At 61.7% G+C, this 57,671-nt stretch carries 42 protein-coding genes (2 of these 42 running past the window's edge); 29 read left to right on the forward strand and 13 right to left on the reverse strand.

Translation table 11 applies throughout. The features are described 5' to 3' along the window. On the forward strand, positions 1–1,930 hold the final stretch of the coding sequence (locus EXY20_RS15780; RefSeq protein WP_135552781.1) for a CBM96 family carbohydrate-binding protein. It extends 2,978 nt beyond the left edge of the window; 1,930 of the gene's 4,908 nt are visible here — the last part of the coding sequence; the start codon falls outside the window, past its left edge; it ends in the stop codon at positions 1,928–1,930. 1,028 nt (positions 1,931–2,958) lie between these two features. On the opposite strand, the gene EXY20_RS15785 is transcribed toward EXY20_RS15780, so the two are convergent. Next, complete coding sequence (locus EXY20_RS15785; protein ID WP_135552783.1) at positions 2,959–3,843, reverse strand: YitT family protein; 885 nt, start codon at positions 3,841–3,843, stop codon at positions 2,959–2,961. Positions 3,844–4,256: 413 nt separating this feature from the next. Between EXY20_RS15785 and EXY20_RS15790 the strand changes: the two genes are divergently transcribed. The 7 genes from EXY20_RS15790 (at position 4,257) to EXY20_RS38970 (ending at position 19,550) form a co-directional block, all read left to right on the forward strand. Beyond that, positions 4,257–5,252 carry a Gfo/Idh/MocA family protein gene (locus tag EXY20_RS15790; RefSeq protein WP_135552785.1) on the forward strand — a complete coding sequence of 332 codons (996 nt, stop codon included), beginning with the start codon at positions 4,257–4,259 and terminating at the stop codon, positions 5,250–5,252. Positions 5,253–5,363: 111 nt separating this feature from the next. Continuing rightward, positions 5,364–6,338 (forward strand): aldo/keto reductase, encoded by a 975-nt coding sequence (locus EXY20_RS15795; RefSeq protein ID WP_167859265.1) that lies wholly within the window; start codon positions 5,364–5,366, stop codon positions 6,336–6,338. 72 nt (positions 6,339–6,410) lie between these two features. Then, the gene (locus tag EXY20_RS15800; protein ID WP_135552789.1) at positions 6,411–7,487 is read left to right on the forward strand and encodes a Gfo/Idh/MocA family protein; all 1,077 of its coding nucleotides are present in this window, start codon (positions 6,411–6,413) and stop codon (positions 7,485–7,487) included. 19 nt (positions 7,488–7,506) lie between these two features. After that, complete coding sequence (locus EXY20_RS15805) at positions 7,507–8,343, forward strand: sugar phosphate isomerase/epimerase family protein (protein ID WP_135552791.1); 837 nt, start codon at positions 7,507–7,509, stop codon at positions 8,341–8,343. A 311-nt stretch (positions 8,344–8,654) separates the two neighbouring features. Then, the gene (locus tag EXY20_RS15810; protein ID WP_167859266.1) at positions 8,655–10,496 is read left to right on the forward strand and encodes an extracellular solute-binding protein; all 1,842 of its coding nucleotides are present in this window, start codon (positions 8,655–8,657) and stop codon (positions 10,494–10,496) included. Between the two features lie 209 nt (positions 10,497–10,705). Further along, positions 10,706–19,108, forward strand: coding sequence for an RCC1 domain-containing protein (locus EXY20_RS15815; RefSeq protein ID WP_135552795.1), 8,403 nt, complete (start codon positions 10,706–10,708; stop codon positions 19,106–19,108). Between the two features lie 268 nt (positions 19,109–19,376). Then, positions 19,377–19,550, forward strand: coding sequence for a hypothetical protein (locus EXY20_RS38970; RefSeq protein ID WP_167859267.1), 174 nt, complete (start codon positions 19,377–19,379; stop codon positions 19,548–19,550). Between the two features lie 26 nt (positions 19,551–19,576). Here EXY20_RS38970 and EXY20_RS15820 read toward each other — a convergent pair whose 3' ends face one another. Continuing rightward, positions 19,577–20,713: a citrate/2-methylcitrate synthase gene (locus tag EXY20_RS15820; protein ID WP_328592542.1), complete on the reverse strand. Its 1,137-nt coding sequence runs from the start codon at positions 20,711–20,713 to the stop codon at positions 19,577–19,579. 217 nt (positions 20,714–20,930) lie between these two features. Here EXY20_RS15820 and EXY20_RS15825 point away from each other — a divergent pair, with 217 nt between their 5' ends. The 7 genes from EXY20_RS15825 to EXY20_RS15855 all read left to right on the forward strand — a co-directional run bounded on the left by EXY20_RS15825 (position 20,931) and on the right by EXY20_RS15855 (position 28,221). Then, positions 20,931–22,016 (forward strand): HD domain-containing phosphohydrolase, encoded by a 1,086-nt coding sequence (locus EXY20_RS15825; RefSeq protein WP_135552797.1) that lies wholly within the window; start codon positions 20,931–20,933, stop codon positions 22,014–22,016. Further along, the gene (locus EXY20_RS15830; protein ID WP_135552799.1) at positions 22,013–22,558 is read left to right on the forward strand and encodes a heme NO-binding domain-containing protein; all 546 of its coding nucleotides are present in this window, start codon (positions 22,013–22,015) and stop codon (positions 22,556–22,558) included. Before EXY20_RS15825 ends, EXY20_RS15830 begins: the two co-directional genes overlap by 4 nt. Before the next feature lie 4 nt (positions 22,559–22,562). Further along, complete coding sequence (locus EXY20_RS15835; RefSeq protein WP_135552801.1) at positions 22,563–24,248, forward strand: response regulator; 1,686 nt, start codon at positions 22,563–22,565, stop codon at positions 24,246–24,248. A gap of 30 nt (positions 24,249–24,278) precedes the next feature. Further along, positions 24,279–24,644: a response regulator gene (locus EXY20_RS15840; protein ID WP_135552803.1), complete on the forward strand. Its 366-nt coding sequence runs from the start codon at positions 24,279–24,281 to the stop codon at positions 24,642–24,644. Positions 24,645–24,664: 20 nt separating this feature from the next. After that, positions 24,665–25,297 carry a TVP38/TMEM64 family protein gene (locus EXY20_RS15845; protein WP_135552805.1) on the forward strand — a complete coding sequence of 211 codons (633 nt, stop codon included), beginning with the start codon at positions 24,665–24,667 and terminating at the stop codon, positions 25,295–25,297. Positions 25,298–25,370: 73 nt separating this feature from the next. Beyond that, a complete protein-coding gene (locus tag EXY20_RS15850; protein ID WP_135552807.1) occupies positions 25,371–26,870 on the forward strand; it encodes an IMP dehydrogenase in 1,500 nt (499 codons plus the stop codon). Between the two features lie 589 nt (positions 26,871–27,459). Then, positions 27,460–28,221 carry a DODA-type extradiol aromatic ring-opening family dioxygenase gene (locus EXY20_RS15855; protein WP_135552809.1) on the forward strand — a complete coding sequence of 254 codons (762 nt, stop codon included), beginning with the start codon at positions 27,460–27,462 and terminating at the stop codon, positions 28,219–28,221. On the opposite strand, the gene gluQRS is transcribed toward EXY20_RS15855, so the two are convergent. Continuing rightward, positions 28,196–29,170: a tRNA glutamyl-Q(34) synthetase GluQRS gene (gluQRS, locus tag EXY20_RS15860; RefSeq protein WP_135552952.1), complete on the reverse strand. Its 975-nt coding sequence runs from the start codon at positions 29,168–29,170 to the stop codon at positions 28,196–28,198. The two genes, EXY20_RS15855 and gluQRS, sit on opposite strands and share 26 nt — an antisense overlap. A gap of 98 nt (positions 29,171–29,268) precedes the next feature. On the opposite strand from gluQRS, the gene EXY20_RS38975 reads away from it, so the two are divergent. After that, positions 29,269–29,439: a hypothetical protein gene (locus EXY20_RS38975; protein WP_167859268.1), complete on the forward strand. Its 171-nt coding sequence runs from the start codon at positions 29,269–29,271 to the stop codon at positions 29,437–29,439. On the opposite strand, the gene EXY20_RS15865 is transcribed toward EXY20_RS38975, so the two are convergent. Continuing rightward, positions 29,436–29,768, reverse strand: coding sequence for a hypothetical protein (locus EXY20_RS15865; protein WP_135552811.1), 333 nt, complete (start codon positions 29,766–29,768; stop codon positions 29,436–29,438). The two genes, EXY20_RS38975 and EXY20_RS15865, sit on opposite strands and share 4 nt — an antisense overlap. 196 nt (positions 29,769–29,964) lie before the next feature. Here EXY20_RS15865 and mgrA point away from each other — a divergent pair, with 196 nt between their 5' ends. Beyond that, positions 29,965–30,957: an L-glyceraldehyde 3-phosphate reductase gene (gene mgrA / locus EXY20_RS15870; RefSeq protein ID WP_135552813.1), complete on the forward strand. Its 993-nt coding sequence runs from the start codon at positions 29,965–29,967 to the stop codon at positions 30,955–30,957. Positions 30,958–31,283: 326 nt separating this feature from the next. On the opposite strand, the gene EXY20_RS15875 is transcribed toward mgrA, so the two are convergent. From EXY20_RS15875 to EXY20_RS15910, 8 genes are all read right to left on the reverse strand, one after another. After that, positions 31,284–31,991, reverse strand: a complete 708-nt coding sequence (locus tag EXY20_RS15875) for an LbetaH domain-containing protein (protein ID WP_135552815.1) — start codon at positions 31,989–31,991, stop codon at positions 31,284–31,286. Next, a complete protein-coding gene (locus tag EXY20_RS15880) occupies positions 31,988–32,845 on the reverse strand; it encodes an NAD-dependent epimerase/dehydratase family protein (protein ID WP_167859269.1) in 858 nt (285 codons plus the stop codon). Before EXY20_RS15880 ends, EXY20_RS15875 begins: the two co-directional genes overlap by 4 nt. Next, positions 32,842–33,330 carry an acyltransferase gene (locus EXY20_RS15885; RefSeq protein ID WP_135552819.1) on the reverse strand — a complete coding sequence of 163 codons (489 nt, stop codon included), beginning with the start codon at positions 33,328–33,330 and terminating at the stop codon, positions 32,842–32,844. The genes EXY20_RS15880 and EXY20_RS15885 overlap by 4 nt, the downstream gene beginning before the upstream one ends. Continuing rightward, entirely contained in the window at positions 33,330–33,875 is a 546-nt protein-coding gene (locus tag EXY20_RS15890) for a dTDP-4-dehydrorhamnose 3,5-epimerase family protein (RefSeq protein WP_135552821.1), read from the reverse strand. The genes EXY20_RS15885 and EXY20_RS15890 overlap by 1 nt, the downstream gene beginning before the upstream one ends. 17 nt (positions 33,876–33,892) lie before the next feature. Further along, on the reverse strand, positions 33,893–35,158 hold the full coding sequence (locus EXY20_RS15895) for a class I SAM-dependent methyltransferase (RefSeq protein WP_135552823.1): 1,266 nt from the start codon (positions 35,156–35,158) through the stop codon (positions 33,893–33,895). A 107-nt stretch (positions 35,159–35,265) separates the two neighbouring features. Further along, positions 35,266–36,420 carry a CDP-glucose 4,6-dehydratase gene (rfbG, locus tag EXY20_RS15900; RefSeq protein WP_235885957.1) on the reverse strand — a complete coding sequence of 385 codons (1,155 nt, stop codon included), beginning with the start codon at positions 36,418–36,420 and terminating at the stop codon, positions 35,266–35,268. Then, positions 36,384–37,151 (reverse strand): glucose-1-phosphate cytidylyltransferase, encoded by a 768-nt coding sequence (gene rfbF / locus EXY20_RS15905; protein WP_135552825.1) that lies wholly within the window; start codon positions 37,149–37,151, stop codon positions 36,384–36,386. Before rfbF ends, rfbG begins: the two co-directional genes overlap by 37 nt. Positions 37,152–37,199: 48 nt before the next feature. Further along, a complete protein-coding gene (locus EXY20_RS15910; RefSeq protein WP_167859270.1) occupies positions 37,200–39,035 on the reverse strand; it encodes a glycosyltransferase in 1,836 nt (611 codons plus the stop codon). Between the two features lie 794 nt (positions 39,036–39,829). On the opposite strand from EXY20_RS15910, the gene EXY20_RS15915 reads away from it, so the two are divergent. From EXY20_RS15915 to EXY20_RS15925, 4 genes are all read left to right on the forward strand, one after another. Continuing rightward, on the forward strand, positions 39,830–41,158 hold the full coding sequence (locus EXY20_RS15915; RefSeq protein ID WP_135552829.1) for a DUF6385 domain-containing protein: 1,329 nt from the start codon (positions 39,830–39,832) through the stop codon (positions 41,156–41,158). Between the two features lie 110 nt (positions 41,159–41,268). Next, the gene (locus EXY20_RS38980; protein ID WP_167859271.1) at positions 41,269–42,900 is read left to right on the forward strand and encodes a hypothetical protein; all 1,632 of its coding nucleotides are present in this window, start codon (positions 41,269–41,271) and stop codon (positions 42,898–42,900) included. Beyond that, a complete protein-coding gene (locus EXY20_RS15920; RefSeq protein WP_167859272.1) occupies positions 42,893–44,785 on the forward strand; it encodes a glycosyltransferase in 1,893 nt (630 codons plus the stop codon). The genes EXY20_RS38980 and EXY20_RS15920 overlap by 8 nt, the downstream gene beginning before the upstream one ends. Next, a complete protein-coding gene (locus EXY20_RS15925; RefSeq protein ID WP_167859273.1) occupies positions 44,782–46,563 on the forward strand; it encodes a glycosyltransferase family 2 protein in 1,782 nt (593 codons plus the stop codon). The genes EXY20_RS15920 and EXY20_RS15925 overlap by 4 nt, the downstream gene beginning before the upstream one ends. Here the strand turns inward: EXY20_RS15925 and EXY20_RS15930 are convergent. After that, positions 46,560–47,003, reverse strand: coding sequence for a DUF6385 domain-containing protein (locus EXY20_RS15930; RefSeq protein WP_135552835.1), 444 nt, complete (start codon positions 47,001–47,003; stop codon positions 46,560–46,562). The genes EXY20_RS15925 and EXY20_RS15930 overlap by 4 nt on opposite strands. Positions 47,004–47,654: 651 nt before the next feature. On the opposite strand from EXY20_RS15930, the gene EXY20_RS15935 reads away from it, so the two are divergent. The 8 genes from EXY20_RS15935 to EXY20_RS15970 form a co-directional block, all read left to right on the forward strand. Continuing rightward, positions 47,655–48,161, forward strand: a complete 507-nt coding sequence (locus tag EXY20_RS15935; protein ID WP_167859274.1) for a C40 family peptidase — start codon at positions 47,655–47,657, stop codon at positions 48,159–48,161. A 600-nt stretch (positions 48,162–48,761) separates the two neighbouring features. Beyond that, positions 48,762–50,576, forward strand: coding sequence for a sensor histidine kinase (locus EXY20_RS15940; protein ID WP_235885974.1), 1,815 nt, complete (start codon positions 48,762–48,764; stop codon positions 50,574–50,576). Then, entirely contained in the window at positions 50,569–52,176 is a 1,608-nt protein-coding gene (locus tag EXY20_RS15945; RefSeq protein ID WP_135552837.1) for a response regulator, read from the forward strand. The genes EXY20_RS15940 and EXY20_RS15945 overlap by 8 nt, the downstream gene beginning before the upstream one ends. Before the next feature lie 169 nt (positions 52,177–52,345). Further along, a complete protein-coding gene (locus tag EXY20_RS15950) occupies positions 52,346–53,737 on the forward strand; it encodes an ABC transporter substrate-binding protein (protein WP_135552839.1) in 1,392 nt (463 codons plus the stop codon). A gap of 97 nt (positions 53,738–53,834) precedes the next feature. Further along, on the forward strand, positions 53,835–54,734 hold the full coding sequence (locus EXY20_RS15955) for a carbohydrate ABC transporter permease (protein WP_135552960.1): 900 nt from the start codon (positions 53,835–53,837) through the stop codon (positions 54,732–54,734). A gap of 144 nt (positions 54,735–54,878) precedes the next feature. After that, on the forward strand, positions 54,879–55,676 hold the full coding sequence (locus EXY20_RS15960; RefSeq protein ID WP_235886020.1) for a carbohydrate ABC transporter permease: 798 nt from the start codon (positions 54,879–54,881) through the stop codon (positions 55,674–55,676). A gap of 4 nt (positions 55,677–55,680) precedes the next feature. Further along, positions 55,681–55,932 carry a hypothetical protein gene (locus EXY20_RS15965; protein ID WP_135552841.1) on the forward strand — a complete coding sequence of 84 codons (252 nt, stop codon included), beginning with the start codon at positions 55,681–55,683 and terminating at the stop codon, positions 55,930–55,932. Between the two features lie 676 nt (positions 55,933–56,608). Then, positions 56,609–57,671, forward strand: the 5' portion of a protein-coding gene (locus EXY20_RS15970; protein ID WP_135552843.1) for a GH116 family glycosyl hydrolase. 1,421 nt of this gene lie beyond the right edge of the window; 1,063 of the gene's 2,484 nt are visible here — the first part of the coding sequence; it begins with the start codon at positions 56,609–56,611; the stop codon falls past the right edge of the window.

Here is a 57,671-nt window from a genome sequence, read left to right on the forward strand (position 1 = left end):
GTTTTTCGATTTTGCCGCTACGTCGGCCCGTTACGTGAAGGTGATCGGCCGTGGCAACAGCCAGAGCGCCTGGAACAACATTACCGAAGCGGGCGTGTTCGACAGCAACCCGTTTCTGAAAGCCGTTTCGCTTACGGCGCCGCAGCCGCGCATCGTGCTTGGCCAAAGCGCCGCACTCACGCTGTCCGGCACGATGAGCGATTCCACGCCGGCCAGCTTTGCGGGCGCGGAGGTGCGGTTTACCAGCGATTTGCCGTCTGTGGCGAGCGTGGACGCAAACGGAGTTGTGACCGCAGGCGGCATCGGCACGGCGACGATCAGTGCGGTCATCCGGCTGAACGGGCAGACGCGTTTGGCGAGCATGGCGATTGCCGTGTACGACGGCACGAATGCGGTTTCGCTCGCGCCGGCGGACGATGCGTATACGGTGTCGTGGCGGACGAACGACAACTTCGGCAGCCAGACGACGATGGAGGTCAAATCGTCGCCGAGCGATCCCGGCACGTCCCGATATGGTTACATGAAATTCGATCTGGCGCCGCTGGCGGGCGAGAGCCGGATTGTCAGCGCCAAGCTGCACTTGTTCGCGATTAAAAAAACGTCGCTCGCCCCCGGCAATGAGGCGGACCTCACGCTCTATGGCGTCGCCGACGACACGTGGACGGAGACGGCGCTGACGGCGGCGAACCGGCCGGCGTTCGGCGCAGCGCTTGCGTCGGGCGTCGTGGCGGCGCAGGGCAACTGGGTCGCGCTGGATGTGACGTCCTATGTGTATGCGCAATATGCCGGCTCCCCCGGCGACGGCGTCGCCAGCTTCGGCATCGGCACTCAGACGAGCGAAGGCTACCTCGCCATTCAGAGCAAGGAGGTCGGCAACGCCAATTCCCGGCCATATCTGGAGGTGACGACGCGGGAAGGAGCGCCGCCGGCCACGCTCGCCTTGTCTCCGGCGGAGCCGGAAGGGCTGAACGGCCGGTATGCGTCGCCGGTGACGGCCACGCTCGGTTATGCCGATCCGTACCCGACGGGCGCTTCGCTCGAGTACAGCCTTGACGGCGAGACGACCTGGCTGCCGTATACCGCGCCGCTGCTGTTCGACCAGGACGGCACGTACGAGCTGCGTTACCGGGCCAGGGACGGCAGCGGCAACCCCGGGCTCGTGCACAGCCGGACGTTTGCGGTCGACGTGACGGGGCCCACGGCGACGATCGCCTACAGCGTCGAAGCGGCGACGTACGGCGGCACCGTGGCGACGCTCGTGCCGAGCGAGCCGGTGACGGTCACGAACAACGGCGGCTCGTCCAGCTACACGTTCCGCGCCAACGGCAGCTTCACCTTCGCTTTCGTCGACGCGGCAGGCCGTACGGGCACGGCCACGGCGTCCGTCTACTCGATGAGCAGCGCGAACCTTGCGCCGACGGACGACGCTTATACGGTCGTTTGGCGGACGAACGACAACTTCGGCAGCCAGACGTCGATGGAGATCAAAAATCCGCCCAGCGACCCCGGCGCCTATCGCAACGGGTACATGAAATTCGATTTATCGTCGCTTGCGGGCGGCAGCCGGATCGTCAGCGCCAAGCTGCACCTGTTCGCGATCAAAAAAACGTCGCTCGCCCCCGGCAACGAGGCGGACCTCACGCTTTACGGCGTCGCCGACGATACGTGGACGGAGGCGGCGCTGACGGCGGCGAACCGGCCGGCGCTCGGCAGCGCGCTCGCGTCCGGCGTCGTGACGGCGGCGGGCAACTGGGTCGAGCTGGACGTGACGCCGTACGTGTACGCGCAGTACGCCGGCTCCCCCGGCGACGGCATCGCGAGCATCGGCATCGGCACGCAGACGGTTGAAGGGTACCTGGGCATTCAGAGCAAGGAGGTGGCGAACCCTGTCTACCGGCCGTATTTGACGGTGACGACGGCGGCGAATTAGCGGCGGGTGATGCGCCGGCGTATGGCCGGGCCAGTGGCCCGGCGGCTGGCTGGGCGGCCGGGCGAATAAGCAATAAAAGATGGCCTATTTGCCCGATTTCCCGCCTCGCCGCACAAATAGCCAGTGATTTCACTGGCTATTTGTCGCATATTGCTTTCATTTGGCCTTTTCGGCGCGAATAGCCAGCGTTTTCGCTGGCTATTTTGTTGCGCCTACCTCATTTTGGCGAAATAGGCCATTTTTTATGGCTTATTTTGCCGTAGCAGCTTGAGCGCTTCGTCCAGCTCCCAGTCCAGCGTAAGCGCCTCGTAGTTCGACCACCGTTTACCAAGGTTGCAGACCTGGTTGCTTTTGACGGTGGGAATTTTTTTCCAGGACGGATTGTCCGTCAGCTCCTTGTACTTGCCGTCCGCTTCCGCGCTGTCTTCGACGGAGATCGTGCCAAAACGCTGTAAGGCTGAAATCAGCCTTATTTCGTCCGTTACTCGCCGAAAATGCCGCTGTAAGGCTGAAATCAGCCTTATTTAGCTCGCCGCACGCCGAAAACGTCGCTGCAAGGCTGAAATCAGCCTTATTTCGTCCGCCGCTCGCCGAAAATGCCGCTGTAAGGCTGAAATCAGCCTTATTTAGCTCGCCGCACGCCGAAACGTCGAATCAGCCTTATTTCGTCCGCCGCTCGCCGAACCGCCGTTGTAAGGCTGAAACTGATGCGCTAAATGCCTCGCGGAGGGCCCGCGGCGACGCAGCAGCGCATGAAACATGCGCTAAAAGCCCCGCGGAAGGCCCGCGGCGACGCAGCAGCGCATGAAACATGCGCTAAAAGCCCCGCGGAGGGCCCGCGGCGACGCTGCAGCGCATGAAACATGCGCTAAAAGCCCCACGGAGGGCCCGCGACGACGCTGCAGCGCATGAAACATGCGCTAAATCCTTCGCTGGGGGCCCGCGGCGACGCTGCAGCGCATGAAACATGCGCTAAATCCCGCGCCTCCGGCTGCCCCGCCGCCCGGGGGGCTTATTTTGCGCCGCCATCAGTGAATATCGTGCTTCTTGAAGCTGCCGCCTTTCACTTCCGCCACGTCGTACACCATAATGAAGGAGTTCGGATCGATGTTCTGGATAATTTCCTTCATCTTGCTTTCTTCGAGCCGGTTGACGACGCAGGTGATTTCCTTGAACGATTCGTTGGAGTAGCCGCCTTGCACGATGTTGTACGTGGCGCCGCGCCCCAGGCGGTCGCGGATCGTTTCAACCATGATTTCGGGCTGGCGGGTAATGATTTTGAACGTTTTGGCGCCGCTGAGCCCTTCTTCGACGATATGGATCACTTTGGAAGCGATGTAGTACGCGATGCCCGACAGGATTGCCCCCTGCAGGCCGAACACGCTGGAGACGACGATAAACACGAACAGGTTCAGGAACAGGATAAGATCGCTCGTGCCAAAAGGCAGCTTGCGCGACAGCAGCACCGCCAGCATGTCGATGCCGTCCAGAGCGCCGCCGTTGCGCAGCGCCAAACCCATGCCGAAGCCGATAATGATGCCGCCGACAACGGTGATGAGCAGCGTGTCGCCTTCAATGATCGGAGAGAGATGATGCATGACGGAAGTGCCGATCGCCAGGGAGGCGATGCCGAGGATCGAGTTGATGGCGAAGCTTTTGCCGATTTGTTTGTAGCCGAGGAAAACGAACGGAATGTTCAGCACGGCGATCAGGACGCCCAGCGGCAATTCGAACAATTCGTAGCCGACGATGCTCAGGCCCGTCACGCCGCCGTCCGACACGTTGTTCGGGATCAGGACGGTTTCCAGGCCGTAGGCGGTGATGAAGGAGCCGACGATTACTGCCAGCGCCCGCAATATTTTTTTGAGAATGGCTGGTTTTACAGGGTGTTCATTTTCATGCGTTGGCTTCATGTCGCAACCTCATTTCCTAGTATCACAGTCCGTAATACCATTATTAACGTTCCGGGGGGGCGGATTGCAAGTTTTGAAGGCGTTTTCGCCAAAAAAAATCGCATGTCGTCCCATTGCACGTTAGGCCGCGTTAGGCGCAATTACGCACTTTACTTACCCCATCAGAATTTATAAGATAAGTTTGCGAAGCTGACGAATAAATTTGAATTGGCGATAAAACCTGCCTCTCCCGGGAACCCAGCAAAGTACCCGGACTTCGCTTCGCAGCTTCACGTCGCTTGGTGGGGCGGAAGTGCGGTCGCTCATCTTGGAAAAGCATCGATAGAAGTTTTCTCACTCATGCGCATAAAGTTACGACAATGGTTCCCAAGAGCTGCCGGAAGGCAGCGCCATATGACAGGAGGATTGCGGACATGAGCACCATTCGCATCGGCATGATCGGCACCGGCGGCATCGCCGGCTGGCATGCGCGCCAACTGCAGGAACTGCCGGAAGTCGTCATCGCGGCGATCGCCGACACCAGCGCGGACAACCGCGCCGCTTTTACGGACAAATACAACCTGCACGGGGCGGGACAATTTGCGGATTACCGCGACATGCTGGCGCAGACGGAGCTGGATGCCGTCGTCATCTGCTCGCCGCATACGCTGCACTTCGAGCAGGCGACGGAAGCGCTGAAGCGCGGCCTTCACGTGCTGCTGGAGAAGCCGATGACTTGTTCGTCCGCCGAAGCGGAGCAACTGATCGAAACGGCCAAACAAGCGGACCGCAAACTGCAGGTGTCGTACCAGCGGCATTTCCAGCCGGAGTTCCTCTATATCCGCGACGCGATCGCCCGCGGGGAAATCGGCAAGCTGACGAGCGTCACCGCTTCGCTGTACCAGGAATGGGGGATCGCAACAACCGGCTCCTGGCGGCAAAATCCGGCCTTGTCCGGCGGCGGCTTCCTGATGGATTCCGGCAGCCATATCATCGACGTGCTGCTCTGGACGACCGGGCTGACGCCGATCGAAGTGAAGCCGCAGCTGCACATGCACGGCACGGCCGTCGAACTGGACACGTTTACGTCGATTCGTTTCGCCGAAGGCGCGGTGGCGGGCCTCAATCTGGTCGGAAATGCGCCGTGCTGGCATGAAACGTACGTATTCTGCGGAGAGACGGGCGGCATCTTTTACGACAACGGAAAAATTACGCTGCGCCGGTTCCGGCAGGAAGCGGTCGTCCCGGAGCTTCCGCCGCAAACGACGAACCAGGACAAAAGCTTCATCGACGCCATTCTCGGCAAGCATGAGGTGTTGGTGCCGGGCGATTTTGCGCTGAAAGTGGTGACGTTGTCGGAAATGATTTACCAGGCGGCGGACTACAATCCGCAAGGCGTCGTCTTGCTGGACGGCGAACAAACGGCCTGACGCTCAAGCGGCAGGAGGACATAACTTCGAGCAGCCGGCAGGAATATCGCAGCCGGCGGGCGAAGTTTTATGGCGAAGCGTCTTTCAATCGCAAGCGCCGGGAGGCAAAGCATGAAGCAGCTTTTACTGCCGGGCACGTCGCTTGACGTGTCCCGCATTGCGCTCGGCACCGTGCCGCTGGGCACCGCGCTGGACGATGCCGCGTCGTTCCGGATGATCGACACGTACGTGGAGCGGGGCGGCAATTTGCTCGATACGGCGGCCGTTTACGCCAACTGGATCAACCCGGAACCGAGCGCCAGCGAAAAAGCGATCGGCCGCTGGCTGAAGCGGCGGGGCGGCGCCCGGGGGATTGTCATTTCGACGAAGGGCGGGCATCCTCCGCTTGGGGCCATGCAGCAGTCGCGGCTCTCGGAGGCCGACATCTCGGCTGACGTGCACGACAGCTTGCGGCACCTCGGCGTGGACGCCATCGATTTGTACTGGCTGCATCGCGACGACGCGAACCGGCCGGCGGGCGAAATCGTCGAAACGATGAACAATCAGGTCAAGGCCGGCCATATTCGTTATTTTGGCTGCTCGAACTGGCGGCCGGAACGGATCGCGGAAGCGCAGGCGTATGCGCGCGAGCATGGGCTGCAGCCGTTTGGAGGCAGCCAGATTTTGTGGAATTTGGCCGCCATCAATCCGGGCTCCATCGGCGACAAGACGCTTGTGACGATGGATGAAGCCGCTTACGGCTACTACCTGGAGGCGGGTATGGCGGTGTTCGCTTACACGTCGCAGGCGCAAGGCGTGTTCAGCAAGCTGGCGGCCGGCGGCCCGGACAGCCTGAAGGAAGGCGTGCGGCGAGTCTATTGCAACGATACGACGCTGGCCAGGCTGGAGCGGGCGCAGCGGCTGGCGGCGCGTCACAACGTGCCGGTGTCGGCGATCGTGCTGGGCAGCCTGACGAACCGGCCGTTTCCGACGGTGCCGATTATCGGCCCTGCATCGGTGGAACAATTGGAACAGTCGCTGGAAGGGGCGGACATTGTGCTGACCCCGGAAGAGCTGCGGTCATTGACCGAACCGGCGGTCGTCTGAACGGATGACGTTCTGGCGAATGCAATGCCATCGAACATGAGGGAACTATTTTGAAGGAGGAACTTTCAGGCAATGGGAGCAAACGATAAAATCCGAATCGGCGTCATCGGCGCCGGCAACATCGGCAACGTCCACATCCGCGATTACAAAAAGCTTGGCAACGAATGCGAGGTTGTTGCCGTCACCGATACGTATTTGCCGCTGGCGGAAGCGCGCGCCAAGGAATACGACATTCCGCACCTGTTCAAATCGCCGGAGGAGCTGATCGCCAGCGACATCGTCGACGCGGTCAGTATTTGCGTGCCGAACCAGTTTCATGCGCCGCTGACGGTGCAAGCGCTCGAAGCCGGCAAACACGTGCTGCTGGAGAAGCCGATGGCCATCGGCCTCGAAGCGGCCAAACAAATTATGCGGGCCAAGGCGGCTTCCGACAAAACGCTGATGATCAGCCACCAGATGCGCTGGGAGCATGCGGCGCAAATCGTGAAGAAGCAAGTGGAAGCCGGCGAGCTCGGCAAAATTTACACGGCCAAAACCGGCTGGTACCGCCGCAAGGGCATCCCGGGCTGGGGCACCTGGTTTACGCAAATGAGCCAATCCGGCGGCGGACCGCTGATCGATATCGGCGTGCATATGCTCGACTTGGCGCTTTATTTGATGGGCAATCCGAAGCCGGTTTCGGTATTCGGCTCGACTTACGCCGAGTTCGGCCCGCGCAAACGCGGCATCGGCACGTGGGGAACGCCGAACTGGAACGGCATTTACGATGTCGAAGATTTGGCCACGGCGCTGATCAAGATGGAGGACGGCTCGTCCCTGACGCTGGAAGTGAGCTGGGCCGTACACATGGACACCGACAGCACGCCGTTCATTCACCTGATGGGCACCGAAGGCGGCGCCGCGCTGCGCGGCAGCAAAGGCAAGTTCCTGACGGAGAAGTTCGACCGTCCGATCGAAACGGAGTTCACTTCTCCGGAGAACGACGAAGGCAGCCGCATCCGGCTGAGCCGCCACTTCCTCGAGTGCGTGCGCGAAGGCAAGGAGCCGATTACGTCGGCGATGAGCGGCTTTACGAACAATCTTATTCTCGACGCGATTTACCAATCGTCGCGCACCGGCGAGCTCGTGAAGCTCGACTGGAATTTCTAGCATTCGGAGGGAAAACGCAATGTTGAGAGGATTAACGGGCGCCGGACTCGGCAATGTCGGCGGCGGTCAGAACTTGATCCGGTTGGCGGGCCAATACGGATTTCAGGCGGTTGACGTGGACGCCAAAGGGCTGGTCGACGACCTCGGGGTGGAAGGCGCGCGCGCTTTGCTGCAGGAGAACGGCGTCGTGCTCGGCTCGATCGGGCTCAGCGTCGACTGGCGCACCACCGAAGAGAAGTTCCGCGAAAGCCTGGCGAACCTGCCGGCTCAGGCGGCTGCGGCTGCGGCGCTTGGCGGCACGGCTTGCTGCACATACATCCTGCCGGCGACGGACGAGCCTGCGGCGCATTATGCGCTGATTACGACGCGGCGGCTGCGCACATGCGCGCAAATTCTCGGCGCTTACGGCATCCGCCTCGGCCTCGAGTACGTGGGGCCGCATCACCTGCGCACGCGCTGGGCGCATCCGTTCGTCCGCACGCAGCAGGAGACGCTCGACTGGATCGCCGCAATCGGCGAATCGAACGTCGGTTTGCTGTTCGATTCGTACCATTGGTACACGAACGAAATGACGCTGGACGATATTACGGCGCTGAAGGCGGAGCAGATCGTCCACGTGCACATCAACGACGCGCCGGACGTGCCGGTTGCCGAAGCGCTCGACAACGGCCGGCTCTACCCGGGCGAAGGGGTCATCGACCTCGCCGGGTTCCTGAAGGCGCTGCGTACGATCGGCTATGCCGGTCCGGTATCGCAGGAAATTCTCACCCAGCAGCCGCCGACGGATTCGCCGGAAACGCTGCTGGAACGCTCCCGGCGCGGTTTTGATAAAGTGTTCGCCGCAGCGGGGCTGTAAGAAGATCCATTCACGGGCGGCCCGACGAAAATAGCCAGTGTTTTCACTGGTTATTGTGAGCGAATCGCTTCCAAATCGAACTTTTCTAATGAATAGCCAGCGATTTTGCTGGCTATTTTTTTGCTTTCGTCGATTTTGGGCGGAATAGCCAATCAAACATGGCTTATTTGTGGGGGAGGCAGCGTCGCTTGAAAGGCGCCTGGCGAGGAATTCGCCGGAAATCGGCGGAAACAGCAACTTTCCCGTCCGCGCGCGCGTCCAATTATCGGGAGAAGTACCGTACATACCAAAGAGAAGGAGACGAATCCCCCGTGAAAAAGAAAGTGGCAACCGTTTGCACGGCGGCCGTTCTGCTGACGCAAACGGCATGGGCGGCGGCGGAGACGCCCGTACCCGCCCCGGTTCCGCAAGAGCAGGTCCGGGAAGCCCGGCAACCGCTGAAATCCCCGTGGGACGACTTGACGTCGCTCCGCCCGTCGACCGATACGCTGAAAGTTTGGCTGGAGCGTTCCTCCGCCATCATGTTCGAGCAAGAATTGATCATCGACAACGATTCCACCTTCGCGCCTTACCGCTCGCTGCTGGAAGCGCTTGGCTTCCGTGCGGACTGGAACGAAGCGGCCGGTCAAATTACCGCCGCCAAAGACAAACTGACGATCGTCTTCACCGTGGACAGCGACAAGGCGCTGGCGAACGGGGAAAGCCGGCAACTGCCGGCCCCGGTCCGGCTGCATGACGGCGTGCCGTACGTGCCGCTGCGTTTCGTTGCCGAGGAAGACAAACGCGAAGTGACGTGGGACGGCTTCAATCGCAGCATCTCGATCGGCGAATCGCTTCTGGGGCCGGTGCGGATCGAAATGGCGGCCAGCACTCCGGCTTGGCAGGATGCCGGTTTTGCCGATTTGAGCGGGAAGCTGGAGAAGGCGACAGGGAACAAGCTGTCTCTGACGCTGATCGGCGGCGACATGTATCTGATGAAAATGAATGTCATGCTGGCCGCCGGTGAGCCGGACGATATTATGCTGCTGCCGGATTCGGCCACTTACAGCGCCGAGCTGGTCGACAGCCTGTTCTGGGATTTGACGCCATATTTGGCCGATTATCCGCATTTGGCCGCTCAGGTGAAGCTCATGCAGGAGCACGCGGTGTCGCCGGGAGGGAAAGTATACGGCATTCCGCTGCTGCAATCGCCGTTTGACGGCCGGTTCCCGGTCATCCGCCAGGATTGGCTGGACGTCTTCGACCTGCCGTTGCCGACGACGATGGAGGAGCTGTACGCCGCGATGCAAGCGTTCACGCAGCGCGATCCCGACGGGAACGGCAAAAACGATACGCTCGGCATGACCGGAGCGATCGATGGCGCGGGGCTTGGCGGTTTCGCCTGGATCGAAAACGTGTTCAACGAAAGCGGGGGGCGGCTTGCCGTTCGCGACGGACGGGCGATCGATACGGTGACGGAGCCCGGCACCCGCGATGCGCTGAAGTGGCTGTACCAGGCTTATGCGGAAGGGCTGGCGGCCAAAGATTTTCCGGTGGTGAACGCGGAGCAGGCGCAGCAATTGATGAACGACGGGAGAGCCGGTCTGGCGGCGATGACGCTGGCGGAGGCGCGGGAGACGGAGAAACGTCTGCAGGAGACGAATCCGCGGGCGAAACTGACGCCGCTTGTGTCGCTGCGCGCGCCGGGAGGCGAAGCCGTGGTGCCGCTGACGGCCGGCAACGGCGGTTCGTTCGCCGTACCGCGGCAAGTAACCGCGGCGAAGCTGCCGCTGGTGCTCGCGTTCCTCGACCGCGTCTATGCGCTGGCGGAGAGCGGAGCCGCAGCCGAAGGCGCCGGGCTGAACGAACAGGACCGCGCCTTGCTGGCGGGAGTGTTCGGTTCGGCGGGGAGCGAAGCGGCCGACGACGCCGTGCTGGAAGCGCGCGAAGCGGCCGGCTTTGCTGGACAAATATTACTGGACCGGCCGATCGACATGGACGATCAGGAGGCCGGCATCTCGCTGGCGCAGCGCATCCAGCAGGCGAAGCTGAAATACGTGCTCGGCGCGACGCCGATTGCGGCCTGGGATCTATTCGTCGGCGAGCTGAAAGCGGACGCGAGCTACTCGAGCTGGCTGGGCCAACGAACCGGCGGTGCGGAACCGGGGAAATAGCGAGCGAAAATAAAACCAAAGCCATTCGTGGACTCCGATTGCGGTACGGGAGTCTGCGGATGGCTTTTTCGCGTGCGGATCGGTTCTTCTTCGATGCCGGATGAGCAACACGACCAGTTTTGTAAGTTTTCTGTCATCCACGGTTGGTAAAATGGTCCTAGGATCGTTGTCGAATGCCGACGAAATACGGAAAGGAATGAAGATTGGTTATGAAATGGCACGAAGGTCGGAGAAAGCTGTCGATACTCCTTGTTCTGCTGCTGGCATTGCTGCCGGCATTAACGATGCCGGCGCCGGCGCTGGCCGGGGACAGCCAGACGGAGGAAGGTACGGCCCCGGAAGTATATTCCTTCGGCAGAGGCGGTACCGAACGCGGCTACGATAGCCCGCTGGTTCAGTCGACGCCGCGGCTGGTCGACAGCTTGTCGGGAAAACGGATTGTCGCCGTTGCCAATGGCTACCGGCATACATTGGCGTTGTCCGTGGACGGGGCCGTTTATTCGTTCGGCAGCAACCCGCACGGCGAACTGGGGACGGGCAATCGGTTGGATCAGGCGCTGCCGGCGCCGATTGCAGTGCCCGGCCTCGGCGCAGGCGACAAAGTGACGGCGATTGCCGCCGGGATGAACACTTCGTTTCTGTTGACGGCGTCCGGGGCAGTCTACTCCTTCGGCATGCAGGACCGCGGCCAGCTCGGTTTGGGGCCGGGGGTCGGACCGGATGTAACGGTACCGACCCACGTTCCGTTGGCGGAACCGGTTGCGGCGATTTCCGCCGGTACGAGACATACGCTGCTCCTGACAGTGAGCGGGAACGTATATTCCTTCGGCAGCGATTGGTCCGGGCAGACGGGACTGGATATTTACGACCCGTCTCCTTACATCGATATGGCCGATGTGCCGACACTTATTACGCAAGGATTGCCAAACGGCATGAAAGCCGCTGCCGTAGCCGCGGGCGGCAGCCATTCGTTGGTCGTGATGGAGGACGGGACGCTCTATACGTTCGGCGACAACAATTATGGACAACTGGGCAGATACGACGATTACAACTTGCCCGCGATCCCGCGTCCGGTCGATCCGGCCGTATTCGGCGGCAAAAAAATCGTTGCCGCATCCGGCGGCGCGAATCATTCGCTTGTGCTGACGGAGGACGGCATCGTCTACTCGTTCGGCCAAGGCTATGACGGCCAACTCGGGAGCGAGCCGCTGGAAGACGGCATTCGGCGAAATCCGGCTCCGATTCCGAAGGCTGCCTTCGGCGGCGAGCGAGTGGTGCAGTTGGCGGCGGGAGAGTTTTTTTCAATGGCGTTGACGGAGTCGCGCAAGCTGTACACGTTCGGCAGGGAAGAGAACATCGGCCAGGGCGGAACGGGCAATGCGGCTTCGCCCAAGCTCCTGACGATTGTCGGCGTCGCCATCAAGAAGATCGACGCCGGGACTTCGGATGCGTTCCTGATCTCGGAAGGGCCTTCGTCCATCAACGTGCCGGATTCGCCGACAGACGTCGTCGCTGTGCCAGGCAACGGGCGGATCGACGTATCGTTCGTGGCGCCGACTTACGACGGGAACAGCGCCATTACCGGCTATACAGCCTACGCTCGGGCGGGAGCGTCCGTCGTGTCCGGGCAAGCCGCCGGCAGCCCGATTGCGATTGAGGGGCTGACCAATGGCGTACCGTACACCGTTACGGTGACGGCGACCAACATCAAGGGCGAATCGGCCGCATCGGTGTCCGCGCTGGGGGTGACGCCGCAGTTGCCCGCCGCAAGCGGGTACGGCACATTCTCATTCGGCGACAACGGCGGCGGCCAGCTCGGACCTCGCGCAAGCGACGCCAACGCCACGAACGCGCTGTTCGGCATCGCGGGACTTCCCGCCGACGTCGTTGGCGCGGCGGCGGGAAGCACGCATACACTTGCGCTGACGGCGAGCGGGGCGGTATATGCGTTTGGTTACGCCGATATCGGCCAGATGGGCGTCGGAGCCACGACAGCAGCGAATCCGACCCGAATAACGGCGCTGCCGGACGACCCCGTTGCGGCGGTAGCTGCCGGTCCGCGCCACTCCTTGCTGCTGACGGCGTCGGGCGCCGTCTATTCGTTCGGCAGCGGTTCGTTCGGCGAACTTGGCCATGGCGACGAAGCTCCGCGCAGCTTGCCGGCCCGGATCGATGCGCTTGCGGGCAAGCCCGTCGCCGCCATCGCGGCTGGAGGCAACTTTTCGCTGGCACTTACGGTGCAGCATGAAGTTTATTTTTTTGGGCTACGGTATGTGCCCGAGCTTGGCTATATTTCGGAGCAGCTGTCGCCTGTCCGAATTGTCGGAGATTGGGCGCCGGACGAACGGCCGATCGCGATTGCCGCCGGTTCGGTGCATATGCTGGTGCTGACCGACAAGGGCAGTGTCTACTCGTTCGGACTTGGCGCCGTCGGTCAGCTAGGTCACGGGGACAACGCGCTGAAGGGCGTGCCGACGCGTATTGCCGGCCTGCCCGCCGGCGACAAGGCGGTGGCGATCGCCGCGGGCGGCACCAACTCTCTCGTGCTTACCGAATCGGGCGCAATCTATGGCTTCGGCAGCAATGCGAACGGGCAGCTCGGGCAAGGAGACCGCATCGGCCGCAACACGCCGACGGCGATCGCCGCGCTTGCCGGCAAACGGGCCGTCGCTATCGCAATGGGGGACGATCATTCGTTTGTGGCGACCGAGTCGGGAGGGAACTACGCGTTGTACGCTTTCGGCGACGGCGCTTACGGCCAGCTTGGCCTCGGCAATGCCGAGGACCGGCTGTCGCCGGTGCCGGTCGGCGCGTTTGCCGGCAAGAAGGTGCTTGCGCTCGCGCCCGGCGCCCGGCATACGATCGTCGTGGCGAAAAATCCCGGCTCCGATACCGCCGGACCGGCGATCGCAGGCGCGGCGGTCGCTGCGGACAACGCCTATATCGACCTGACGGCAAGCGAGGGCGTTTTCCGCACGCGCGCCGGGACGGGCGGCTTGCTTCCCGGCCAACTGGCGCTTGATTTTGCCGGCAACGGAGGCAACGCCGCCGGGGCGTCCATTGTCGATGTGCGCCGGCCCGATGACGAGACGGTCGCGGCAGCGGGGGCGTTGACCGGCGGCGAAACGACGGTGCGCGTCTTTCTGCGTACAACCGGAACGCCCTCCGGCGTCGAAACGGCAACGCTTCGGCCGGTGAACGGGCTGGCGGTCTTCGATGCCGCCGGCAATGCGATGCCCGGGGCGCAAACGACAGGCGCGCTGCGGTTGAAGGACAGGCTCGCGCCAACGATAGTGTCCGCGGTGCGGGACGACGACACGCATGTGACCGTGACGCTCAGCGAAAATGCCGCCGGCCTCGACAACCCGCACGACGGCGGATTTGCCGTGAAGGAAACGGGCGGAACGGCAATGTATGCGGTAACGTCTACCGCAAAAGGAGCCGATGCGAAGCATGTGGTGCTGACGATAGAAGACATGGGCGAATCGGGCAAGGAAGGCGTGACGGTCGACTATACGGCCGGCGGGCGCGGCGCGGTGGCCGACGAGGCGGGCAATGCGCTCGGCACGGCGGCGGAAGCGGCAACGATTGCGGCATGGGATGCGGTGCCCCCTGCGTTCGTGGATGCGAGACGCATCGACGATACGCATCTGGAAGTGACGCTGAGCGAGGAGGCGTATCGCATTGCGCAAACGAACGACGGCGGATTCACCGTCAAGGAAACCGGAAGCGCGACGATTGCTTACGCCGTTGCCGCGATCGCCGAAGGCGCCGATGCCAGGCATGTCATTCTGACCGTTGCCGAAATGGGCGTTTCGGCCAAAGAGGGCGTCACGATCGGGTACTCGGCGACCGGCAACGGCACGCTGGCGGACAAGGCCGGCAACAAGATGGCGAGCATGGAGACGGTGAAAGCGATCGGATACTGGGACCGGACGGCGCCGACGATAACGTGGGGCGCGCTCGGCGCAGACAACGCCTATTTCGATGTAACGGTTACGGAAGGCGTCTACTCGACCGTTTCGGGAACCGGAGCGCCCGGTACTTCCCATATGGTTCTCACTCAAACGGCCGGCGGAAATGCGACATCGATCGCGGTCCAGGCTTTGGCGAAAACCGACGGCACGACGCCTGCGACAGCCTCGCCGCTGACAGGCGGCGAAACGGCGATTCGCGTATTTCTGTCCGTCGACAAGCCGCCGAGCGGCACGGAAAAGATTACCGTACAGCTGCCGAACTATTTTTATTTCCTGTATGACAAGGCGGGGAACGCGGCCATCGCCGCTCCCGCCCAGCACATATACACGCTGAACGATCAACTGGCGCCCAAAATGCTGGGAGCGTCTTTGGGAACAGATTCATCCACGCAAATTGTCGTACAGCTAAGCGAAAACGTGCCGGACGCGGACATCGTCAAAGCCGGCGACGGCGGTTTTACCGTCGAGGAGACGGGCAGCGGCGGGGCGGTCGTTTACCCGGTTCGTGCAATCGTCAAAGGAGCCAGCAGCCGTCAAATCGTGCTGACCGTCGATTCTTTTGCGCGATCGGGCGGGAAAGGGATCACGGTTGTCTACACGAAGGGCGGCAACGGCACGATCAAGGATGCGGCCGGCAACGAAATGGCGGACGGATCGGCAACTCTATCGGCCTGGGATCGCGGGCCCAGTCTGCAAGAAGCGATCCATTACGGCAATGCGTATGTGGACGTTCCTTTCAGCGAAGGCGTATATGGTTCGGGGGACGGATCCGGCGCATTGGACGAGTCGTTCTTCGAGCTTGTATTTTCGGATAATGGCGGGACGCTGGTCAATGCCGTCATCGCTTCGGTCAGACAAGCGGACGGAGAAGTGGAAGAAACGGCTTCCCCGCTCACCGGAGGCGAAACGAAGATACGTTTCTTCCTTGCGCTTGACGGCGTGCCGAACGGGTACGAAACGATGCGGATTTCGGTCGTTAAGCCGATATACGACGAATTCGGCAACGAGTTCGAAGGGGAAACGACAACAAATGAGATGTATTTCTATGATTTGGATGCGCCCCAAATCGTTTCTGTGGAGCGGGTCAGCGATACGAGCATTCGCCTGACCTTCAACGAGTATATCGGCATCTTCGACGACCAATGGAATATTTACGACGAATACTTGTGCAGCGATGGCGCCAATGAGTGCGCCGGCTTTGCGGTGGAACAAACGGGGAGCGAAGGCGATCCCGCTCTTGCTTACCCCGTAAGCGCCATTCGGCTCGATACGGATACGTACATGGCGCTCGAACTGACGGCAGCCGATATGGGAAGGGCCGCCAAGGAAGGCGTAACGGTCAAATATATCGCCAGCGGCTATCTGCTTGTCGGGGATTATGCGTATGTGCCGAATCCGCTCGTTTTGCCTGCCGAAGGCGTCCAGGTTCCCGCCTGGGACACCGTTGCGCCGACCGCGTCGGACGCGGACTATACGCTGAGCGGCGACTATGCGGATTTTGCGTTCAGCGAAGGCGTATATACATCCGAAGACGGCACCGGCGGCTTGACCGCGGCGGATTTCGAGCTGACGTTCGCCGCGGGCGGCGGCCATGCAACGGGAGCGTCGATCGTGGCGGTCGCGCAAGGCGATGCGGCTACGGCAGCCGAAGCGTCGGCTTTGCACGGCGGCGAAACGGCGGTGCGCGTATTTTATGCCGTCGCCGGTACGCCAAGCGGCGCGGAAACGATCACGATCGCGCCGAAGAGCGGCGCCGCGGGAGCCGCGATTTACGACCGCGCGGGCAACGCGCTGGCGGCCTATGCGGGCGCCGCCGCGGCAACGCTGCCGGACCGGCTGGCGCCGACGATCGTCAGCGCGTCGCGTTTGGACGACACGCATATCGACGTCGACCTGAGCGAGCCCGCGACCGGGCGCAGCAAATTGGGCAGCGGCGGCTTCGCCGTAACGGAGACGGGAACGTCGGGCGGCTCCGCCGTCGCTTATGCCGTCGCGGGCATCGCTGCCGTCGGCGTCAATAGCGTCCGGCTGACGGTAGCCGATATGGGCTTGTCGGCGAAAGAAGGAGTCACCGTGACGTATACGGCCGGCGTGGCGGAGGACGGCACGATTGCCGACGGCGTCGGCAATGCCATGGCGACGGATGCTGTCGGCGCAGCGGCGGCTGCCTGGGATACCGATGCGCCGAGCGTCTCCGCGGTCGAGTACCGTACGGACTTCGCTTATGCCGACATTACGGTCAACGAAGGCGTATATGGCACGGCAAACGGCACGGGCGGCGTGTCCGCATCGGCGTTCGAGCTGACGTTCGCCGCGGGCGGCGGCACGGCTGCCGGCGTGTCGATTGCGGCGGTGAAACGTCCTGACGCAACGACTCTCGAGGAGGCGACGGCGCTCGGCGGCGGCGAAACGACGATCCGGCTGTTCTATGCAGTGAACGGGACGTCGAGCGGCGCGGAAACGATAGCGGTTTCGACTCGGACCGGCGCGTCCGTCTACGACCGCGCCGGCAACGCGCTGGCGGTCTATGCGGGAGGCGGCGCGGCGGCGTTGCCGGACCGGCTGGCGCCGACAATCGTCGCTGCCGCTCGCGCCGACGACTCTCATCTTGTCGTTACATTAAGCGAGCCGGCGACGGGCCGCGATGCGGTTGGCGATGGCGGTTTCGCCGTAACGGAAACGGGCGGCGCGACAGTCGCTTATGCCGTTTATGCGACAGCCGCCGTCGGGTCCAGCCAAATCCGGCTGACCGTAGCCGATCTGGGCGTGTCGGCAAGGGAAGGCGTCACGGTCACGTATGCGGCGGGCGGCAACGGCGTCGTGGCCGACGCCGCAGGCAACGCGCTGGCGACGAATGCGGCCGGCGCCGAGGTGGCCGCCTGGGATACGGCTGCGCCTGCCTTCGCCGGATTGAGCGCCGGCCCCGCGAACGCGTACGTAGACGTTGCGGTTAGCGAAGGGGTTTACGGCACGGCGAACGGCTATGGCGGGGTGACCGCTGCCGGCTGGAAGCTGGTGTTCGTAGCGGGCAGCGGCGGCGCTGCGCAGGCGGCGATTGCCGCTGCAACACGCACTGACGCGGCAACGGCGGCAGAGGCGACCGCGCTTGCCGGCGGCGAAACGACAGTGCGCCTGTTCCTGACGTTGACGGGCACGGCGAACGGCACGGAAACGATTGCGCTGCAGCCGGCGGATGGCGCGTCGCTGTTCGACCGGGCCGGCAACGCCATTGCGGCCGGCGGGACGGCCGGGCCGATTGCGCTGCGCGACATGCGGCAACCGGAGCCGCAGGGCGAGGATGACCCGCAGCCCGTGCAGCAGCCGGACAAGCAGCCCGACAAGGCGGCAGGCAACGAACCTGCCCCCGGAAGGGAAGGCGGCATCGCCGTTATTGTAGGGGGCGTGGAGCAGGAGCAGCTGGCGACGGCGACGATCGCCGAAGCGGGCGGCCGGCGGACGACGACTGTCGCGTTGGACGAAACCGCCCTGGCGGCCAGGCTGGACACTGCCGATACCGGCGCTTCCGTCGTCGTGCCGGTCCGAAACGGCTCCGCCGCCGTCCACCTCGATTTGAACGGCCGTATGGTGCGCGGCATGGCGAGCGGCGACGCCGTCATCGTCGTACAAACCGAATTTGGTTCTTACGCCTTGCCGGCGAGGCAACTCGATCTCGCTGACATCGCCTTGCAGCTTGACGCCGGCGGCGCCGCGCCGCAAGACATTCGGTTCCGCGTGTCGGTCATGGAGCCGCCTGCAGGCGAAACGGCGATTGTGCCGGGAGGGGAGGACGAAAGCGGCGGCGTCGTGCTGGTGGCTCCGGCGGTCGACTTCCAGGTGACCGCTTCCTATGGAGGCCGGGAAGTGAGCGTCCGGAAGTTCGACGCGTACGTGGAGCGGACGATCGCCATCCCGCCCGGCGTCGATCCGGGCCGCATCACGACAGGCGTGCTCGTGATGCCGGACGGCAGTCTGCAGCACGTGCCGACGAAAGTGGTCGAACGCGGCGGCGCGTATGCTGCAGTGATCAACAGTTTGACGAACAGCCGGTACGCGGTAATCTACAATGCCGAATCGTTCGCGGACACGGTCGGGCATTGGGCGGGAGCTTCCATCGCCAATATGGCGGCGCGGCTGGTGATCCGCGGCGTGGGCGAGCAGCGGTACGAGCCGGATCGGCCGGTGACCCGCGCCGAGTTTGCGGCGATCGCCGTCCGGGCGCTTGGCCTGGCTTCGCATGAGAACGGCGCGCCGTTCCGCGATGTAAGCCCCGACGACTGGTATGCGTCCGCAGCGGCGATTGCGGCCGAATACGGACTGGCGCAAGGGGAGGACGACGGCTCCTTCCGGCCGGAGCGCTCGATCACGCGGGAGGAAACGGCGGCCATTCTCGCCCGCGCGGCGAAGCTTGCCAAGCTGGAGCCGGCACTGTCCGCAGCGGAGGCGGATGCCGCCGTGAACGCCTTCGCGGACGGAGGCGACGTCAGCGGCTGGGCGAAAGAAGCTGTCGCGGCAGCGGTAAGGCTCGGCATCCTGGAAGGCGACGAAGAGCGGCTGTCGCCGCGGGAGGCGATTACCCGCGCGCAAGCGGCCGTCGTTCTGGAGCGGCTGCTGCGCAAAGCGGATTTGATTAACTGACACAGGCTGCGCTCCTCGTCAACCTCCGCCGCTCGGCTTTTATGCCGGGAGGCGGAGGTTTTATTTTTCGACGAATAGCATTTTAGCCAAATAAGCCATATTTCATTGGCTATTTTGCCTAAATGGGAGCACAACCGCAAAATAGCCAGTGATTTCACTGGCTATTCGGCGGAGAAGTGAGATTTTTGGTAGATCGGACGAAATAACCAGTGTTTTCACTGGTTATTTCTGTCGGAGCGGGTGAAATGGCGGGAATAAGCCATTTTTTATGGCTTATTTGGCTGGCGAGCGAGCTGAGGAGGCGCGTTTCGAGCGGAGCGGTCGGGAACAGGCGACAGCTGCGCAGCAAGTTGTGTTCCCGCTGCTAACTGGCTCGTGCGCCAGTCTCGGCGAAACCGGCGAAGCCAACGGGACGCGATTCAAGCGGCCGCTCATCGTTTAAAAGGCCGCTTGCGTCCCGCCCGGCGCTCACTCCTCCGGCAGCGGTCCGACGTAGACCGACTGCGGGCGGAAGATGCGGTTGTTCGCCGCCTGCTCCAGCACGTGCGCCGTCCAGCCGACGACGCGCGCCGCAGAGAACGTCGGCGTGAACAGCTCCGCCGGCATCGCTACCGCCCGCATGACGGCGGCGGCGTAAAACTCGACGTTCGTATACAACCGCCGTCCCGGCTTGTACTCCGCCAGCAGCCGGATCGCGGCTTCCTCCGCGTGCCGCGCCAGATCGAGCCACGGGTCGTCTCCGGCAACCCCGGCGACGACCTCGCGCAAGGCTTCGGCCCGCGGATCGTGCGTTTTGTAGACGCGGTGGCCGAAGCCCATCAGCCGCTCGCCGCGTTCCAGCATCGCGCGCAGCACCGGTTCGGCGCGCTCCTTGGCGCCGATCGCCTCCAGCAGCGCGATGACGCCGGAAGGCGCGCCGCCGTGAAGCGGCCCTTTCATCGCGCCGATGGCGGCGGCAACGGCCGCGTGCAGGTCGGACTCCGTCGAGGCTACGACCCGGGCGGCGAAGGTCGACGCATTCAAGCCATGCTCCATGGCCAATATCATGTAGGCGCTCATCGCGCGCACGTGCGCCGGCTCCGGCTCGCGGCCAAACAGCAGCCGCAGGTAAGCGGCAACGTGGCCTTCCGCCTCGCCAGCCGCCCCCGCGCTTCTCGCCGCTTCCGCTTCGCTGGCCGGCTCCACCCAAGGCAAGCCGGCCAAGCGCCGGTAGCGGTACGCGATGATGACCGGAAGCATGCCGGTCAGCCGGATCGCCTGCTCCGCCGTCGGCGGCCAGGCGGGCTCCGCGCCGAACGTCGCCGCCACCGCGGCCGCCATCGCGTTCATCAGCGGCGCTTCCGGCGGCAGCGCGTCGAGCAGCCGCCGCAGCTCCGGCGTCAGCCGCCGCGCCGCCGCGAGCTGCCCGCGCAGCCGCTCCAGCTGTGCGGCGCCCGGCAGCTCGCCGTACCAGAGCAAATGCGCCGCCTCCTCAAACGTCCGATGCAGCGCCAGCTCCCTGGCGGCATACCCGCGAAAAACCAGCTTTCCCTGCGCGCCGTCCACGAGCCCGATCGACGTTTGCGCCGCTATGATCCCTTCCAGTCCGGCCGCTATCTTTTCCAATCGAATTCGCCTCCATCGTTTGAATTAGCAAAATCATAACATGCCAACTCAATAAATAAAATATTATTAATTCTATTTATTCGATAAATTATACTTATCGGTATCCCTTGATTGACAACATTCGATGGCAATTGCTAGAATTCGAGTAGATGCTGTCGGCAGGCGGAGTTGGACAGTGGAAGTTCGAACGAGAATCGCGATGAATGGGGCCTTGCGAATGAACAGCGATTGGTCGAAGCGTGCATCGATTCTGATCGTGGATGACCAGGAATACAACATCGGCTTGCTGGAGCGGATCCTGAAACGGGCAGGCTTCGATTATTTGACCAGTACGACCGATCCTTTTCAAATCGAACCGTTGCTCCACCGTCGTTTGCCGGATATTGTGCTGCTCGATTTGCATATGCCGGGCATGGACGGCTTCGAGGCGCTGCGGCTGATTCGCGGCATGCAGGAAGAAGGAAGCTACTTGCCGGTGCTCGTGCTTACCGCCGACGTAACGCCGGAAGCGAAGCAGAAAGCGCTGCACGAAGGCGCCAACGACTTCCTGACCAAGCCGTTCGACAAGACCGAAGTTGTCCTCCGCATCGAAAATTTGCTCAACACCCGAAGGCTTCATCTGGAGCTGCAGCATCACAACTCGCTCTTGGAGGAGCGGGTGCTGGAGCGGACGCTCGATTTGGAGAAAGCGAAGTTCGAAATATTGCAGCTGCTCGCCAGAGCGTCCGAGTTCCGCGACGACATGACCGGCCAGCACACACAGCGCGTCGGCTGGCTGTCGGGAGCGATTGCCGGGGAGCTTGGACTCTCCCCTGCGGATGCGGAGCTTGTGCGGCTGGCGGCGCCGCTCCATGACCTCGGCAAAATCGGCATCCCCGACGACATCTTGCTGAAACCCGGCCGATTCACTCCCTCCGAATTCGATCATATGAAGTCGCACACCTCGATTGGCGCCAGCATATTGGAAGGAAGCTTTTTTGCGGTGCTCAAGGTCGCTTACGAAATCGCGCTATTCCATCACGAAAGATGGGACGGCAGCGGTTACCCGAAAGGACTGGCCGGCGATCAAATCCCGCTGGTCGCGCGAATCGTGGCGCTGGCCGACTTCTACGACGCGCTGACGCACGCCCGCCCCTACAAGACCGCCTGGACGCAGGAGGCGGCAGTCGCCGAAATCCGCAAGCAGCGCGGCGCGCATTTCGACCCCTTGGTAGTAGACGCGTTTTTGCGTGTTGTACATAGTGAATCGTTTGGGACAGAACAAGCTTTGCAATCCAACTTTGGGGGAGTGTCGGAATCATGAAAGGCATGGTATTTACTTCGTTTCTGGAAATGGTCGAAAACAAGTTTTCGCTCGAAGTGGCGGATCACATTATCGAAAAGGCCGAGTTGCCTTCGGGAGGCAGCTACACGTCGGTCGGTACGTACGATCACGGCGAAATGATTTCGCTTGTGGTGCAGCTCAGCGGGAAGACCGGCATTCCGGTAGCGGACCTGGTCAAAGTGTTCGGCGAGTATTTGTTCGGCCAGCTTGTAAGCATGTACCCGCAATTTCTCGAAGCGAACCCGACGGCGTTCGACTTGCTGCAGAAGGTGGACAGCTACATCCACGTCGAAGTGCGCAAGCTGTACCCGGATGCGGAGCTGCCGGGCTTCACGTACGACACCAGCGTGCCGGGCGAGCTGCGGATGACGTATCGCTCTTCGCGTCCGTTCGCCGACCTGGCGGAAGGGCTCATTCTCGGCTGTGTCGCCCACTATGGCGAACCAATCGATATCGCGCGCGAAGATGTGACGGACAGCGCGGGCACGTCGGCCCATTTTACACTGAAGAAGCGGGTGTAACGGCATGAGCGATATCGAGTTGCTCCGCAGACAGCTGGAACGGGAGAAAAACGCGCGCAAGGCGGCGGAACGCATCGCCGAGGAGAAAACGCGCGAGATTTATCTGGTCAATCGGGAGCTTGTACAGCTGAACGATCATCTCGAGGAGATGGTCAAGGAGCGCACGGCGGAGCTGGCGCGGGCGCGCGACGAAGCGATCGAGGCGAACCTGACGAAGAGCCAGTTTCTGGCCAACATGAGCCACGAGCTGCGCACGCCGCTCAACGCCATCATCGGTTACAGCGAGATGCTGAAGGAAGAAGCCGAAGATCTGGGCGAGGCGACGTTCGTCGACGACCTGATGAAAATCAACAAAGCCGGCAAACATTTGCTGGCGCTCATCAACGATATTCTCGACATTTCGAAGATCGAAGCGGGCAAAATCGACCTCTACTACGAATCGTGTGACGTATCGTCGCTGATTCATGACGTGCTGACGACCGTGCATCCGCTGGTGGAGGCGAACGGCAACAAGCTCGACATTTCGCTGGCGCCGGGCGAAATGATGACCGACGTGACGAAGCTGCGGCAAATATTGTTCAATTTGCTCAGCAACGCCAGCAAGTTTACGAAGGAAGGCACCATAGCGCTGACCACGGTGCGGGAAGAGCGCGGAGGCGTCGCCGGCTACCGGTTCGATGTCAGGGACACCGGCATCGGCATGACGGCGGAGCAGCTGGAGCGGCTGTTCCAGCCGTTCACCCAGGCGGATTCGTCGACGACGCGCAAATACGGCGGCACGGGGCTGGGGCTGGCGATCAGCCAGCATTTCAGCCAGATGATGGGCGGCGCCATCAAGGTCAGCAGCGATTACGGAAGCGGCAGCACGTTCTCCTGCTGGCTGCCGGAGCAAGCGGTCGGCATCGGCCGCGCGGACGAAGAGCCGACGGACGAATCCGGCGCGGACGATCGTCCGACGGTGCTCGTCATTGACGACGAAGCGTCCGCCCTGCAGTTGGTCGAGCGGTATCTCAGCAAGGAAGGCTGGCGGGTGGCGCTCGCCCAGAACGGACAGGAAGGGCTGCGGCTGGCCCGCAAGCTGCGTCCGAGCGCGATCTGCCTCGACATTCTGATGCCGAGCATGGACGGCTGGGCGGTGCTGACGGAGCTGAAGAACGATCCGGAGCTGGCCGCGATTCCGGTCATCATCCTGTCGCTGACAAACGACAAGCAGCTCGGTTACGCGCTGGGCGCCTCCGAGTTTCTCACCAAACCGATTCATCGCGAGCAGCTGATCGCGGTGCTGGACAAGTATATTGCCAAAGGCACGGCGAACGATGTGCTCGTCATCGAGGACGATGCGACGACCGGCGACATGATGACCAAGCTGCTGGTGCGGGAGGGCTACACCGCCACGCGCGCGGGCAACGGGCGCATCGCGCTGCAGGAGGTCGCCAAGTCGATGCCGAGCCTCATTCTGCTCGACCTGATGATGCCGGAGATGGACGGCTTCCAGTTCGTCGACGAGCTGCGCAAGCACGAAGCGTGGCGCGACATTCCGATCGTTGTCGTGACGGCGAAGACGATTACGTCGGAAGACAGGGCACGGCTGTCCGGCTACGTCAACAAAATCATCCAGAAAGGCGCGTTCGATCGCGAGTCGCTGCTGCGGGAAGTGCAGCTGCTCGTGGCGGCTTCCATCGAACGGTAGCCGAGACGAATCGGCTGAGGAGCGGCACGTATGGCCAAAATTTTGCTGGTCGAAGATAATGAAATGAACCGCGATATGCTTTCCCGGAGGCTCATTCGCAAAGGCTACGAAGTCGTCATCGCGGAGGACGGCGAAGCGGGCGTTCGCCTCGCACAAACGGAGCGGCCGGCGCTGATCCTGATGGACCTCAGCTTGCCGGTGCTCGACGGCTGGGAAGCGATCCGGAGGCTGAAGGCCGATTCGGCGACGCGGCCGATTCCCGTCATTGCGCTTACCGCCCACGCGATGGCGAGCGACCGGGAAAAAGCGTACGAAGCCGGCTGCGACGATTTTGACACGAAGCCGGTGGAGCTGGAGCGGCTGCTCGGCAAAATGCGGGCGTTTCTGGAGGCGTAAGGACGGGAGCTTGATGCGGAATGAACATCACGGATATTACTTCGTATATGACGGAAGAGCATTTGCTCGAGCTGCTTGAGCGATACCGGGAGCTGGGACCGCTTCCCGGTATTTTTGTTGCGTTCCTGAAGTCGTTCGTGCCGCCGCTGCCGACGTTTGCGATCATCGGACTGAATGCCGCGGTATACGGCTTCTGGCTCGGCACCTTGTATTCGTGGCTGGGCCTCGTGCTCGGCTGCGTCACCACGTTCCTGATCGTTCGGCGGCTGTCGTGGCACCCGTATTGGCGGCGCTGGGCGGAGAAGCCGAAGGTGACGAAAGGCATGCGCTGGATTCGCCGCAACGCGTTCGGCTACGTGTTCGTGCTGAGCATGTTTCCGATCGGCCCGTTCGTCGTCATCAACATTGCGGCGGGGCTGGCCCGCATGCGGCTGATGTCGTTCCTGATCGCCGTGTCGCTGGGCAAAATCGTCATGGTGATGGCGGTCTCCTACGTCGGCGACGACTGGCAGCGATTCGTGCGGCACCCGGAACAACTGCTCGTTGTCGCGCTGTTCATCGCGTTGTCCATCTTCGTAAGCCGCCGCATCGAGGCGCGTTATACGCGGGAAGACGGAGAAGCGCAAGAGCCGGATGCGCAGCGGCAAAATTGACGTTGCCACTTTGCCGGGCTTGTGGTATGATTTTAAAAATTTACCCAAAACCCGTGAAGGAGGCAATCAAATCGTGGCTTTTTATTACACCGAGCCGTCGCGAACGTTCAGCGAGTTTCTGCTCCTGCCCAATCTTACCACCAAGGATTGTACGCCGGGCAATGTCAGCCTGAAAACGCCGATCGCCAAGTTTGCCAAAGGGGAAACGCCTCCCTTGTCGCTTAACATTCCGTTTTCGTCGGCGGTTATGCAGGCGGTATCCGACGATACGCTGGCGGTGGCGCTGGCAAGGTGCGGCGGCATTTCGTTCGTGTTCGGCTCGCAGCCGGTCGAATCGCAGGCGGACATGGTGCGCAAAGTCAAAAGCTTCAAAGCCGGCTTTGTCGTCAGCCGCTCGAACTTGACGCCGCAGCACACGCTCCGCGACGTGCTGTCGCTGAAGGAGCGCACCGGCCATTCCACCGCGGCGGTAACGGACGACGGTTCGCCGAAAGGCAAGCTGCTTGGCATCGTCACCGGCCGCGACTACCGTCCGAGCCGCGATTCGCTGGACAAACCGGTCAGCGAGTTCATGACGCCGTTCCCGAAGCTGGTCTACGGCAAGTCGGGCATCACGCTGTCGGAAGCCAACGACCTGATTTGGGAGCACAAGCTGAATTGCTTGCCGGTGATCGACGACAACCAGAATCTCGACTGCCTGGTGTTCCGCAAAGACTATGACGCGCACAAGGAGTATCCGGTCGAACTGCTCGACAAGAACAAAAGCTATATCGTCGGCGCGGGCATCAACACCAAAGATTACGCAGAGCGGGTGCCGGCGCTGGTCGAAGCGGGCGTCGACGCGCTCGTCATCGACTCGTCGGACGGGTTTACCGAATACCAGCGGGACACGATCGAATATGTCAAATCGCGCTACGACGTGCCGATCGGCGCCGGCAACGTCGTCGACCGCGAAGGCTTCCTGTACCTCGTCGAGGCGGGCGCCGACTTCATCAAAGTCGGCATCGGCGGCGGTTCGATCTGCATTACGCGCGAGCAGAAAGGCATCGGCCGCGGGCAGGCTTCCGCGGTGATCGAAGTGGCGGCCGCGCGCGACCAGTATTATGCGGAGACCGGCATCTACGTGCCGATTTGCTCCGACGGCGGCATCGTGCACGACTACCACATCACAATGGCGCTTGCCATGGGCGCGGACTTCGTCATGATGGGACGCTACTTCGCGCGCTTCGACGAAAGCCCGACGCGCAAGCTGAAGGTCGGCAACAATTTCGTCAAGGAGTTTTGGGGCGAAGGCTCGAACCGGGCGCGCAACTGGCAGCGGTACGATTCGGGCGGCAAGCAGGGGCTGCTGTTCGAGGAGGGCGTCGACTCGTACGTGCCGTATGCGGGCAGCTTGCGGGAGAACCTCGACAAGTCCATCGGCAAAATCAAGTCGACGATGTGCAACTGCGGCGCCCGCTCGATCGAAGAGCTGCAGCGAACGGCGCGCATCACGCTTGTTTCGGCGACGAGCATCGTCGAAGGCGGCGCGCATGACGTGATCTTGAAGGAACAAAGCCTGTCCGGGGAATAATAAGCCCCGGCACGATGCGAACCCGCGCGATTGTGCGCGGGTTTTTTTGCGCTTGTCCGCGGCGGCCGAATGAGGCGATGGGGAATGGCGAAATAGGCCGCTTCTTGAGGCTGTCGATTAACTGTGGATCGATTGGCGAGAACGGATGGATGCAGAGATTATGGATGATTTTTCGCCTATAATTTTGTGCGCCTCGCAGATTTCAGAAGTGATAACCAGGTAATCGACAGCCATTTTTTATGGCTTATTTTCGTTAAGTGTAGTGCAGTCCAACTGCCGCACCTGTCGAGAGTAGGTAGCTCAGTCAGCCGTCCGCACCCGTCGATGTAGAGTAGCTTAGTCAGCCGCCCGCAATCGTCGATGTAGAGTAGCTCAGTCTGCCGCCCGCAATCGTCGAGAGTAGAGTAGCTCACCAAACGCCCGCACCCGGCAAGAGTAGAGTAGCTTAGTCAGCCTCCCGCACCCGCCGATATGCCAATTGACATGTGCCAATATATAATGTACACTAACTTACATAAAGTAAGTTAATAACTAATCCAAAAATGGAACGACTACAAACGAGCAATCACATTCCGGAGGTGGATCGCAGATGATACCTGCCTTGTTTCTGGCGCACGGGTCGCCGATGCTGGCGATCGAGGAGACGCCGTATACCGCTTTTCTCGCCGAGCTGGGCCAGCGGCACAAACCGAAGGCGATCGTCATTTTTACCGCGCACTGGGAGGAGCAAGTGACGACCGTCTCGTCGTCTGACGACGTGTACGACACGATTTACGATTTTGGCGGCTTCCCGGACGAGTTGTACAAGGTGCGCTACCCGGCCCGCGGCTCCAGCATGGTGGCGGCTATGGTCGCCGCGAAGCTGCAGGCCGCGGGCATCGCCCATCGCGCCGATACGGAGCGCGGGCTCGATCACGGCTCGTGGACGCTGCTGCACCGCATCTATCCGCAGGCGGATATTCCGGTCGTGCAAGTGTCGGTCAATCCTTATTCGCCGCCGGAGGAGCAATTCAAGATCGGGGCGGCGCTGCGCGGACTCGGCGAGCAGGACATTCTGGTCATCGGGAGCGGCGTTACGGTGCACAATTTGCGCATCATCAAGTGGGGGCAGAAGGAGCCGGAACCGTGGGCCGTCCAGTTCGACGACTGGCTGCTGAACCGTCTGGACGCTGGCGATACCGAGTCGCTGTTCGCCTATGAGCGGCTGGCGCCGAACGCAAGGATGGCGGTGCCGCGGGCAGAGCATTTCGTACCGCTGTTTATCGCGATGGGCGCCGGCGCCGGCAAGCCGCAAACGATTTACCGCGGCTACGATTACGGCACGCTCAGCTACTTGTGCTTGCAGTTCTGAGCAACTTCAGCAAATCGTCAGAGGCGATCACCGGCTCCCGCGAAACGCGGCCTAGCTCGAAGCCGGCGATTAGCTCGCTTGCGGCGATCGGCTCGGGCCGATCAAGCAGGCCGCTGACATGAGCGAGCCAGCCGACGATCCGTTCGGGTGCGATGCCGGCTCCGCGCAGCGCCTCCAGCGACAGCGAGTCGTGGCGCTTCGCCAGCCGGCTGCCGTCCGGCCCGCAGAGCAGCGGCACATGCGCGAATCGTGGCGCGGGCAAGCCGAGCGCTTCATACAGCGCAAGCTGACGGGGGGTGGAATCGAGAAGATCCCACCCCCTTAACACGTCCGTGATGCCCATGGCGGCATCGTCGACGACAACGGCGAGCTGGTATGCGACGATGCCGTCGGCCCGGCGCACGATAAAATCGCCGCCGGTGCCCGCAGCGAACTGCTGCCGGCCTGCCGCCAGGTCGTCGAACGAGTACGTGCGGTCCGGCATCGCGAATCGTAGCGACGGCGTTTTGACGGCGGCGCGCTGCGCGCGTTCGCCGGCGGTCAGCTTGCGGCAGGTGCCGGGGTAAGCCGGCCCTTCGGAGGCAAGCCCGTGCGGCGCGCTGGCGACGGCCGCCAGCTCGGCGCGGCTGCAATAGCACGGGTAAACATGGCCGTCCGCGACAAGCCGGGCCAGCGCCGCTTCATATGAAGAGCCGCGTTCGCTCTGCTCGTAGGGGCCGCAGGGGCCGCCGATGTCCGGCCCTTCGTCCCAATCGAGCCCGAGCCAGCGCATGTCGCGCACGATCTGCTCCGCGAGCTCCGGGCGCGACCTGGGCTTGTCGATATCCTCCATGCGCAGCGCAATTTGTCCGCCGGCATGGCGAATCTGCAGCCAGGCGAGCAAGGCGGTGCGGGCGTTGCCGACATGCAGCCGGCCGGAAGGCGTAGGCGCAAAACGGCCGCGTATCATCATTTGTTTCCTCCAAGGCGATGGATGGTTTCAACGGTTCCAAGTACGGACTATTTTACCATGAAACGCACGGAAGAAACAGGAAGGCGACGGGCGCGATGGCGCAACGACGAGCCGCGATGGGGGCATTAATGGACGCGGGAGTCGGCATAGCCGTCCGGCGTTTCGGTGGAAAATTTGCTGCGGTCCACTTCCTGATTGAAAGAGATAGCCGTCACTTCCAGTTCGCCGACAACGGTACCGCTCTCGTCGGTTTCCTGCAGTTTTAGATGAAATCGATGGTGAGATTCGACTCGGCAGCCGGAAAGTTATAGCGGAAGGTGCCCTGGACAGTTCGGTAATTGTCCACCGCGTTCAGCATGCTGTTTTTGATGCCGGCGTACGCCGGAACCGCGACGGCCGCCTGCGTTGCCGCTGCTGCTGTTTCGGGTACAGGCGCAGGCGTTGCCGCAGGTTGAACGGCAAGAAGTTTGGCGGGCTGCACGGGCTGCACGGGCTGCACGGGCTGTATAGGTTGCGAAGACTCATAAGCATACGCAGTTCCCGCGATTGTTGCCAAAGCAGCGATGCCCAGCGCAAGAACGGTCTTGTTGTTCATTGGGGTTACCTCCCTGGACTTCTTTTAATGGCGAAACACTATAATAATAGTATAAAAATGGAAGGATTGAAACGGGTACAAAGGGCGATCTCCCGGCCGCACGCTCGTCGATTGAAGTGCATTCCGCCCGGCGCGTGGGTTATACTGGTAACGAAACACGAAACAGCAATCCCGGAAAGCGAAGGAGTTGACGACGATGGGCTATGAAGCCAATGCAACCCGCTACACGGAAATGAAATACAACCGGACGGGCAAGTCCGGTCTGAAGCTGCCGGCCATCTCGCTCGGCCTGTGGCACAATTTTGGCGGCGTGGATACGGAGGAGAACGGCCGGGCGATGCTGCGGCGCGCGTTCGATCTGGGCATCACCCATTTCGACTTGGCCAACAACTACGGGCCGCCGCCGGGGTCGGCGGAAGAAATGTTCGGCCGCATGCTGAAGCGCGATTTTGCTTCGTACCGCGACGAAATGATCGTCTCCAGCAAAGCCGGCTACCTGATGTGGCCGGGACCGTACGGCGACTGGGGCTCGCGCAAATATTTGATCGCCAGTCTCGACCAAAGCTTGAAGCGCATGGGGCTCGACTATGTCGATATTTTTTATTCGCACCGGTTCGACCCGAATACGCCGCTTGAAGAAACGATGGGCGCGCTCGATGCGATCGTCCGTTCCGGCAAAGCGCTTTACGTCGGCATCTCCAGTTATAACGCCGAACAAACGGCGCAGGCGGCCGCGATTTTGCGCGAGCTTGGCACGCCGCTGCTTATCCATCAGCCGATCTACCATATGTTCAACCGCTGGATCGAAGACGGGCTGCAGGACGTGCTCGACGAGAACGGCGCCGGCAGCATTGCGTTTTGTCCGCTGGCCCAGGGTCTGCTGACGAACAAATATTTGAACGGCATCCCGAGCGATTCGCGGGCGGCCAGCATAACCGGCGCCTTGAAAGAATCGGCGGTAACGCCGGAGGTAGTGGACAAGCTGTCGAAGCTGAACGCCATTGCCGCCGAGCGCGGGCAATCGTTGGCACAGATGGCGCTGTCCTGGGTGCTGCGCGGCGGCCGCGTCACGAGCGCGCTGATCGGCGCCAGCCGCGTCAGCCAAATCGAAGAGAATGTGGCGGCGCTGCAGCAGCTTGATTTTGCGGCGGAAGAGCTGGTGGCGATCGAAGCGATTTTGCGCGGGTGATCGGCATGGGGCGCCAAACCGGCAAACGCCGCCACCCGAACGGCGCGGCAAGGGGCGGGAATCGCTTCGCAGCAACGCTCCATGCCGCTGAGGCGGCAGGCAGCGCCATGATCGGGCCTGTAAAGGGCGCGATGGTTGCGGAATAAGCCATCTTTCTTGGCCTATTTGCTCCAAAAGAGGTGTCCGCGGCGAAATAGCCAGCGATTTCAATGGCTATTTTGGGGAAAAGGCCCCATTCGCGGCTTCATGATGCGAATAGCCAGTGATTTCACTGGCTATTTGTGTTGTGCAGCGGAAAATGGGGCGAATAGGCCATATTTTATTGCCTATTCGGATGGAGTCCGGGCACCGCGCGGCTGTTGTGTCAAACGATCAAGCGCAAACACGTTGGCCGACCAGGGGCTGCGGGCGGGTTTGAACGCCAGCTTGCCTTCCGCGTCCCGGAAGACGACCGAGTCGCTGGGGATGTTCCGCTCGTATACGACGGCGCCGATCCCGACGGAAACGCGGTCGCCGATCCGGCAATCGCCGATGACGGACGAGCCCGGCAAGAGCGCCACGCCGCTGCCGATCGCCGGGTAGCGGCCGCGCTGCGCGCCGACTGTCACGTTGTGCGCAGCCACAAAACCGTCGCCGTAGCGCGCTTTGCCGAGCACAGTGCCGGAGGTGTGAAGCAGCAGGAAGCGGTCCGGCAGCGCCGTGTCGTACAGGCAACTGAAGCCGTGCAGCGCCTTGTTCAGCGCAAACAGCTTGTTCGCCGTCGCCTCGTCTTGCGTTTGCGCCCATACGGTGTTGGACAGAAACCACAGCAGCACGGCGTATTGATCCGTATGCAGATGGTTCAGGTACGGTTCGCCGTCGCGGCAGTAGCCGGGCAACAACACGCAGCGGAAGCAGGCGGCGGTCCGGTCGGCGGCGATCCGGAACAGCGGCAGCAGTTCGCCGGCACGCACGTCTCGGCCGTCGGGAAACAGCGCATTCAATTGCCGTGTCGTATAGCCGGCGAAGGTGTCCTCTGGCAGCGAAAGCTTCACGGCTCCTCCTCCTTTCTTTTGCACCTGGCGACATACAGGTCGATCAACTCGTGGATCAGCCCGGCGATCGGGCGGGAGCGAAAGCCGAACTCGGCGGCAATGCGTCCGGTGCCAATCGGCGGGAAACGAACCGTCGGCGCACCCGGCAGCACAGACACGCTGCAGCCGGTACGCTCCCGGATCAACTCCGCGACGGCGCCTGCCGTCGTATTGATGCCGCTGGCGACGTTGTAGATCGGCGACGCACCTTCCCTTGCGATACGAACGAGCAGCCGGGCGACATCGCCAACCGCAATATAGTCCTTGGCCGAATCCGGCGCCGATTCGAGCGCAATGGCGCCGCGTTCGACTGCGCTGCGGATCAAGGCGAAGACGAAGTTGCCCGACGAATAGTCGTCGCCCAGAACGTTGGACAGCCGCGCGATGCGCACGCCTTGGCGGCCGCCATGCAGGCACAACGATTCCCCCGCCAGCTTGGACAAATGGAACAGGTGGTCCGGCTCGCGCAGATCGACGCGCAGTGCCGATTGTTCGTCGGCGTTGTCGCAGCCGAGATAGACGCGCGTTGACGAAACGTAAACGAACGATTCGAAGTCGGCGCGCTCCAGCAAATCCGCAAGATGGCCGACATGCGCCCGCATCGTGTCGTACGGGCGCTTTCGGAAGTCGGAGGATACGCCTGCGCAGTAGACGACATGGCCGAGCGGCTCGCGGAAGAGCGCCGGGTCGTTTCGCGCCGGCGCGAAACACTCGTCCGCCGCAAGCGCGGCGACAACATGGCGGCCGATGAAGCCGCCCGCGCCGATGACGGTAGTGCGCAATCCGCGGCCTTCGGGTTGCAGTTGCCCGCTCACGAGCGTACGCCGATCTGCCGAGTCGGGGCGCCAACATTGACGGAGTAGGGGGCGAGTTCGCCGACGACGAGCGACAGCGCGCCGACAACACAGCCCCGACGCAGCCGCGCGCCGTCGAGAATGACCGAACCGGCGCCGATCCACACGTCGTCTTCGATGACGATGCCGCCTTTGCTCGGCATGAAGCGCTGCTCCTTGATGGTAAGACCGCGATCGTGATACTCGTGATTCACCGGCGCAAGCGTACAATTGGCGGCGATCAGCACGTCGCGGCCAATGTCGACGCCGTTGCCGGAGTAAATGACGGTGCCGGAGTTGACGACGCTGCCGGCGCCGATCCGCACGTCGCCCGTGCCGCCGGCCGGTTTGATTTTGACGAACGAATCGATTGTCGCATTCGCTTCGACGGCGATCACCGAACCCCGCACCGAATCTTCGATATCGGCCAGCGGCGACACGCGCGCTTCCGTCGAAATGATCAGCATCACGGTTCCTCCTTTCGCCACGGCGGAAACTGCCGGTCCCGCTCGCTGACGATCGCCGGAGCGGGCTCGCGCGGCCAGCCGATACCAAACGCCGGATCGTCCCAGCGGAAGCCGCGGGCGCTTGCCGGGTCGTACCGGCTCGACATGGTGTACGCCACTTCCGTATCGTCCTCGAGCGTCAGGAAGCCGTGCGCCATTCCTTGCGGCACATACAGCATGCGCCCGTTCTCTTCGGAGAGCCGGACGGCGAACCAGATCTTGTAAGTCGGCGATTCCGGCCGCAAATCGACGATCACGTCGTGCACACAGCCGCGTGGGCAGCGTATAGTTTTCGCTTCCGCGAACGGCGGCGTCTGCCAGTGCATGCCCCTCAGCGTCCCCCGGCGCGTATTGCGGGAAACGGCACACATCGCGATGGAGGTGTCCAGCCCATGCGCCGCCAACGTCTCCGCGCACCACGTGCGGACGAACGAGCCGCGTTCGTCGACATTGGCGGCCGGTTCGATGACGAATGCGCCTGCCAAGGGCGTTTTCGTAAATTTCATGGGCTCCCCTTTCCCCCTTACAGCCATTCGACTTCCGGCAGCAGCACCGCCAGCCTGCCGCCCCATGCTTTCACGAAGCCGAGGGAATCGGCAATTTCCCGTTTCAGATTCCAGGGCATGACGACGACCGTATCGGGCTTCGTTTCGCGCAGCCGCTCCGGCGCATACACGGGGATCAGCGTGCCGGGAAGCAGCTGCCCTTGTTTATGCGGGTTGCGGTCGACGACGTAAGACAGCAAGCTCCGGTCGACGCCGCAATAGTTCAGCAGAGTGTTGCCTTTGGCCGGCGCGCCGTAACCGGCGACGGTCCGACCGGCTGCGCGCTGCTCCAGCAGGAAGCGCCAAATGGCGGTTTTGGCCCGCGTTGCCCGTTCGGCAAAGCCGGTATAAGCGTCAAGCCGCAGCAGGCCGGCTTCCCGCTCCAGCCGCAGCAAGTTCGCAACGCCGGCGCCGGCTCGGCGCTCGCCGGGCGCTGCGTCGCTTCGCCTTGCGTATACCCGCAGCGAACCTCCGTGCGTCGGCAGCGGCTCGGCGTCGACGACGGCCAGCCCGTGCGCGGCGAAGATGCGCCGCACCGCATGCAGCGAAAAATAGGAAAAATGCTCGTGATAGATCGTGTCGAACTGTCCGTGCCGCATCAGCTCAAGCAGGTGCGGGAACTCCAGCGACGCTGTCCCGTCATCCTTCAACAGCAGGGCGATGCCGGCGACAAAGTCGTTCAGATCCGGCACATGCGCCAGCACGTTGTTGGCAACCAGCAAATCGGCCCGTAAGCCGTCCGACGCCAGCCGCCGTGCCAACTCCGTGCCGAAAAAAGCGGCGATGACGGGAATGCCTTTGTCCCTTGCGGCTTGCGCGACGTTGCCGGCCGGCTCGATGCCAAGCGCGGGAACGCCCCGTTCGCGAAAATATTGCAGCAAATAGCCGTCGTTGCTGGCGACTTCGACGACTTGCGAGCGTGGGCCGAGCGCGAATCGCTTTACAGCCGACGCCGCGAATTGTTCGGCATGCGCCAGCCAACTGTCGGAATAGGAGCTGAAGTAGGGGTAATCGGCGAATATGGCTGCCGGCGTTTCGTATTCGCCCACCTGCACGAGCAGGCAGGAACGGCACACGGACGCATGCAGCGGATAAAAGAGCGCCGGCCGATCGGCCTCCTCCGGCCGGACGAACCGGTTGGCGAGCGGCGAAAGGCCGAGATCGACGAACGTATCGGTCAGCGGCTCGCGGCAAAAGCGGCAGCGGTGCAAGGGCGGTTTCGGCTTTGACGAAGGCGACGGCATGCGTGCGGCTCCTTTCGGTTTTGTCGGCGGATCGGTTGCGATTTGGCCGCGGTTTGGCGGCGATTGGGCAGCGAATCAGCGGCGGAATAAGGTGATGCGACAGCCGCTTAGCGCGGTTCCAAGGCGGTTTGGCCGGCTGCGGGCCCAAGCCGCATATATCGTTCGATTTGGTCGCGCGTCAACTTCGCCGGGTCCGCTCCGTCGGCCGCGGCGAGATACCAGTCGGCCGTCCAGCGGATGGCGGCGCCGATCGCCAACAGCTGACGCCAGCCGAGTCGGCGGATCGCCTTGGCGCTGTCGAGCGTCAGCGTGCGCGCTTCGCGATACGCTGGCTCGCCGCCGCCAGCTTCGCGGAGCGCCGCCGGATGGCGACCCGACTCGAACCATGCGGCATGAAGCAGCGCGGCCAACTCGCGCGCCGTGACCCGCTGCAGCCGGTTCGGACCGAAGTTCCACGCTTCGGCGAAACGTTCGCCGTCCTCGTACAGCCGTTCCGCCAACAGCAAATAGCCGGCCAAAGCGTCCAGCACATGCTGCCACGGCCGGATCGAATCGGGATGCCGCAGCGTGACCGGCTTGCCGTCGGTCAGACCGCGTACGAGATCGGGCACGAGCCGCTCGGCGCTCCAGTCGCCGCCACCGATCGTGTTGCCCGAGCGGGCCGTGGCGACGGCAACCGGCGTCCCGGCGTAGAACGAGCGGCGGAACGACGCCGTCACCAGCTCGGCGCAAGCCTTGCTGGCGCTGTACGGGTCGTGGCCGCCGAGCCGGTCGTTCTCGCGGAAGGGACGGCTGCGCTCTTCGTTGTCGTACACTTTGTCGCTGGTGACGACGACAACGGCGCGCACCTTGCCGCAGGAGCGCACGGCTTGCAGCACGTTTGCCGTTCCCGCCGCGTTGACGGCAAATGTTTCTGCCGGTTCGCGGTAGGAGGCGCGAACGAGCGGCTGGGCGGCCAGGTGAAACACGATGTGCGGATCGGCCACGCGCATGGCTGCCGTCAGCTTGTCGCCGTCGCGGATGTCGCCTTCCACGGAAACAAAGCCGTTGCCCGGACCCGGCAAACCGCCGGACGTTGCCGTCTGGCCGCCGCCATTGTCCGCCGCCGGCAGCGCAAATCCGGTTGTTTGCGCGCCGAGCATCTGCAGCCAATGTGCCAGCCATGTTCCTTTGAAGCCGGTATGACCGGTGAGGAATACACGTTTGCCCCGCCAAAAGGTCGCGTTCACCATACTTTCCACGGCGCGCTTCCGGATGCCCACCATTCCTCCAGCTTGCGTTTGTCGCGCAGCGTATCCATCGGCTGCCAGAAGCCGCGATGCCGATACGCGGCCAGTTGACCGGAAGCGGCCAGACGCTCCAGCGGTTCTTTTTCCCATATCGTCTCATCGTTCTCCAGCAGCTCGAACACGCCCGGCTCCAGTACGAAGAAGCCGCCGTTGATCCAACCGTCGTCCGTCTGCGGTTTTTCGCGGAACCGGCTGACGTTGTTCTCCTCGAGCTGCAGCGCGCCGAAACGCCCCGGAGGCGCCACGGCGGTCAGCGTCGCCAGCTTGCCCTGCGCACGATGGTGCGCCACGAGCCGATCGACGGGCACGTCGCTCAAGCCGTCGCCATACGTCATGCAGAACGTTTCGCCGCCGATGTATGGACGGGCGCGAAGCAGGCGGCCGCCGGTCATCGTGCTTTCGCCCGTGTCGGCCAGCGTGATGCGCCACGGCTCGCCCGCGTAGCGGTGAACGTGCATTTTGCCTGCGGCGATGTCGAACGTGACGTCCGCGCGATGCAGCATGTAGTGGGCGAAATACTCTTTGACGACGTACCCCTTGTAACCCAGGCAGACGATAAAATCGTTGATGCCGTAATGGGCGTACATTTTCATGATGTGCCACAGAATCGGCAATCCGCCGATCTCGATCATCGGCTTCGGCCGAACGGCCGTTTCCTCGCTAATGCGGGTCCCGAGACCGCCGGCAAGCAGCACCGCTTTCATCCCGCGTCCCTCCCGAAATAAGCCGTTTCGCACTGTTTCGCACGGCTTTCAATCCGCCGCAGCCGCCACGACCGTGTCCGTGATTGCCAGCATGCCGGCGTTCAGTCCGCCGGACGCGGCCCATGTCTGCAGCGACTTGTAAAGGCTGCTGAACGTTGGCTCGATTTCGCCGCTGATATGGAATAGTTTGGCGACCGGCAAGCGGCCTTGATGCAGCGCTTCCAGCAGCTCCGGCAACCGCGGGGGTGCGTCCAGGCCGGTCAAACCGGGGTCCGGCACGAGCGTCCGGTCCGCGAGCTGCTGGATCAGCGCCAAATAATGCCCCATGTTGCGCAGCTTGCACAAGAAGAGACCGCTTCGTTTCATCAGCGGGCGGATGGCGCGCATGAGCGCAGCCGGCGATTCGCAACGCGCCCAGCCGCCGCCGAACAGGACGATGTCGAACGCGTCGTGCGGCAGGCGGGCGGCGATTTCGTCCAGCGGGCCGCATTCGGTGCGGGAAGAAATCGTCTCCAGATCGACCGCGAATTTGCGCCGGTCGGTATAGCTGACGATTTCGGCTTGCCCGTACCCGGCACTGCGCAGCGCGTTGCGCAGCTGCAGCGGCGTTGCGCCGCATCCGGTATTGACGCCGAGGATGCGCAGACGGCCGAAGCCCGGCAGCGCCGGCGGCGGCATCATCTCCATCGCGCATTGCACGAGCAGCGGATCGAACCGCGATTCCGACCAGGCGTCGATGCCGTATTTGGCTTGGAAAATCGTCCGGCTCTCCTCAAGTGAGCGGTGTTTCACCTGGTCTTCGCGCACCGTAACCGAGCCGAAATGGTACGTAAACGTGTCGCGCGCGAACAGCAGCTTGTAGCCGGCGCGCCGGATGCGGAAGCTGATGTCGTCGTCGGCAAACTCGCCGTACCGGAAGCGGGGATCGAAATAGCCGGCGTCCCGCAGCGCCGCAGTTCGAGCCATCAGCACGCAAGGCATCAGCTGCAGCCGTTCCTCCCATTTGGCCGGATCGGATACGTTGTAGGACTGCGCGAAACGGTGCATCTCTTCCAGCGAGGCATACTCGCCGGGGATGCGCTGGAAGTTCGACACCGTATTGGCGCCGGGCGAAACGAAACCGACAGTCGGATCGGACTCGATGCAGCGCAGCAAATTGTCAAGCCAGTTCGCCGTCATGAGGAAGTCGTTGCTGATGCAGGCGGTGTATTCGGCGTCGGCAGCCAGCATGCCGGCGTTGAATCCGCCGACCGGCCCCTGGTTGGGGAGGAGCGTAATTTTTTTGCGGTTGGGCAGCGTGCGGAGGAACGTGTCCGTATCGTCGGCGGAACCGTTATCGACCGTAATCAGCTCGAACGGAATGCCGACGGTGTGCCGGTAGATGCTTTCGATGCACATTTTCGTGTGGGCGGCATGGTTGTATCCGAGCACCACGATGCTGATCAGCGGCTCCGGCGCATCCGGGTAGGCATAGTCAGGGTATTGCTCCGCCGGGTCGGTTTGCATGGCTGCCGCTTCGGTTATCGTTTCGCGCAGCTCCTGCGCGATCGCTGCCGCTTCGTCGGGATTCGTCCCGGTTGTGTCCCGGGACGCTATCGCTTCCGCCAGCCGGTATACACTTGCGGCGACCGCCGGCTGCCGCTTGCGGCGATATACGTCCGCCAGCAGCCTTGCCGCTGCGGCGTCTTGATGCCGGTGGCCTAGTGCTTCGATCAGCGTCGTCTGGGCTTCGTCCAGCTTCCCTTCGGCGATGGCGATTTGCGCTTTCCACAGGCGAACTTCTCCGTCGTTCGGCTGCTGCTTGCCGTATTCGCGGAGCAGCAGCTTGGCGATATCGGTGCGGCCGGCTTGCAGCATGTGGCGGATTTTGCTTTTGACTTCCACACGATCACTCCGTCCTGTCGTCGGTTGCGCGAATGCGCCGATGCGAACGTGGTTCGCTTGGTCGGCTATTTGAGGATAAGCCATGTTTTATTGGCTATTCGCTGAAATTCGGGCTGTGTTTGCGAAATAGGCCATGTTTTCGCTGGCTATTCGGGGGCAAAGCCCGGTTCAGAGGGCATTTGCGGTTGAATAGCCATGTTTTCACTGGCTATTTTCGATGGAAAGGGGGAAATGGCGCGAATAGGCCATTTTTCATGGCTTATTTTGGAGACAGTTGCTGTTGCGCCTTGGGAGCCAAGTTTTCCGGAGCCGCTGTGTTGGTTTCCCTGCATCGCACGGATTCGCCATGGTGGTTGGTGGAGTTGTCGGAAGCCTCCCACTTCCACCTGCGCCGCGCTAACGGTTCCAGATGAGCTTGATCGGGTATTTTGAACGGTTTTCTGACGCTAACGGTTTCAGATAAGCTTATTTGCTGATTTCCCGCCGATTTTGGCGATTTTTTTGCGAATAGCGGCGCTGGAAACCGTTACAATCTCAATCCAACCGATATCGGCCCAATAAGCGCTGTCAGAACCGTCCCTCGAACGCCATTCGTCCTCGTGCCGTAGTCGCATCATTTTGCCCCTTGGATAGGGTTATCTCACTGTATGCGGGACAAAGTGGCGGAGTGTGGGGGCAAAGCCCCATTCCGGCGATGAAACGGGCGTAGACCTTAGCGTCGCAGGCGATGGCTACCCATGCAAAAGACGAGTTGGGACGTATGATAAAAGAAAACGAAAGGAGGTACAGGCCAGATGCCCAACTTTATCGTGTATAACGTCGATCCGAATCAATTGCAGACGCTGATTTTCGGCAGCGACGGCACGAATGCGGTGCCGCTCAGCGTTGATTCGACCGGTCGGTTGAATATCGGGGACATCAGCACAGTCACGGCGGTCGAGTCGGCGACGATAGCTGGCGGCACGATTGATGCGTTGCTGGCGGGTACCGTAAACGCGACGATTCTCGGCGGCACGGTGTCGGCGACGATAGCAGGCGGCACGATTGACGCGTTGCTGGCGGGTACCGTAAACGCGACGGCGCTCGGCGGTACAATTGATGCGTTGCTGGCGGGTACCGTAAACGCGACGATTCTCGGCGGCACGGTGTCGGCGACGATAGCAGGCGGCACGATTGATGCGCTGCTGGCGGGCACCGTAAATGCGACGGCACTCGGCGGTACAATCGACGCGTTGCTCGCGGGTACTGTAAACGCGACGATTCTCGGCGGCACCGTGTCGGCGACGATAGCAGGCGGCACGATTGATGCGCTGCTGGCGGGCACCGTAAATGCGACGGCACTCGGCGGTACAATCGACGCGTTGCTCGCGGGTACTGTAAATGCGACGATTCTCGGCGGTACCGTGTCGGCGACGATAGCGGGCGGCACGATTGACGCGCTGCTGGCGGGCACCGTTAACGCGACGGCGCTCGGCGGCACAATCGACGCGCTGCTGGCGGGCACCGTTAACGCGACGGCGCTCGGCGGTACAATCGACGCGTTGCTCGCCGGTACTGTAAACGCGACGATTCTCGGCGGCACGGTATCGGCGACGATAGCGGGCGGCACAATCGACGCGTTGCTGGCGGGCACTGTGTCCGCGACTGTACTCGGCGGCACGTTGAACGCCGTGCAAGCGGCAACGATCGTTGGCGGCACATTGGGCGCCTTGCTCGCCGGCACCGTGTCTGCGACGATCCTCGGCGGCACCGTATCCGCAACGATTCTCGCCGGCACGATCACGACGATTTCGCAAAACAACTTCAACCAATTCAGCCTGCTCGGCGCCACGTTCAGCTCGGCGGTGTATACGCCAATCGCGGCGGCATCGTTGAATCAGATGACATACCCTTACCGCGTCTACTCGTATTTCGTCGTCAACAACGCCGGCGCGCAAACGATCACCGCAAGGGTCGAGCTCAGCTCGGACGGTACGAACTGGGTAGTCGAACAAACATCGACCAACCTGACGTCCGGCGCAATGGTGCTCACCCCGATGAAATTCACCAAATACACCCGGCTGGCGATCGCCGTACTGGCCGGCTCCGCTACAGTCGACGTATACCTCGACGCACAAGTATAAACACGGTTCATAAAATGGAGGATGACAGCCGTTATCCTCCTTTTTGCCGTGCAGTCGCAAAGAGGGGAGGCAGCGGTACGGAGTCCATGGCGCTATTGGAGGGATTACGCATGTCCGAGCTTGCCGTTGTGGTGCTGCCGATCGACGGTTTGCCCCTGGCAATACAACCGAAACAGGAGGCCGTGTACGTGCCGTACCGGCCGGAGCTGCCGGAAGCCTGGCCGGAAACGATCCGGCAAGTGCGAGAGTCCGGCGCTTCGCGGGTGCTGCTGCAATATTCCCATGAATCGGTCGATATCCCCGCCCACGGCTGGCGATATGTCGATTGGCGGTGCAAACGATATCGGCGCCTGTACGCTGCCGAGACGTTTGCGGCATTTCCGTCGCTCTGGTCGTGCCTGGAGCTGCAGCCCGAGCTGCTGCAGCCGTTGCCCGGATGGAAGGCCGATCGCCGGGAAAGGGACGACCACACAGCGCCTGACGAAGCGCACCGGATCGTCCGTCTGCTGCATGCATTCGATCAGGAGCTGTGGGACGAGGCGGATCGGCTGCTTCAGGAACGGGCGGGCAGTTTGCCCGAAGCGGACGCGCTGTTTGCCGCCGCTTGCCTGTACGACCGCACGAACCGCGGAGAAGAAGCGTACGCCGCCGGGAAACGCGCGTTGTCCAGCGAGCCGGAGCCCGGCCGTCCGCCGGCTTGCGATCCGTCCCAGCTGTGGCTGGCGCACGGGTTGCACGCCTCCCGGATCGGCAAACGCGAGCAGGCGGCCGCCGCCTACTGCATCGCCGACGCGGAGCGGGCCGACGTCGAGCCGCTTGTCTGCTGGCTGGACGACATGATCCGGGAAGGGGAACCGGAAGAAGCGGCAATTGCGGCGGTTGCCGATTGGTTGGCGGCCGATCCGGAGCCACTTGCCCGGCTGGCAGTGACGCTTCACCGCGCCGGACTGTTCGAGCGGGCGCTGGAGGCCGCGGAAGCGGCAGCGGCGTCGGGAGAGGCGGCGCCGCTGCCCGCGGGCACTGGTTCCGACGGCTTGCTGTTGTCACCTGATTGCAATTGCCGCTCTTCGCTTCTGCTTGCGCGCATTCGGTTTGACGGCCTGGCGTACGCCGGGCGGCTGGCGGATGCGATGCTGCTGATGATGGAGCAGCCGGATGCCTACAGGAGCCGCTTCCCGGCGGACGACGCGTTGTGCCGGCTGCTGCTCGCCGACGGGGAGGCTGGCGCGTTGGCCGGCGCGATGGCCGGCGAGGAGCTTGCCGCCGCCATCGGGCGGGCCTTCGACCTGCGGCTCTTCGAGCTGGCGGAGCGGCTGCAGCCGTACGCCGCAACCGCAGCCGGCGCTGACGCCGAGCCGCTGGCCGCTCACTATTTTCGCCGCGGGTACGTGTTGCGTTCGGCTTCTCTCGACCTGGCGACGCTGCGCGAAGGCGGGCTCGATCCCGCAGGGTTCCGCAGGCTTGGGACGACGCTGTATTATCGCGGCGCTTACGAGGAAGCGGCGGGCATGTTCGAATACGTGCTGGCCCATGCGCCCGGCGACGCCACGCTGCGGACGGCGCTGGCGCTTGCGTGCTTGCGTCAGAGCGAGTTGCTGCTCGGCGAATCGATGCACATTTTCCCGTCTTCGCTGTTTCTGCGGGAGGAGGCGGACAAGGTGCACGCGGGCATCAAGACGCTGGAGTCAAGCGGGGCTTTGCCGCGCTGGCGCAGGGCGGAAAGGAGAAATTTCGATGCCTGAAGCGGCGGTGTCCCTGTGCATGATCGCCCGCAACGAAGAAGCCGTGATCGCCCGCTGCCTGCAAAGCGTCCGCGGCGCCGTCGACGAAACGATCGTGCTCGATACCGGTTCCTCCGACCGGACGGCGATTGTCGCCCGCGAAGAAGGCGCCGTCGTATATTCGTACGAATGGCAGCAGCATTTTGCCGACGCCCGCAACGCCGCGATCGCTTATGCGCGGGGCGAATGGATTCTTGTGCTCGACGCCGACGAACGGCTCGAAGACGGGCAGGCGCGAATGCTTCGGCAGTGCATTGCCGACAATCCCGAAGCGGACGGCTTCTTCGTCCGGATCGTCAATTATTTCGGCTCGGAGGACCGCCAAGGCGGCGCTTCGGTGTCGTCGTCCCTGCGGCTGTTCCGCAACAAGACCGGTTACCGGTACGAGGGGCGCATCCACGAGCAGATCGTGCGGCCGATTCTTGCCGTGAGCCCGCACGCCCGGCTGCTGTACTCGGAGCTGACGCTGCTGCACGGCGGGTATTTGTCCGAAGTGGTGCAGCGCAAAGGCAAGGTAAAACGGAACACGGAGCTGCTCGAGCTGGAGCTGCAAACGACCGATCAGGTTGCTTTTCATCGCTACAATCTCGGGGTCGAATATATGCGGGCGGGCGACATCGGGCCGGCGCTGGAGCAGTTCCGCCTGTCGCGCGAGAGCATGGACTGGACGCAAGCCAGCTTCGGCCACGTGGTCGTGCTGCGGGAAATCAACTGCCTGCAGGCGCTCGGCCGCTGGGACGAAGCGCTGGAGATGAGCGTGGCGGCAGCGGCGGTGCTGACCGATTATCCCGATCTGCATCTGAACCAGGCGCGCATTCATCAGCACTTGCAAATGTGGGAGGAAGCCGAAGCCTCGCTGCGCCGCGCGCTGGATATCGGCGAATCGCCGCCGCAGTATACGTCGGTCAGCGGATCCGGCACGTATGCCGCTTGCTTCCACATGGGCAAAACGTGCGAGATGCTGGAGCGTTACGACGAAGCCGCCGCCTGGTACGCCAAATCGCTTAAATGGAAGCCGACGCTGCTGCCGCCGTTTCTGCGGCTGATCGGCCTGCTCGCGCGCCGCCACGAAGCGGACGGCATTACAGAACGACTCGAACGGCTGTTTACGCTCGAATCGCCGCAAACGTGGTGGAGCATCGCGTTGTCTAGCTATCAGCTCGGTTTGTATGGGCAAACGATACGCGTGCTGCGCGAACGGAAGATGCCGAAAGATAAGGCGGAGGAACGGGAGCTGCTGCTGAATCGCTGCCGGCTGCTGACGGCGGAGCGCGTCGCGGCCTCCTCGCTGCCGCCTCCCCGGGAAGCGGCGCCCAAGCGGCTTGCCCGCCAGCGCACGATGGCGAGAAGAAGCTGGTACGAAGCGATTGCCGCGAACGACGAACGGCGCGCCGCCGGGGCGCTGCGCCAACTGGAGGCGCTGCTGCCCGCGCCCGAAAAGCCGGCCGCCAGCGGAACGACGGATGAGACGTACGTTTTGCTGTATGCCGTTTATTTATTTGCGATGGAGGAGCAGGGGGCGCGGCCGCATCCGCCTGTGGTCGCCGGGGCGACGTACGATGCCGTCTGGAGCGAGTTGTATTTTCTATATATGTTGGCGGTCAAAAGGAAGCTGTTTGCGCTGCAGGCCCGTGTCCGCACGTTCTGGCGGCAAACGATTGCGGCAATGCCGGACCCGGCGCAGCGGCTGAGAGGGATGTACGAATGGATCAAAACGGTGCACGTGCGCATCTACCAGTTGATTCAGCCGGACGAGGAGCTGACGGCGTACGGCAAGCTGTGGGACGACGCGCGGCCGAAGCTGCTGACGCTGATCGACGATATGATGATGGAGGAGACGCTGTGACGAAACCGGTCGTGTCCCTGTGTTTGATTGTGCGGAACGAAGCGGCGCGCATCGGCGATTGTTTGGCGTCGGTCCGCGGCTTCGCGCAGGAGATCGTCGTCGTCGACACCGGGTCCGAGGACGGTACGGAGGCGATCGCCGAACAGCTTGGCGCCAAGGTGTATCGCTGCCGCTGGAACGAGCATTTTGCCGAGGCGCGCAACGAATCGCTCAAGCGGGCAACCGGCGACTGGGCGCTCGTTCTGGACGCCGACGAAAGCATAGACGCCTGGGACGAAGCGGAGCTGCAGCGGCTGCTGGCCGATCCGGAAGCCGGCGGTTACGCGCTGACCGTGCGCAATTACCGCTCCGCCGCGGCGGACGACTACGAATCCGATACCGTGGTGCGGCTGTTTCGCCGGCTGCCGGGCATCGCCTATACGGGCCGCATCCACGAAGAAATCGTCTCCTCGCTCAAACGGCACTACCCGCATTTGCCCGTAAAGACGGCGCCCTTCATCGTCCGTCATACCGGCTATGCGGAGGGCGAAACGCTCGCCGCGGCCAAGGCGGCGCGCAACCGGCGGCTGCTGGAGCGCGCCATTCGCGAGGAGGACGATAAGCTGTATTACCGTTATGCGTGGGGAGCGGAAAGCTTCCTGCACGAACGTTACGGGGAAGCGGCGCGGGAACTGGCCCCGCTGCTGCGCGCCGTTCCGCCGTCGGCCGGTTATGCGTCCGACCTCGCCTGCAAGCTCGCTTACGCTTTGTGGCGCAGCGGCAATCCGGAAGCGGCGCTGCAAACGGCGGAGACAGGGCTTGTCCGCGAACCGGAGGATGGCGATTTGCGGGAGCTTTACGTTTCGCTGCTGCTGGAGGAGGGCCACTGGGAAACGGCGCTGCGCCGCTTGTCGGCGACCGGCGGCTGGCGCCTCGGCTTCGTTCACAGCCGGCTGCTGAATGCCGCCGAAGCGCTGCGCAGCTGGGAACGCTGCCTTCGCTCGGGCGGCAAGGAGCGCGAGCGGGCGCTGCCGTTTTGGCTCGAGTGGGCGTTCGCCTGCTACGGCGACAACGAGTTGGCACTGCGTTTGGAGGAGGTGCTGGAGGAGGGACCCGCGTACCGCGAAACGCTCGCGCAGCTGTGCCGCCATGCGATGAAGTGGCGCCGCGGCCATCTGCTGCTTCCGCGGCTGGCTGTCTCCGGCGAAGCGGGCAACGAGCGGGAGCTTGCCTTTCATCGCGCGGTTTTCTGCGCCCAATCCGGCGATACGGACGCAGCGCAGGCAACGCTGCATCAGCTGCGCCGCACCGGCAGCGAGCGGTTTGCGGCGATCTACGACTGGGCGCTTGCCTGCAGGGAGAACGGCGATGATGCGGCGGGAAGGCTCGTGCATTTGCTCGGCGAGTGGCCGGAACCGGCCGTCGTTCGGCAAGCCGCTTTTGCCTTGCTGGCGATGGGAGCGTGGAGCGCGTTTGGCGCGTTCTGGCGGGAGGAAGCGGCAGCGGAAATCGTGCCGGCTGCGTGGAGGCCGGCGATTGTGCAGGCGCCGCAGGAGGTGCGGAGGGCGGTTTACGCGCGGCTCGGCGGCGCCGCTGCCGGCGAGCGTTCGTTCGGCGAGCGGGTATTGGCCGCGCTGCTTGCGGCCTCGCTGGGGGACGGAACGGCCAGCGCAACTGCCTTCGCGCGGCTGCGGGAACAGTTTCCGCGGCGGCTCGAACCGATTGCCGGCCAGCATGCGGCGCTGAGCGGCAGCTTCTCCGGCGAATGGGGGCCGCTGCTGCTTGCCGCGACATCCTAACCGGCGGTTTGTGCCTGGAAGTACAGATCGAGCTTTGCCGGTTGACCGGGGTTGGCCGATCTGATGCTAATTCGCGCATACTTCAAATAGCGCATCGGCGTCAGCACCTGCATGTCCCCGGGAGAGACGGTCGCTTTGACGTCGGTGGCGAAGTCGGCCGCATTCGGGCTGATTTCGATGCGGATCAGCGCCGGATGCCGATCTTTGTTGATGCCAACGAACGAATAAGTTTGCAGCACCGCCGAATTGACGAGCAGCACGGGTGTCCATTCGTCCGTCGTCGTTTCATTAAGCCTGCGCCCTTCGAGAAAACGCGAGCCCTGCACTTGCAGGATGCGGTGCGGCCGCGCGCGATGGCAACGGGAGGGCGTGCGGCGCTTGTGCGAAGGCCGCAGGCCCGGTTTGCGCTTCGGTTTCCGGCAAGTGTCATACTTTCTCATCAGACTTGATCCCTCCGCTCTTCTCTGCATATGCCACTATATTCGGCAGCGGCAGTTGCGGAAGCGGTATTTGCGGATGCGGCGGCGGCTCAAACGAACGGCTTTGGGGGGAGGCAGCCACCAAACCGCTGTGATGAAGTCGGTGGAATACGCCGCCGCCGCCCGGTTCGGAACGAAAAAAACCCTCCTCCCGCCGCCGGCGAAAGAAAGGTTCTTGGCTGGTTGATAGAAATTACTCTTCCTCTTCCCATTTGCGGGAGTAGGCTTTTTTCGTTACGTAGAACGTTAATGCGGAAACGATGGCGATGACGAGGAACGAACACGCAATAACGGCGCCGTACATGGCACATCCCCCTTCAATCAAGCGATTTACCGCTATTGTAGCATGTTCGCAGGGCAATCTGCCGGTTTTCACACAAATGTCATCAATCCATTGGAGCAATTCCCAACCTTTAGATTGGAAGTGAATTTAAAACCATTTTTACAATAAAAATACGATGAGGAAATTCTCACGGATTTCTCAGAAAACGGCGCAACCCGTTGGGAGGCGCGCGATAGCGCATTCACTGGTAAATGAGGGCATTTTTTTCCGTGTTATACTCGGTGGCAGATGGTCGATCATCTTATCGCCTACTACCGAGGAGGAACATCATGAACCTGCACATTCGCTTGTCCAAACGTTTGCTGAAATCGTTCGTCGCCGTCAGCCTGAGCTTCGCGATTGCGCTCACCGGCAGCATGATCGTCGCACCCGCATCCACGCATACCGTTGAAGCTGCTTCCCGCGCGGACAGCGTGCTGTCGACCGCGGCCAAATATCTCGGCACTCCGTACAAGTTCGGCGCCGCCTCCGGGCAAACGCGCAATTTCGACTGTTCTTCTTTTACCCAATATGTGTTCAAAAAATACGGCGTATCGCTGCCGCGCACCTCGAAAGCGCAGTCGGGCAAAGGCACTTTCGTTTCCCGCAGCAACCTGAAGAAAGGCGACCTCGTCTTCTTCTCGACGCCGTCCTCGAAAGGCAAAATCGCCCACGTCGGCATTTACGCCGGCAACGGCAAGTTCATCCACACGTACGGCAAGCCGGGCGTCATGTACTCCAGCCTGAGCTCGAGCTGGTGGAGCTCGCACTACATCACCGCTCGCCGCGTGCTGTAAGCGGACAAGCCCGGAAGACAGCAAACCCGCATCGCGAGATGCGGGTTTTCGGCATTGTCGCCATCATAACGATCTCTATTTTCTCATGCCGGGTCGGGTAACGAAAAATAGCCTATGAAAAATGGCTTATTTGCCCGATTTGGCCCGCCTCGTAGGAAATAGCCAGTGAAAACATGGCTTATTTGCTCTGCCAGGTCCCCAATCGGGCCTTTTAGCCGAAATGGCCAGTGATTTCACTGGCTATTCTGGAGCGGCTGCCCGTTTTTGGCGAAATAGGCAATAAAACATGGCCTATTTGCAAAACGCTTCATCGGAGAGGAGCGGCGGCGTAGCAAATGGGTGGGTTGGCGGAGGGCAGAACGCCCGCGTTGGCACAGAGGGGGCGAGAGGGCTGCATCCGGGTTCCGTTCGATATGTTTGTTCCATTGTACTATATTTTGTCTAATCGCCGGCAGGCGAACAAGAAAGAGGCCAAATACGCCGGTGTTATCGAAATACTCGAGTGGATAGGCTGTCGCTCGGGTTTTTTCATAATCTGGACGAAAACCGGAAATTCATATATTATGGCATGAACTGCGTGCGTAGACGGGGGAGATGCTGGTGAAACGGCGGAGCAAGGCGATGGCGATGCGGCCGAGAGCATGGTTTTACGGGTTGTCGTTTCGCAGCCGGGTTTGGCTGGCGTTCCTGCTGCTCATCACGCTGGCCGTCAGCGCGAACGGGACGATCTCGTATTTGATCGCCGCCAGGGTCGTGCAGCGCAACGCATTCCAACTGAGCGAGGATACGATCAACCGGACGGCCCAGGTCGTCGACCAGCGGCTGCGCAACATTACGGTTTCCATGATGTCGCTGACGATCAGCGAACCGTTCAAAGAGATGATGAAGGATGTCGCATCGGCGGATACGAGCCGTTACTACCAGCATTTGACGGCGATGCAGAAAGTATTTTCGCAATTCCAGTTCTACGATGTTTACATTCAATCGATGCTGATCGCCACTCCGATCGGCGATTTCTATCCGACAACTTCGATTCGTGCGACGAACCAGCCGTTCTACGATAGCGATATGTACCGGCAAGCCAAAATCGAAAAACGGCCGTTCTGGGTGCCGCGCCATGAAGACGCTTTCTTCACCGGCCGGGAGCAGGTCATATCGCTCGTGCTGAATACGATCGGGGAAATCCCGAACCAGGATTATGATGTCTATCTGATCGTCAATATCAAGGAGAACGACTTGTACCGGCTCATTACGGACAGCCAGAACAAGGCCGAAACGTTGCTGGACTACATGTTCATCGACGGAGAAGGGCAGGAAGTCGTTCGATTGCCGCTCTACGCGGCTACCGACGCCGGTTGGCGCGCTTCTTTCCTCGATCGGCTGCGCAGGGACCAAACCGGCCACTTCTTCTATCCGCTCGGCGGCGAACAGTCGCTCGTCAACTACGCGAACATGGAAGTGGGCGAAAACTGGATTCTGGTGGGGATCCAATCCAAGGAGCGCCTGCTCGCGCAAGTCAACGGCATCAAACGTTCGACGCTGTACGCCTTGTTCGGCTGCCTGCTGCTGTCGCTGTTCGTGTCGAGCGGGCTGACGAGACTGCTGCTTAAGCCGCTGTACAAGCTGCAGGAGCTGATGAAACGCGCCCCGCACAACGACCTTGACGTGCGTTTCACCAGCCGTTACCGGGACGAGGTGGCCCAGGTCGGGCTGCGCTTCAATCGGATGCTCGACGAAATCAAACGGTTGATTCAGGACGTCACTGACGGCGAAACGGAGAAACGGAAGGCGGAGATCAAAGCGCTGACCGCGCAGATGGACCCGCATTTTTTGTACAATACGCTGAATACGATTTATTGCAAATCGGAGCTTGGCGCGAATGAAGACGCGAGCGAGATGATTCTTTCGCTTGCCCAGATGTTCCAGCTCGGCCTGAGCAACGGCCGCGACTGGGTGACGCTGGAGGACGAAATTACCCATATGAAAATGTATTTGGCGATCCAGCAGAAATGCTACGACACGCTGTTCGACTACCGCCTCGAAATCGGCAGCGAAGTCGACCCGTCGTCGATCGTGCTGAAAATTTTGCTGCAGCCGCTTGTCGAAAACGCCATTCTCCACGGCTTCCGGGAAATCGACAGCGGCGGGCGCATCGACATCGCCATCCGGACGGAGGCGGGGCAGCTCGTGCTTTCGGTTAAGGACAACGGCAGCGGCATGAACGTGGAGGAGGTCGAACGCCAGATGCGTCACGCCGCCACCGGCCAAAAAGGGTACGCCCTGCGCAACATCGCGCACCGGCTGCAGCTGTATTACGGCGGGCAGGCGCGGATGGAGTTGTACAGCGAGCCGGGGCGCGGCGCGGAAGTGGTGCTGCGGCTGCCGGCAACGGAAGGAGGAGCAACGAATGAATGAACGGCTCATACGCTTGTGCGTGATCGACGATGTCAGCAGCGTCGTCGAAATGATCGCGAGCCGCACCGATTGGGCGTCTTACGGGATCGAGATCGCCGGTACGGCGGGGAGCGGCGTGGACGGACTGCGGCTTGTCGAGGAAGTGAGGCCGGATATCGTGCTCACGGATATCCGCATGCCGAAGATGGACGGGATGGAGATGACCGCCCGCATTTTGCAGCTTGATCCGCATTGCAAAGTGATTATTTTGAGCGGCTACACCGATTTCGAATACGCGCAGCAGGCGATTCGGCTCGGTGCGTTCGATTTCCTGAAAAAGCCGTTCTCGCGCGCGGAAATCGTCAAAGTGGTGGTAAAAGCCAAGGAGGCGTGGGAAGAGGAACGGCGCAGCATCACCCAGGTTCACGAAATGGAGAAACGGCTGATGTTGAGTATGCCCCTGCTGCGGCAGGAATATTTGAGCACGCTCGTTCACCATCGTACGGACGCCGCGCAGGCGGAAAGACGTTGGCGTTATTTTCACATTCCGCTCGAACCGCGCCGGCTTGTGGTCATGATCGTGGAGATCGATCGGTTCGAAGGCGGCGCCGCGGCGCTGTCGACCCACGAAGTGGAGCTGAACCGGTTCGCGCTGCAGAACATTCTTGAGGAAACGATCCAGTCGTATACGCAGGGCGTCGTTTTCCGCGAGGCGGACAAGCGCCACATCTGCATCCTCAATTGCGACGACCCGCAGCTGGCGGGCCGAATCGCCGACCGCTGCTGCGCCCACATCGCGCAGTATACGCGTTTCACCATCTCGATCGGCATCGGCCTGATCGCCGACGATCCGAGCCGGCTGCCGGAATCGTACGAACAGGCGCTGCAGGCGTTCTCCTATCACTTCTACTCCGGAGGCAACGGCGCATTCAGCTACGCCCATATCGCCGGCGTCGACAAGGAGCCGCGCTTCACGGCCGCGGCCGCCCAGGAGCTGCTGTTCGCCTTGCGTTCCGGGAACCGCGAAAAAAGCCTGGAGCAGCTTGCGCAGCTGCTGGACGATTTGTTCGCCGGCACGCCGAAGCCCGATTACGTCATCAGCGTTTGTTACGAGCTGGCGTTCATGATGCTTAGGGTGCTGCTGGAGAAGCTGCCCGACGAACAAGTCAGGGAGCTGGAGCGGCGCGTGCGCGAGAACAAGGCGGCGGAGCCGACGATGCACGAGCTGCGGCAACTGCTGGGCGACATTTGCCGCAAGGGCTGCGAATGGGTCGAAATGCAGCGGTCGAGCGAGTCGGAGCTGATCGTCCGGCAGGCGATGCAATATATCCGCGGCAACCTGGGACAGGCGCTTACGGTCGAGATGTGCGCTCGGCATGCGAATCTCAGCGCGGGCTATTTTGCCAACGTGTTCAAAAAAATCGCCGGCATGACGGTGCAGCAATACGCGACCCACGAGCGAATCGAGCGGGCCAAACAGATGCTGATCGAAGACTTTCAGGTGCAGGAAATCGCCGACGCGCTCGGCTACGAGCACCGGCGCTACTTCAGCGAAGTGTTCAAGAAGACGACCGGCCTGACGCCGTCGGAATTCCGGCAAGCTTATTTGGGCAAGGCCTAAACAGCTTCGTGATGAGAAACCAACTTAGCTGTTTTGTTGCCCTTGATGTTGGTCATGCCACATGTACAGGCGTTGTCCCAGGCTTCATACTGGACGGGAAAGCAGCAAATCTTCAGGGGGCCCGCACGAACAGCTCGTGGCGTGGGTGACAACAAGGGAGGATTTCGACATGAGGAAAAAGATCGGGGTTATGGGACTGAGCGTTGTAATGACGCTGGCGCTGGCCGCTTGCGGCAGCAGCGGCGGCAAAGACGGCGGCAGCGGCGCAAGCCCGAGCGCATCCGCGGCGGCAAGCGGCAATTCGAAAGACAAGGTGAAGCTGTCGTTCTGGTCGGTCGACCGTACGGACATCGACTACACGAAGGAACAGATCGCCAAGTTTCAAGCCGAAAACCCGAACATTGAAATCGATTACGTCGTCAAGACGGAAGAGTACAACCAGGCGATCGATCTCGCGTTTGCCTCCGCGCAGTCGCCGGACATTTTCCGCACCAAGGAGAATACGATCCAGACGTTCTACAAAAAAGGCTACATGGAGCCGCTCGACAGCTACTTTGACGACGCCTTCAAGAGCAAGTTTACGCAGCTGAAGGATTTGAACGTGTTTGACGGCAAATGGTACAGCTTCCCCAACTACGGCTATACGATGCGGCTTGTGTACAATGTCGACCTGTTCGAGAAGGCCGGGATCAAAAACCCGCCAGCCACGCTGCAGGAAATGGTCGAAACGGCGAAGAAGCTGACGGCTGTCGGCAAGGCGGACGGCGCTTACGGCTTCGCGCTCAACTTCAAAAGCCCGGCCAGCGCCTTCGATCGTTCGGGGCGCGCCATCGCCGAGCTTAACGGCTACGGCGGCTTCGGCTTCGATTTCAAAACCGGCCGGTTTGACGTCAGCGGCTTCAAGCCCGTTGTCGAAGCGTTCCGGCAGATGTATACCGACGGCAGCACCTTGCCGGGCATGGAATCGCTCGACATCGACCCGCTGCGCGCCCAGTTTGCCGAAGGCAAGATCGGGATGTACATTTCCTTCTCTTCCGAGCCGGGCGTATACAAGAACCAGTTTCCGGCCAAAATCCGCTGGGCGGCGGCGCAGGTGCCTACGTACGACGGAACCGTACGCGGCGCCTCCGGCTTCCTTGGCGGCCAGTGGCTGAGCATCAGCAAACAGTCGAAGCATAAAGAAGAAGCCGCCAAGTTCCTGAAATTTATGTACGGCGATCAAATTTTGACCGACTATCACGAAAAGGGCTTCGGCTTGACGATGGTGTCGTCGGTGCTGAGCAAGGCGAAAAACGCGGATATCGCGGGGATCGAAGGGTTCAAACCGACCAAGTACGACGGCGCGTGGCCGATTCAGCCGACCGTGGCCGTACAAGGCGCCAAATACCAGGACGAGTTCTTCAAGTACATGCTGCAAGGCGGCGACCTGGACAAGATGATCGCGGATCTGAACAAGCGGTACAACGAAGCGCTCGACAAGGCGATCGCGGCCAAGGAAGTGGACGTCAAGCCTGATCCAAGCTTCGATCCGAAAAACTTGCAGAACATGTATGTGAAGTAAATTCTAATGTGGTAGAAGCAGTATAGACCGGCAGGGCGAAGGGTCAGAAGCGGCTTCTGGCCCTTCGTCTCATTTCGGGGAAAGGTTCGTGGAATCGATGAAACAATGGAGAACGAATGCCGCGGGCGCGTTTTTCACCTTGCCCAGTCTTCTTTTGACGCTCGTATTTACGGTATATCCGATCTTCTGGGTGTTCCGCTACATGTTTTACGATTATAAAGGGTATGGAACGCCCCGCTTCGTCGGACTGGACAACTTCCGCACGCTGTCGACCGATCATCTGCTGTGGCAATCCGTCGTCCATACGTTTGTGTACGCCGGCGGGAAGCTGCTGCTGACGCTGCCGCTGTCGCTCATTCTGGCCGTTATTCTCAACCGTGCGATCAAAGGGCGGCAGCTGCTGCGGGCGATTTATTTTCTGCCGACGATTATCAGCTCCGCGGTCATATCCGTCGTGTTCTTCATCGTGTTCAACTCGTACAACGGCATTCTGAACCAGTTCCTGATCAAGCTCGGCGTGACGTCCAAAGGCATCGAATGGCTCGGGCCCAAATACGCCATGCTGACGGCGATTTTGATCGCGGTATGGGGGGCGGTCGGCAATTACATGATTTTGTTCATCGCCGGGCTGCAGAACATTCCGAACGATGTGATGGAAAGCGCGGAGCTGGACGGCGCGGGTTCGGTGCAGAAGTTCTGGTACATCACGGTGCCGATGCTCGGTCCGGTGCTGCAGATGGTCATCATGCTGGCGATCATCAACTCGCTGAAAAGCTATGAAAGCATCATGGTGCTGACCGACGGTGGGCCGATCGGCAAAACCGAAGTGATGTTCCTGTACTTGTACCGGCTCTTGTTCCCGACGCCGTCGGCCAGCACGGTGCTCGAGCAGCAGATCGGCTACGGCAGCGCAGTTGGTTTCGTCACGGCGATGATCGTCGGATGCGTAACCGTGCTGTACTTCTATTTGTCCCGCAAATTGAATCGCATCATGTAACCGGCTTTTTGAACATGCACGGACCCCTGCAATCCGTTTTTGGAGGAATCGATTATGCAGCAAGATATGGCAGACAAGCGCAAGCCGGGCGCCCGAGGCGTCGTCGTTCCCGTCTTTTTGCGGCCGGGGACGATTGGATTATGGATGTTTTTGCTGGTCATGGCGGTGCTTACGTTGTTTCCGGTGCTCGTGGCGTTCCTCGGTTCGTTCAAGACGAATGCCGAATTGACCGCCGGCGCCACCGTCCTGCCGAAAGCCTGGCACTTCTCCAACTATGCGGAAGCGTGGAAAACCGCGAATTTTTCCCGGTATACGTGGAACAGCCTGTTCCTCAGCGTGACCACCACCGCGGGGACGCTGCTCGTTGCCTCGATGGCCGCTTACGGTGTGGAGCGGCTGCGGTTCGTGGGCAGACAGGCGTTCATCTTCGTTCAGGCGGCGACGATGTTTATTTCGGTCGGTCCGCTGGTGCTGCATCCGCAGTTCCGGCTCATGGTCGCGCTGCACCTGCAAGCATCGCTGTGGGGCGTCGTCATTTTGCTGGTCAGTGCCCACGCCGCCACGTACTTCATCCTGTTCAGCTTCGTCAGGGCGATTCCGCGGGAGCTGGACGAAGCGGCCAAGATCGACGGCTGCACGATGCCGGGCACGTATTGGCGGATCATTCTGCCCTTGCTGGGGCCGGGGCTCGGGGTATCGGCGCTGTTTACGTTCCGGGCGGCCTGGAACGAATACATCATGCCGCTCGTGTTCACGATGAGCCAGCCGAAGCTGCAGCCGCTTACCGTCGGCTTGTCCAACCTGCGTTACGGCGCGTCGGCGGCCGCGCAAACGCACTATATGATGGCAGGCGCCTGCCTGTCGATCCTGCCGATCCTCGTCGCCTACGTTTTCGCCAACAAATCGTTCATGCAGATGACGGCAGGTTCGCTCAAAGGGTGATGCCGTGAAGAAGGCCGAACCGTTGCTGCTTTGCAGCGGGTTCGGCCTTTTTTTTGAAGATAAAGAATTAATACTTGACCCAAAGCAGAACCCAAAGCAGAACCCAAAGCAGAACCCAAAGCAGAAGGAGAAACAGAATTACTATTTACAACCCCACTTAAGAGGCAGGTGTGCGGCGGAGGAAGGGCACAGCCCGGATCGCCCGGCAATTATATATGATTTTTCATATATAATTGCCGCCAAACGTGTCAAATGACCAATTATATGCGATTTTTCATACATATTCGTCCATTTCGACGCCTCGAAGGGAATTGTATATGATTTTTCATATATAATTCTCGGGGCTGTGAATAGTAACGAACCAGAACCAGAACGCCTACGTTTAAGTGCAAACAAGCGCTTAAATTCGCTTCAGACGACTGTTCGGCACAGCTTAACGGCAAAAATGCACTTAACTGCCGCCCGTTTTCCAATATTTAGTTTATATTGTCGAATTTAAGTGCACATTTACCCTTAAACATAGCAAACGAGTCTATATGGCAAAAGTTAAGGGCATTTTTGCATTTTACGACGATCCGCTCTCCAAGGCGTCTCTTGTCGTGCCCAAAGGCGCCCGCCACTCACGCACGCCACGCCGGAAAGGACGGTCAGGATGATTTTCTCTGACACGGTTTCGGCTTCTTTCGATTCGTCTCCCTTCGAACCCGATAACATTTTTTCCGCGCACTGCAGTCGATAGCTTCAACAGTTCCCGCATTGTCAGGGATAGTTCCTTCCGCCGCGTTCCCTCCGATCCTTAATAATTCACCCCTACCCTTGAAAAATCACCCTTTTCCTTCATTATTTCACCTTGGAGAATGAGGCGACCGGCCGGTATGCTAGTAAGAGTAGCTTCAACTATATGACGATTTTGATACCGGGGGAGAGCTTCCATGACCACACGCCGCTATAACGGCACCTACCGCGAGGAGCGGAACGCCAGAATCGCTTACCCGCTCGGCGGAATCGGAGCGGGCTCGTTATGCCTCGAAGGGACGGGAGCGCTGTCGCACGTGTCGCTGCGGAACGCTCCCGATCTGGTTCACGAGCCGACGATGTTCGCCGCGGTTAGCGTCCGGCAGAACGGCGGCGTCATCGCCAAAGTGCTGGAGAGCGCCGTGCCGGCCTGGAAAGTGTTCGACTGGCCGAACGACGGGAAAGGCTGGGGAAGCAAACATTTCGGTTTGCCGCGGTTTGCCGAAAGCAGCTTCGCGGCGAAGTTCCCGTTCGGCATCGTCGAGCTGACCGACGCCGCCATGCCGATCCGCGCCACCGTTACCGGCTGGAGCCCGTTTACGCCGCCGCATGCCGACGACTCGAGCTTGCCGGTAGCCGCGCTCGAATATACGCTGCACAACGACAGCGACGAGCCGCTTGAGCTGGTGTATTCGTTCCATGCCTCGCACTTCATGAATACCGGCAGAGGCACTCATCAAGTGCTGCCGGTGCCGGGAGGGTTTGCCCTGTACCAGCCGCCGGCGGAAGGGGCGCCGTGGGAGCGGGGCGCGTTCGCCGCGTCGATCGCCGACGACGGCGTCAAGGTGCACCACACGTGGTTTCGCGGCGGGTATTACGACGCCCGCTCGATGCTGTGGAAAGCGATTGCGGAAGGGGCGGCGCCGGAATCCGCGCCGGTGACGGAAGGGATGCCCAGCCCGGGAGCGAGCCTGTTCCTGCCGCTGCGGCTGGAAGCGAAACAGTCGCGAACGATCCGCCTGCAGCTGGCCTGGCACGTGCCGGACAGCAACCTTCGGCTCGACTATCCGTGGGAAGCGGACCAGGCGAAATTCGACGACGAAACGTCGCGCGCCAGCGGCGACGAGTATTACCAGCCTTGGTACGCGGGCAAATACAGGGATATTTTCCAAGTGGCGTCCGACTGGCGGGAGCGATATGATAGTCTTCGCACCGCAACGGAAACGTTTGCCCGCTGCTTCTTCGATTCTACGCTTCCGG

It is taken from the genome of Paenibacillus cymbidii (assembly GCF_004764705.1).
GTDB classification, from domain to species: Bacteria; Bacillota; Bacilli; order Paenibacillales; family NBRC-103111; genus Paenibacillus_AN; species Paenibacillus_AN cymbidii.

What these genes read in the sequence shown, in the direction of transcription:
- EXY20_RS15785 (WP_135552783.1), bottom strand. Translation starts at nt 3,843, where the DNA reads ATGAAGCCAACGCATGAAAATGAACACCCTGTAAAACCAGCCATTCTC.
- EXY20_RS15790 (WP_135552785.1), top strand. Translation starts at nt 4,257, where the DNA reads ATGAGCACCATTCGCATCGGCATGATCGGCACCGGCGGCATCGCCGGC.
- EXY20_RS15795 (WP_167859265.1), top strand. Translation starts at nt 5,364, where the DNA reads ATGAAGCAGCTTTTACTGCCGGGCACGTCGCTTGACGTGTCCCGCATT.
- EXY20_RS15800 (WP_135552789.1), top strand. Translation starts at nt 6,411, where the DNA reads ATGGGAGCAAACGATAAAATCCGAATCGGCGTCATCGGCGCCGGCAAC.
- EXY20_RS15805 (WP_135552791.1), top strand. Translation starts at nt 7,507, where the DNA reads ATGTTGAGAGGATTAACGGGCGCCGGACTCGGCAATGTCGGCGGCGGT.
- EXY20_RS15815 (WP_135552795.1), top strand. Translation starts at nt 10,706, where the DNA reads ATGAAATGGCACGAAGGTCGGAGAAAGCTGTCGATACTCCTTGTTCTG.
- EXY20_RS38970 (WP_167859267.1), top strand. Translation starts at nt 19,377, where the DNA reads ATGGCTTATTTGGCTGGCGAGCGAGCTGAGGAGGCGCGTTTCGAGCGG.
- EXY20_RS15825 (WP_135552797.1), top strand. Translation starts at nt 20,931, where the DNA reads ATGAACAGCGATTGGTCGAAGCGTGCATCGATTCTGATCGTGGATGAC.
- EXY20_RS15830 (WP_135552799.1), top strand. Translation starts at nt 22,013, where the DNA reads ATGAAAGGCATGGTATTTACTTCGTTTCTGGAAATGGTCGAAAACAAG.
- EXY20_RS15835 (WP_135552801.1), top strand. Translation starts at nt 22,563, where the DNA reads ATGAGCGATATCGAGTTGCTCCGCAGACAGCTGGAACGGGAGAAAAAC.
- EXY20_RS15840 (WP_135552803.1), top strand. Translation starts at nt 24,279, where the DNA reads ATGGCCAAAATTTTGCTGGTCGAAGATAATGAAATGAACCGCGATATG.
- EXY20_RS15845 (WP_135552805.1), top strand. Translation starts at nt 24,665, where the DNA reads ATGAACATCACGGATATTACTTCGTATATGACGGAAGAGCATTTGCTC.
- EXY20_RS15855 (WP_135552809.1), top strand. Translation starts at nt 27,460, where the DNA reads ATGATACCTGCCTTGTTTCTGGCGCACGGGTCGCCGATGCTGGCGATC.
- gluQRS (WP_135552952.1), bottom strand. Translation starts at nt 29,170, where the DNA reads ATGATACGCGGCCGTTTTGCGCCTACGCCTTCCGGCCGGCTGCATGTC.
- EXY20_RS38975 (WP_167859268.1), top strand. Translation starts at nt 29,269, where the DNA reads ATGGCGCAACGACGAGCCGCGATGGGGGCATTAATGGACGCGGGAGTC.
- EXY20_RS15865 (WP_135552811.1), bottom strand. Translation starts at nt 29,768, where the DNA reads ATGAACAACAAGACCGTTCTTGCGCTGGGCATCGCTGCTTTGGCAACA.
- mgrA (WP_135552813.1), top strand. Translation starts at nt 29,965, where the DNA reads ATGGGCTATGAAGCCAATGCAACCCGCTACACGGAAATGAAATACAAC.
- EXY20_RS15885 (WP_135552819.1), bottom strand. Translation starts at nt 33,330, where the DNA reads ATGCTGATCATTTCGACGGAAGCGCGCGTGTCGCCGCTGGCCGATATC.
- EXY20_RS15890 (WP_135552821.1), bottom strand. Translation starts at nt 33,875, where the DNA reads ATGAAATTTACGAAAACGCCCTTGGCAGGCGCATTCGTCATCGAACCG.
- EXY20_RS15895 (WP_135552823.1), bottom strand. Translation starts at nt 35,158, where the DNA reads ATGCCGTCGCCTTCGTCAAAGCCGAAACCGCCCTTGCACCGCTGCCGC.
- rfbF (WP_135552825.1), bottom strand. Translation starts at nt 37,151, where the DNA reads ATGAAAGCGGTGCTGCTTGCCGGCGGTCTCGGGACCCGCATTAGCGAG.
- EXY20_RS15915 (WP_135552829.1), top strand. Translation starts at nt 39,830, where the DNA reads ATGCCCAACTTTATCGTGTATAACGTCGATCCGAATCAATTGCAGACG.
- EXY20_RS38980 (WP_167859271.1), top strand. Translation starts at nt 41,269, where the DNA reads ATGTCCGAGCTTGCCGTTGTGGTGCTGCCGATCGACGGTTTGCCCCTG.
- EXY20_RS15920 (WP_167859272.1), top strand. Translation starts at nt 42,893, where the DNA reads ATGCCTGAAGCGGCGGTGTCCCTGTGCATGATCGCCCGCAACGAAGAA.
- EXY20_RS15930 (WP_135552835.1), bottom strand. Translation starts at nt 47,003, where the DNA reads ATGAGAAAGTATGACACTTGCCGGAAACCGAAGCGCAAACCGGGCCTG.
- EXY20_RS15935 (WP_167859274.1), top strand. Translation starts at nt 47,655, where the DNA reads ATGAACCTGCACATTCGCTTGTCCAAACGTTTGCTGAAATCGTTCGTC.
- EXY20_RS15945 (WP_135552837.1), top strand. Translation starts at nt 50,569, where the DNA reads ATGAATGAACGGCTCATACGCTTGTGCGTGATCGACGATGTCAGCAGC.
- EXY20_RS15950 (WP_135552839.1), top strand. Translation starts at nt 52,346, where the DNA reads ATGAGGAAAAAGATCGGGGTTATGGGACTGAGCGTTGTAATGACGCTG.
- EXY20_RS15955 (WP_135552960.1), top strand. Translation starts at nt 53,835, where the DNA reads ATGAAACAATGGAGAACGAATGCCGCGGGCGCGTTTTTCACCTTGCCC.
- EXY20_RS15960 (WP_235886020.1), top strand. Translation starts at nt 54,879, where the DNA reads ATGTTTTTGCTGGTCATGGCGGTGCTTACGTTGTTTCCGGTGCTCGTG.